Source organism: Synechococcus sp. H55.7 (genome assembly GCF_047462395.1).
Classification (GTDB): Bacteria; Cyanobacteriota; Cyanobacteriia; order Thermostichales; family Thermostichaceae; genus Thermostichus.
In genome coordinates this window covers 1-51,567 of sequence record NZ_JANSJD010000022.1, presented here as the reverse complement: position 1 = coordinate 51,567, position 51,567 = coordinate 1, and the positions used below count along the sequence as shown (strand labels likewise).

Sequence of the window (51,567 nt, the reverse complement as noted above, 5' to 3'; positions counted from 1 at the left end):
ATACATCCAGAATCAGTCAGAGGGTGCTATCCATCCCCACCGTATAGACGGTGGGGAATTCCGCACCTTACGTTAAAGCCCAAAATCCCTTGCCTTGGGAGGGAAGCTTGGCTCCAAGGGGATAGACAGAAGGGGTAAGAACCGCTGTTGGAATAGGCCCAAGTCTCCAGGAGTACTTGAGGCTCAAGCCCTTCTCCAGCCCCCAGATAAAACTGCCAGATCCTCTTCGTCCAAGTCAGCAGGGATCCCAGATCGGATCAGCTCGGCAAAATCTTCGTTGGGCACCATCATACAGAGGGCGTAGAGACGGCCAGGGCCGGTGTTGTGGATTTCGTGGACACCGGTCGGCGGCACCAGGATGCTGTCTCCGGTTTTGATGGGGGCCGCTTTCCCATCGCAAATAGCTAAACCTTCCCCCTTGAGCACGAAAAACATTTCCACAGCCATTTGATGGCGATTGGGGGGCGTTCTGCCTCCCTCATCGAAAATCTCGACACAGAACGTTAGCGAGACTTGAGCATGAGAAGGATCGAACACAATGGCCAGACGATTGGTGTCGTGGGGGCTGATGCGATAGGCCTGATAATCGGCAGGAGTTTTGACGATTGGGATCACACAGCGGGAGAGCGTTTGCATCGGGATCCTCCGCTCAAGAGATAGTGGGTGGAAAGTGGCAAGCGCTAAGAGGGGAGAGCTGCCAGCAAATCAGCAGAGGAAGCAACAAAGCCAAAGCACTGCTTGACGTTGTAAAGGGTGGCCAGCAGACAGTACTCAGGAGAGGTGGTGGCGGCGCAGTCTTCCAGCAAAATACAGTCGTAGCCGAGGAAATTGGCGTCTTGCAGCGTGGTCATAACACACTGATCGATGTTCACGCCGGCAAAAAAGAGGGTAGTACGTCCGAGATTTTTGAGAATGCTGTCGAGAGGAGTGTCCCAAAAGCCGCTCATGCGGAACTTATCCACCCAGATATCCTCGGGTTTGACTTCCAATTCCTCCACCACAGCCGCGCCCCAACTGCCACGGGTGAGAACCAAAGACCTATTTTTGGGCAAGGGATCCCCCAGCCCTACCCCCTCTCCGGTGGGATTGTAGACGTGTCGCAGGCCGGCGCTGATGTTGAGCAGGTCGGGCCGATTGCCCCAGTTGACCCACACGATCGGCACCTGGGCCTGCCGCAGGCGGGGCAATAGAGTTTTCAGGGGGCCAATGGGAGCTCGCGCCGGTGTAACATCGACGCCAATGCTGGCCAGCCACCCGTCGGGGTGGCAAAAGTCGTTTTGCATGTCAATGACCAGCAGCGCCGCTTTGGCCAGATCCAGGCGCAGGGTTTTGCTGGAGGTAGGCAGCAGGATGGGCCGAGGCTCCAAAGGCGGACGGGTGATGTCGGCCATTGCGGCGTTCACAGCCCAGGCGTTGGGAGGGATCCCCAAAGTCTTTAAGGGGCGGCTTGGGGGGCTCATCGGCTCTCCGCTCACGGGTCAGGGCAAGTACCTACCTACCTGCGCTTAACCTTAATGCACGACGGAGCTTACTTTGGAATCATAGGCTACAGTCTCTCACCTTGTTGACGCGCGGGATCCCGCCCGGTTAGTCGATGGGGGCTGGGGAAGGTTGCCACAAGGCCGACCAGAGATCCTGCTCTGGACTATACTGTAAAGGCCAAGGTTATGTAGAAATATGAACATCCTGCGGCAATATATCTTTCCTGCTCTCATCCTGCTGGTGTTCCTGTTTACTCTGGTGGTGGTGAGCATCCGCTCGTTTCTGCCAGAAGATATGGCCCAGCCGGCCCCGGTAGAGGAAGTAACATCGATGGGTCTTGCCGATCTTTCTTCCGCGAATGCTTGAGGATGGCTGAACTGGAGATCCCTCTGCCTGCTGGTTACCGTTGGCGCATTGGCTCTGCTTGGGATCGGCCTTGGGTGCGGCGGGGATTGCAGGCCACCTTGCAGGAATCTTTCCCTGAGCAAAGCCAGTGGGATCACCTGGAAGCGACCCTGGATCGCCTCTTTGACCCCCCCCGTACTCCCTGCTGGTGGATCCTCAACGAAGCAACAGGGGAGCCGGTGGGCGGCGTGTGGGCCGGCATTTCTACTGACCAAGCCACTCATCGGCGGGTGGCCTACGTCTTTTTGCTCTGGGTGGATCCTGCCCATCGTCGGCGGGGACTGGGCAGAGCTTTGCTGCAACAGGTAGAACGCTGGGGATCCCAGCAGCGGTTGTCGGCCATCACCTTGCAGGTTTACCGCCACAATCAAGCTGCCCTTAACTTCTATAGGCAGGCCCACTTTGCTGTGCAAGGCTACTGGCTATACAAACCCCTCGGCCCTGCTGCCGCCTCCCAGGAACTGGAAGACTACGAAGTTTTGTAAAGAAGCTGGGATCTGCCCGCAGCCGCTCTTTTGATGAAAACGTGATGGAAACGATGGCATCGACTGGAGGGAAGGCCCATGTCCAGACCTGTCAAACTCAGTGAAGCCGAGATCCAGGCCAAGCTAGAGGAGCTGCCTGGCTGGTCTTTGCAGGAGGGGAAGCTGCATCGCCAGTTTCAATTTCGCTCCTTTGTGGAAGCTTTCGGCTGGATGAGCAGTGTGGCTTTGGTGGCCGAGAGCATGGGGCATCACCCCGAGTGGACCAATGTCTACAACCGCGTGCGGGTGGATCTCACCACCCACGATGCCGGAGGCATTACGGAACTGGATTTCACCTTGGCACAACGCATGAACGAGCTGGCTGGGTGAACACTCTCTCGGCAGCAGACTGAGCCGGGGATCCCTGCAAAGCTCCTTGGGTCGGGGATCCCTGTTTTGTTCATGGCTTAGAGTTGGGCCGAGTTTTGACACTCCCACTGGGGGATTCTTACGCAGTTCAAAAACAAACTCGTAAAGGCGCTGTTATTGCCAATTACGGGCTTTTCCGCCCCGCACTCCAGTTCGGGGCTACCAAGCTATCCTTCTGTGTTGGAAGCTGCCTTTGTCTGATAGACTAAGCCTAAGGTTAAGAAATGATAATTTTATGAACGTGCTGGTTGTGGGGGCAACGGGAACGCTGGGCCGTCAGGTGGTGCGGCGGGCCATCGAAGAAGGGCATCAGGTGACTTGTCTGGTGCGAAACCCGGCCAAGGCTGCTTTCTTGAGTGAATGGGGCGCCCACCTCAAGGTGGGGAACCTACTGCAGCCCAGCACGCTCCGAGCGGCGATGGAAGGCGTCGAGGCGGTGATCGACTGTGCCACGGTGCGGGTAACCGACACCCTCAGCGCCCGCCAGGTGGATTGGGATGGCAAAGTTGCTCTGATCAATGCGGCACGGGCTGCCCAAGTGGGCCACTTCGTCTTTTTCTCTATCATGGGTGCTCAGCATGAGTACCCCAATGTGCCCCTGATGAATTTCAAGCACCACATCGAGAAGTACTTGATCGGATCCCAGATGCCCTACACCATCTTTCGTCCGGCGGGCTTCATGCAGGGATTGATCGGCCAGTATGCCATCCCCATTTTGGAAGAGCAAATTGTTTGGGTAGCCAGCGAGAGCATCCCCACAGCCTACGTCGACACCTTAGATGCAGCCCGGTTTGCTGTGCGATCCCTTAGTGTCGAAGGCGCCAAGCAGCAGATCTTCCCTTTGGTGGGGCCCAAGGCCTGGACATCCCAAGAAGTCATCGCCCTGTGCGAGCAGCTCTCCGGCAAAAAAGCCAAGGTCAGCACCATGCCCTTGGGACTGCTGCGAGGAGCGCGTAAGGTGGCCCAGTTCTTTCAGTGGAGCTGGAACATTGCCGACCGGCTGGCCTTTGTCGAGGTGATTGCTGCCAAAGAACCCATGCATGCCGATATGACAGCTGTGTGCGAAACCTTGGGGATTGAACTGACCTCTCTGACCTCGCTTGAAGATTACCTGGCCGAGTATTTCCAAAAAATGTTGAAACGGATTCGCGAACTCAAGGTCAAGCAACCCAAAGTCAAGACGCCTTTCTAGGGCATTGCTCTTGATCTTCATAGCAACTTCACAATAGCAATTCCATAGCGACTTGATTGAGTAGCGGACTGGGGAGAAGAGCTGAACTGGGGCGCGCCCGTCCTGCTGGATCGGAAACAGCACCGGAAACTGGATCCACCCAACCGCGGATCCTCAGGTTTCCAAGGAGCTTGTTCCCATCTACCCTATAGAAGTAGTGAGGATAAAAAGCAAGGTGGTCACAACAACAGAGACCACCTGGCTACCCGCTCTTAAAGCATAGACTCTTACCTAGAGATCTCATCGGAAAGTTCAATTTTTATCTATCTCGGTTCTCCGCTAGGATGCTTTTTAAGATTTCTTGCAGGATCTCAGCGAGTGTTCCAGTTTGGCCAAGATCCCTGGCCGAAGGAGGATTATGAGCTTGAACGGGCTGATCACAACTGCATGGCTCATTCCCCTCTATGCCTTGGTGGCGTGGACGGGAGCGCTAATCTGGTCCCCAGGAATTACCCGGCGCACAGGACCCCGTCCGGCGGGCTATCTGAATGCGCTGCTGACTTTGCTGGCGTTCTTGCACAGTGTAGGAGCGCTGGTGGCAATTTGGGATCAGCCGTCGCAGGTGATTCGGCTGCCCTGGCTGCAGGTGGGGGATCTAGTATTGGAGCTGCCGCTGCAGGTCTCATCGCTAACGCTGGGGGCCTGCGCCGTGGTGACGGGGCTGAACCTAGCGGCTCAGGTGTACGGGTTCGGCTACATGGAAATGGACTGGGGCTGGGCGCGGTTTTTCTCCTTGCTGGGCCTATTTGAAGGGGGGATGTGCGCCCTGGCTCTGTGCGACTCTTTGTTTTTCAGCTACGTCATCTTGGAAATTTTGACTCTGGGCACCTACCTGTTGGTGGGCCTTTGGTTTAACCAGTCGCTGGTGGTAACAGGGGCGCGGGATGCTTTTCTGACCAAGCGCATTGGCGACCTGTTGCTCTTGATGGGGGTCATCGCCATCTACCCCCTGACGGGATCCTGGGAGTTTGAGGACTTGACGGCTTGGGCAAAGTCGGTGCAGGCAGGAGCTATCTCTGTGGATCCGACCTTGATCACTTTGGCGGGGCTGGGGTTGTTGGCTGGCCCGGTGGGCAAGTGTGCCCAGTTCCCCCTGCACCTGTGGCTGGATGAGGCGATGGAGGGGCCGATCCCGGCCTCGATCTTGCGCAACTCGGTGGTGGTGGGCACGGGAGCTTGGGTGTTGATTCGCCTGCAACCGCTCTATGCTCTTTCCCCAACCGTGCTGGAAGTGATGCTGGTGATCGGGGCACTGACGGCAGTGGGAGGAGCCTTCGTGGCCCTGGCCCAAATCGATGCCAAGCGGGCCTTGTCCTATCTGGTGAGCGCCTACATGGGCTTGATCTTTGTAGCGGTGGGCACAGGACACACCCAACAAGCCTACCAACTGCTGCTCACCTATGCGCCGGCGATGGCCTTGCTGGTGATGGCGCTGGGTATGGTGATCTGGAACAGCATTACCCAGGATCTGCGCTACCTGGGGGGCTTGTGGTCGCGGCGGCCTATCTCCGGCCTGTGCTTTTTGACGGGGATGGCCGGGATCATCGCCTTGCCCCCCTTCGGCTCCTTCTGGGTGTTGACGGATCTGTGGCAGCAGTTGGCGCAATCGGGGCAGGGGCTGTGGGCGGCAGTGGTGCTGGTTACCAATGCGGTGACGGCGCTGGGGCTGACGCGGGTCTTCGGCCTGGTTTGGGGGGGTAAGCCGCAGCAGATGAGCGAGCGTTCCCCAGAGGTGCATTGGCCAATGATGTTGCCCAGCACAGTCACCATGGGAGTGGCGCTGCACATGCCCATGATCCTGGCGGCGCTGGATCTCATTCCCGTCCTAGAAGGGATCCCCGTTGGAGTGATGACGGGATCCAGCTTGGCGGGCATCGCCTTGGGAGCCTGGCTGTACCTACCGCGGGAGCGGCGGCCGGTGGACTGGGCTTTCTTGGCCGACTGGCAGGATCTGCTGGCCAACGACTTCTACACTTCCAAGCTCTACCGAGCCAGTGTGGTGTTTTTGGTGCGCATCATCTCTGATGTCACGGCTTTCTTTGATCGCTACGTGGTGGACGGCTTGGTGAATTTGACCAGCTTGGCGGTGCTGGCAGGCGGCCAAGTCCTGAAATACACCACCTCCGGCCAGTTGCAGGCCTATGTGCTGACCATTGTGGTGGGGGTGGCCCTGCTGGGCTGGCTCATTCTCTAGGCTTGGGTGGTGGCAGGACGGAGTCCTTAGAAAAGAGGAAAAAGACGATGCTGAGTGCCTTGATTGTGTTGCCGATTTTGGGATCCCTGCTCCTGTTCCTGGGCTTGGGAGGGCGAAAGCTGGCGGTGGTCTTGGCCGCGATCCCGCTGGCCATTTCCCTGCTCCTATTTACCCGCTTCGACTTGCAGGCGACCGGCTTGCAGTGGGAGCAGCGGTGGGATTGGATCCCGCCAATTGGGCTGAGCTACTCCCTGGGCTTGGATGGGCTGTCTTTGTTGATGGTGGCCCTGAACGGGCTGCTCACCCTCATCGCCATTCTGACGGCGGAGCCGGAAGTGAAGCGGCCCAATCTCTTTTACGGCTGCATTCTGCTCATGAGCGGGTCGGTCAACGGGGCTTTTGCCGCTCAGAACCTGCTCTTGTTTTTCCTCTTTTACGAGCTGGTGCTGATCCCGATCTACCTGCTTATTTCCATCTGGGGCAGCCCCAAGCGGGATTACGCCGCCATCAAGTTTTTGATTTACACCGCTGTCTCTGCCATCTTCCTGTTGGGGGCGTTTTTGGCCATCTACTGGCTAGGGGATCCCCATACCTTTGAGCTGGCCGAGGTTCGCATTAGCTCTCTGGGCCCTGCTGCCCAAACCCTGACACTCTTGGCGTTGATTGTGGCTTTTGGCATCAAGATGCCGCTGGTGCCTCTCCACACCTGGCTGCCCGACGCCTACGGCGAGTCTTCGCCGCCGGTGGCGATCCTGCTGGGTGGGGTGCTCTCCAAGTTGGGCACCTATGGTCTGTTTCGCTTTGGGCTGCAGTTGTTTCCCCAAGCTTGGGCCGATCTGGGCGGGATCCTGGCCTGGTGGGGGGCCATTGCTGTGCTGTCGGGGGCTCTGGCGGCCATCGCCCAAAAAGACATCAAGCGCATGGTGGCCTACAGCTCCATTGGCCATATGGGCTATATCCTGCTGGGCATGGCGGCGGCCACACCGATTAGCCTGACGGGGGCGATGGTGCAGATGATCTCCCACGGCCTGATTTTGGCGCTGCTGTTTGATCTGGTGGGCCTGGTGGAGCGCAAGGTGGGAACGCGGGATCTGGACGTGCTCAACGGCCTGCTCAATCCCCTGCGCGGCCTGCCCACCGTGAGTGCCCTGCTGATTTTGGGCGGCATGGCCAGCGCCGGGATCCCGGGCTTGGTGGGCTTTGTGGCGGAGTTTTTGATCTTCCAGGGCAGCTACCAAGATTTTCCCTTGCCCACCTTGATCAGCATCTGCGGCACCGGCTTGACGGCGGTGTATTTTGTAATCCTGCTCAACCGCACCTGCTTCGGCAAATTGGACAACCGCACCGCCTACTACCCACGGGTGCAAGGTTGGGAGCGGATCCCGGGCTTTATCTTAACTGCCTTGATCGTCTGGTTTGGGATCCAGCCTATGAACCTGGTGAAATGGCCGCAACCGTTGGCGTTTACTCTATCCACCCAGGTGGCTCAGGCCCAAACCCTCATCCTGGCCTCAGCCGGTGACTTTGCCCATTCTCCCTAGGTCACCTTCTCTGGAGGCGACCAAAGCAATCGGAGAACTTCCAGGAAGCGTCCAAGACCGAATTGAGATCTCGACGCATAGCCTCAAGGATCCAGAGCTTTTGAAGAGTTGGAGACTTCTTCCATGACGACAACCCTCACAACCCGCAAGCTTCCCCCTTCTACCCACCCTTTTGCGGATGTAGTCCACCGCCTCGAAGCGGGGGGATCCATGCTGCCGGATACGCCGGAAAACCTGATGCAAATTATCGGCCTTTACAAAGCCTATGCGGTGCCGATGGACTTCTACTGGCGGGATCTGCTCTACATTGCCGAGCAGGTGTTTGTGGATCCCTTGCCCTTTTTTAAGTTCATCATTCCCGAAGAATACCTAAAGCTGGCCAACCACTACGCGGGAGATAATGCAGATTTGCGCATTTGGCGCGGCCCCGCCACGGCCCACCCGGAACTTCTGGAGTTCATGGAAAAAGGGGAGCTGAAGCGCAAGCTGCCGCGGATTTTGCATCACCTCTGGCATGACCGCATCAACATGGAATTTGCTGAAGAATGTATGCGGGCCATGCTCTGGCACCGGGATATGGGGGGCCTGTTGGATCCCTATATGGATTCCGAGGAATACAAACAAAATGCCGACCGCGCCATCCGCGCCTACTGTCAGGGTAATCCTCTCTTGACCGGCCTGTACAAGCTCTTTCCAGACATGTTTCTGGAACTTTGCCGCCAGGCCACCATGTATTCGGTGCTGGGCCTGTTTTGGGAAATTATGGCCCCCGTCTTTTTTGAGATGAGCGACCTCTACGACGAGGGCAAAATCACCAGCGTGCCGGAGGCAATGAACTTTTTGGTCAACGGGATCTTCGCCATTGCCGGGCGGCCCATCTACCACCGGGTGCGCATTCGCGGGGAATGGTACGATATTGTGCCCAAATCCAAGGGATTTACCTGGCTCTACGAGGCGGCTTTCCCCTACGTAGAGGCCGTGTTCTATCGCACCTCTCCCTTCCGCGGCACCAAGTCCTACAACGCCCAGGCCAACGAAGTTCCCACCAACCAGTTGGACTTCCACTACGGGATCCTCTACGCCGACAAGTTTCCGGTGGCCACTGCTGGGATCCCGCCGACGCTTTTGCACCAGGATATGTACCACTTTTTGCCCCAGTATTTGGTGGAGTATTACCGCAAGCATTGCCGCGGCGAAGATGACATGCTGATCCAGCTTGGGATCAGCTTCCAGCGCTCCATGTACAACGTTACCTCAGCCGTGATCCAGGCGGGGAGGGCAGCTTTTCTCTATCCTTTGGACGATCCCAATCCGCGGCATTTGATGATGAACCGCCGTTATTTTGAGGGACAACTCAATCGCTTCACCCGACCAGAATACGGGATCCGAGAAGCAGCCCGCCTGTCCTACATTCAGGATCAGAACTATCGCTAGCCGACTTCAAGTGCTAGGCATTGACCCTTCCCCTCCTCGATTGTGTCCAGGCTAGGTAGCTCTGCAACTGCCTGTTTCTTTGGCTTTCCTATCATCCCAACTTTCAGAAAATAAGGATCTCGGCCATGCCTGATATTGTCGATATTGCCGTTTCTGCTGAGGGTTTCTCCACCCTAGTTACAGCCGTGAAAGCGGCAAACTTGGTGGATACTCTGAAAAGCCCCGGCCCCTTTACGGTTTTCGCCCCCACGGATGCAGCTTTCGCCAAGTTGCCCCCCGGCACCATTACCACCCTGGTGCAAAACATCCCCCAACTGACCCGCATCTTGTGTTACCACGTGGTGCCCGGTCGCCTGAAAAAGGCAGATTTGGCCAAGTACCAGAGCGTGGGCTCAGTAGAGGGATCCCCCATCGATCTGTTTATCGAAGGGGATGTGTTTGAAGTGAACAATGCCACCGTTATCCAGGCGGATATCGAAGCCGACAACGGCATCATTCACGTTATCGACACGGTGATCCTAATGCGGCCCCACTGGTTCTGGCCGATTATGAACTCTGCCTTGACTGCCTCGGCCAGAGGATAAACGGATCCATACCAAATCCTGAGTGCGGGTTGGGGAAAGTGTCCTTGTGAACACTCTCCCCAGCTAGAGGTTCTTGCTCTGCGTATCTCCTCACCTTCATAGGGTGAGGGTTTTGCCGGCAGCAATGTCGCGCTCTTTACTCCACCCGCAGATGAATCCGAAGCTTGTACTCGTCTGGCCCAATTCTCTGACTGAGGAGCTTTTCTCTATTTGAGGATGGAGCTTAGCGGACTCGAACCGCTGACCCCTTCAATGCCATTGAAGTGCTCTACCAACTGAGCTAAAGCCCCAGGTTTTCAGTTGATAGAAAAGGGAGCCCTCTCCCTTCAACTATCAACCATTCTTAGATCACCAGTGTAGCCTAAAGAAGCTGCTTGCTGGTGAAAAGTGCCAGGCACTCATCGTAGACAGGCGGTGGATGCTTGTCAAGAGCTCGGTGGATGGGTTCTGCCAGGCTCTCGGCTTGTGACCACCGGAGGAGCTTGCCGGGTGATAGAACAGAGTCAGTGACATTGAGGGGCTTGTGACAGAGGAATCCCTGCTTAACCGCATTTTGGCGGCTTCTTTGCTGGTGGTCTGCCTGATGGCGGCCATTGTTGGCGGCACACGACCTGCCTCAGAGTCGGCTCGGCTTGGCCTGGAGTCGGGGCGGGGGGCAGATCGCATCGAGGTGGTCACCCTGGAAGGAACGATAGGAGGTCCACGGGGCTCGACTTTGGTAGGCCTGCCCACCTCTCCTGTGGAACAGTTGCGGGAGGCAGTGCAAGACCGCGCCGTCAAGGCTGTATTGCTGCGCATCAACAGCCCGGGCGGGGCCGTGGGATCCAGCCAGGAACTTTACCGTGCCGTAACCGCTCTACACGAAGCCGGCAAGCCGGTGGTCGCCATCCTGGAGGACATTGCTGCCAGTGGGGGGTACTACGTGGCCAGTGCTGCCGACAAAATCTATGCCAACCCCGGCACCTTGACCGGCAGCATAGGGGTCATCATCAGCGGCCTCAGCTTTGGCAAGTTGCTGGAGAACTACGGCATCGAGCCGCAGACCTTCAAAACCGGCGAGTACAAAGACATCCTCTCTCCCTTCCGCAGCGCCACTCCTCAAGAGCAGCGCCTTCTGCAGGGCTTGGTGGAGAACACCCTTGACCAGTTCATTCGCGATGTGGCCCAAGGACGCCAGCACCTGCCAGCAAAAGGGGCAGAGCAGGTGTTGGACGCAGAGATGATCGCGCGGCGACAAAGCTTGGACGAAGAGCGAGTGCGACAGTTGGCCGATGGGCGCATCTTCACCGGGGCGCAAGCTGTGGAGGTGGGCTTGGTGGATGCTTTGGGGGGATACACCGAAGCGGTGGAGGATCTGCGGCGCATGACCGGGGATCCCTCTTTGTCGCCCGCAGGTGGGGGAGATGGCTTCCAACGGGCACTGCGACGACTGCTCAGCCAGGGATTGTCCCCGCAAAGGCAAGCTGCTTGGCTGAGCCGGCTGTTGGCCGGCGACGCGGTTGCTGGGATCCCAGACGTGCCGCTGCTGTGGATGGCGCCGGAGCGGACTTTGCGCTAAATCTAATCACGACCGGTTTGGGTGTGGGGGGGTGAAGTGGTGAATCGAGAAGCGGTTCCGCAGGCAGTGCGGAGCAATTGGGGGGATCAGGGGAGCGCCCTAAGGGAAGGATCCCAGGGGGCAGAGCAGGATGGCGCCATCGACCTGGAGCTGTCAACCAGTCGGGCTTGGGTGGAAATCGACGCGGCCCAGTTGCGGGAAAATCTGCGGCTGTTGCAGGCCCGCTTGTCGCCGGATACCGAGATCTGGGCAGTGGTCAAGGCCAACGCCTACGGGCATGGGGCCCACTTGGTGGCTCCTGTGGCCGTTGCTGCCGGCGTCAAAGGGCTGTGTGTGGCCACCCTAGCGGAAGGGATCGAGTTGCGGCAAATGGGGCTGCAGGCTCCGATTTTGGTCTTGGGAGCTTTGAACACCTGGGCGGAGCTGCAGCAGGCCATGGCAGCTCGGCTGGAGGTCAGCCTTACCCGCGCCGAGCAAATCCCCCTGATGCGCCAGGTGGCCCGCTGGGCCGGGCGACCCGTCCCGGTGCATGTCAATGTAGATACGGGCATGACTCGTTTGGGGATCCCCTGGAGCGAAGCCGCAGCCGTGTGGGGGCAGATTTGTCGGATCCCGGAGCTGGCGGGCTGTAGCCTGTTTTCCCATTTGGCGACGGCAGACGAGCCCCATTCTCCGGCCATGGAACAGCAGCACGCCCGCTTTGCCCAGGTGGTGGAACAGATTCGCCAAGCCGGGGATCCCTTGCCACCGTTGCATCTGGATAACTCCGCCGGCGCTCTGGCCCGTCTTCACTACTCCCGCGTGCGGTTGGGGTTGGTCCTCTATGGCTTGTCGCCTGCTCCCCACCTGCCGGTGCCGGGTTTACAGCCGATCTTGCGTCTCAAGGCGCGGCTGACCCACATTCAAACCGTGCCCGCCCAAACCGGCGTGAGCTACGGACATCGCTACATCACCTCTCGCCCCAGTCGCATTGCCACTCTGGCCATCGGCTATGCGGACGGGATCCCACGGCGGCTTTCCGGCTGGCTGCGAGGATGGGTGCGCGGCGGCCTGATCCAACAGGTGGGCACGATCACAATGGATCAATGTATGTGGGATGTCACCGAGAGGCCGGATATACAGGTGGGGGACGTGGTGGAGCTGCTGGGCCCCAAGCTGGCAAATATGGGTTTGTCTGTGCAGGATTGGGCTGACCAGGCGGGCACCATTGCCTACGAACTGCTGTGTGGGCTTTCTGCTCGTCTGCCGAGAGTGTTGGTCAATGGAGAGGCTGCCAGCACCAACATTGTTTGCTGAGCTGGGTACCCTAGAGGATAGGAGGTCGCTAGAGACTCCGGCTGGCCAGATCCCGCTTAAAGGGGAATTCGCCATCGGTAAGGGAAGCTACAAGGAGGCAGCCATGGAGACACGCAAACCCCTGAGGAGGCTGGAAAATCAAATGGAGCGGGCCGTCCTCGAAGCCATAAACGAGATGCTCCTCCTGGAAAGCCAGCAGCGCTACTGCTTCTGCGAGAGATTCTGTCACGATGCTGCCGCCCTGGCCTTGAACAATCTCCAGCCTCGCTACGCCACCAGTTTTCATGGCTCTCTTCACACTTTGGAAGCCATTCAAGCGGATCAGGAGTTGCAGAGGCTGATCCGGTTGGAGGTGGTGAAGGCCATGGAAAAGGTGGCGGCCAATCCCCGTTGCCCAGAACCTGACTGTCCTCTGCTGCTCGTCCAGACCGCTGACGCGACCGAGTTAGAGCTGGCCCCCAGCGACAATTGATTGCAGGAATGCCCCCGACAGTGCTACCCACTGCTGACGTGACCGTTTCCGCTTCGCCGGTGGCCTTTCTCGGCCCTGCCGGAACCTACACGGAGCTGGCTGCTTTGCTGGCCTGCCCCGAGCAGCCTCACCTGCACAGCCAGGGATCCCATCCCTTGGTGCCCTATCCGACGATCAGCGCTTGTTTGGAGGCGGTAGCTGCCGGCCAGCAACCCTGGGCGGTGGTGCCGGTGGAAAACTCGGTAGAGGGCGGCGTTTCCATGACCTTGGACGCCCTCTGGCAACTGGAGGGGCTGAGCATCCGCCAGGCGCTGATCCTACCGATTCGCCATGCCCTCATCGGACGTGCCTCGCAGTTGCAGCACATTGAGCAGGTCTATTCCCACCCGCAGGCTTTGGCCCAATGTCAGGCGTGGCTGAGAGCCCATTTGCCTCAAGCCACGCTGATCCCAACCCGCTCCACCACCGAAGAATTGGATCGCCTGCAGCAGCCCGGCGCCGCCGTCATTGCCTCAGAACGAGCTGCCACCCTCTACCAATTGCCGGTCTTGGCCTGCCCAATCAACGATCACCCCGACAATTGCACCCGCTTTTGGGTGGTGGGCCGTGGGCCGCTTTCGCCTTCAGATCGACAGGATGGGGCGCCCGCTTCCCCTGGAGGATCCCACACTTCCTTGGCCTTCAGCCTGCCCCACAATGTGCCGGGGGCGCTGCTGAAGCCGCTGCAAGTCTTTGCGGAGCGGGGCTTGAACATGTCGCGTATTGAATCGCGCCCCACCAAAAAATCGGCGGGGACTTATGTCTTTTTTGTCGATCTGGAGAATCCGGTCGGCCAGCCCTATCTGGATGCAGAGGTGATTGCGGCGCTGGAAGCGATTGCGGAAACTTTGAAGCTCTTCGGCAGCTACCCCGTGCATGACCTCTGCAAACAGGGTGGTCTATCCCAAGCAGCAGGAGCCCTGCTCTCTGAGACAGGGTAGCCTTTGAGCCCCATGCTCTCCGCCAGCTTGACGCCATACTGCTGCCACCCGATCAACCCGTAGCTGCCATCTCCAGTCACGGCCACGATGTGGCGGTCAGGATGTACCAATTTGGCGGCCAAAGCCCCCGCAATGGCGATGCCCATGGCGGCAAAGCCATTGGAGATGAGACAGGTGTTGGGTTTGTCGCAGTAGTAAAGGCGGGCCCTCCACCATAGACAGCGGACAGGGCAGGGGATAACTTTTTTTCTGAGCTAGGGGGCGGTGGGAACCGAGCTAAGCTCGAATGGAATTGCCCCTCAAAGCTTTCTCTCCTCTGGAGATGCCCATGCGGTTTTATGTTGAAGCTTTCACCGTTCACAAGCGCTATGCCCTGACCATCAGCCGAGGTACCTACAGTGAGGCTGCGCTGGCGTGGGTGCGGATCGAGGAAGAGGGGATTGAAGGGTGGGGAGAGGCTTGTCCCTTCTCGCTAGGCGACGACTGCCACCAGTCCCTGGACGATATCCTCATGGGCCTAGATGTGGCCAAAGGGATCCTGAGGCGCCACTCCCCCTGGGAGCGCCAGCAAATCGAGGCTCAGTTGCTGCAGGCCGGGATCCCGTCGGCGGCGCGGGCGGCGGTGGATATGGCTCTGCACGATTGGATGGGCAAACGACTGGAGAAGCCCCTGTGGCAGTTGTGGGGGCTGGATCGCTCCCGCATTCCGTCCACCACGTTGACCATTGGCATTTCCACCCCTCAAGCGGCCCGCCAGCGGGCCTTGGCCTGGATGGAACAGACCCAAGCGCGGGCCTTTAAGATCAAGCTGGGTAGCAACTTGGGGCTGAGGGCGGATCAGAACATGCTGATTGCTGTGCAAGAGGTGATCCCGCTGGGATCCTTGATTACAGTGGATGCCAACGGGGCTTGGACGGTGGAGCAGAGCTTGAGCATGAGCAACTGGCTGGCGGGGCAAGGGGTGAGCTACCTAGAGCAGCCTTTGGAGAGGGGGCAGGAGGCGAAGCTGATCACCCTCTGGCACGAGTCGAAGCTGCCCATCTTTGTGGATGAGAGCTGCTGCGACAGCCGCGATATTCCTGCCCTGGCGGATCGCGTCCACGGCATCAACATCAAGCTGATGAAATGTGGGGGCCTCAGCGAAGCCTGGCGCATGATCCACACGGCCAAATCTTACGGGCTGCAGGTGATGCTGGGCTGCTACAGCAACACGGCTCTGGGGAATACGGCGGCGGCCCACTTGGCCCCACTGGCGGATTATCTGGATTTGGACAGCCACCTCAATCTTGTCGAGGATCCCTTCGTCGGGGCCGTCCTGCAGGAGGGCCGTCTCATCCCCACCGACCGACCGGGCTTGGGGGTAGAGCTGCGGGAGGAGTAATGGGAAAGCCGGGATCCCTATCCAGCCAAACTCGGGTGGCCATCCTGCTCCACGGTGGCCTGCTGGGGGAGCACGGCAAAACGGGCTTGGGGCTGCTGCGATACGGGCCTTTCCCGGTGGTGGCGGTGATCGACCGGGAGCAGGCGGGGGGATCCCTGGTTCATCTGACCGGCATCGCCAAAGCCATTCCCATTGTGGCCTCGGTGGCGGAGGCGCTGGCCTACCGGCCTGAAGTGCTCGTGATCGGGATTGCCCCTTCGGGCGGCCAGTTGCCACAAGCCTGGCGGGAGGAGTTGCGCCAAGCCCTGCAAGCCGGCCTATCTCTGGTGAACGGTCTCCACACGCCTCTGGCCGAGGATCCCCAGTTGCGGCAGTGGCTGCAGCCGGGAGCCTGGATCTGGGACATTCGCCGCGAACCCCCCAACCTGTCGGTGGGAAAAGCTTTGGCCCGCACCTTGCCCTGCAAACGGGTGTTGACGGTGGGCACCGACATGAGCGTGGGCAAAATGTCCGCCAGCCTGGAGCTGCACCGGGCCAGCCTGAGACGGGGACTGCGCTCCCGCTTTTTGGCCACCGGACAAACCGGGATCCTCATCAGCGGCGAGGGGATCCCGTTGGATGCGGTGCGGGTGGACTACGCCAGCGGAGCGGTGGAGCAACTGGTGCTGCGCTCTGGCTTTGACCACGACATTTTGCACCTCGAAGGCCAGGGATCCCTGCTCAACCCCGCCTCTACAGCGACCTTGCCCCTGCTGCGGGGATCCCAGCCCACCCATTTGATCTTGGTCCACCGAGCCGGCCAGACCCATATCAAAGGGATGGACTACGTGCCCATCCCACCTTTGTCCAAGGTGATCGAGCTGTACGAACAGGTGGCCATGGCTGCTGGCGCCTTTGCCCCCGTGCCGGTGGTGGGGATTGCCCTCAATACCTTCGGCTGGGAGGAAGAAGCGGCGCTGCAGCAGATCCGCCAGGTGCAAGCCGAGACCGGACGGCCCTGTACCGATGTGGTGCGCTTTGGGGCGGATCCCTTGTTGGAGGCGATTTTGGCGGCAGGATGACCCATAGTCTGCGTCCGCCCCTACCGTCAGCTTGGCGAAGTCTTCGGAAATCAAAAGGCGAGATCCCAAGTCCACCCACTTCCTCAGCGCAGATCTCGGCCAAAGGGCAACAAGGACAAAATAATTAACTTCATGTGTTGTTTTGCAAAAGGGATCCCGACAATGGTGATGGCCAGAATCAGAGCCCAGAAGAGATGGTTAAGCACCAGCGGCCAGCCGAACAGCAATAGCCAGATAACGTTAAAGATCAGCAGCAGCGGGCTGTTGGCATCGGGATACTCCACCACTTCTTTCCCAAAAGGGGCCAGCACTGCAAACCCCAGTTTGATGCTCTGCCAGCCAAAAGGAATGCCGATGATCGTCAGGCAGAGGCTCAGTCCTCCCAAGATATAGCCCAAACCTGTCAGCAAGCCCCCGAAGATGAGCCAAATGATGTTGCCAATCAAGCTCACGATTCAGATCCTCCACCGTTGAGACCAGATTGTGGAACCAGCCCTCCTGTTCGGCATCCTCACCCAAAAAACTGGGTCTCAAGACCCATCTTTGAGGACGGATTGATCCTAACAAGCTACTGGCCAAGCCGGGCTCCCCAGATCCGCTTCTTTTCTGCGCTTTAGGGCTCCACGATCAGAGGCGCTGTGGCTCTATTCACCTGGCAGGGCAGAATGCGATTAAGAAAGTTGAGGATGCCCAAAACCATGCCGACGCTGATCACCCAAAGGACCCACAACCCGCTGGCCCACGGTTGCGGCAAGTCCAAGGCCATCCCCCCAATCATGGGGCCAACGGCAAACCCTGCCGCCCAACAGAGGGAGTTGACCGACAGATACACCCCCCGCAAGTGATCCGGCGCCAAATCCGCCACCAAAGCAGAGGCAGAGGGGTTATAGCTTACCAAGGCCAACGAGAGCACCACCAGAGCCAAGGCCGCCACCCCCAAAGCCGGCCCGGTTCCCAGCCCTGCCGCCAGGCCGCTGAGCCAAACCAGGAGAAATCCCACCCCCCACATTAGGGCGGATCCCTGCAACCCTTGGACGCGCGTGCGGCGGTTTAGCCAACGGGCCACCGGCATCTGCAGCAGAGCAATCAGAGCCCCATGTAAGGCAAACAGAATGCCGATTTGCACCTCTGGGATCCCTACCCGATTGCGGAAGTAGAGGGGCATGCTGCTGCTGAGCTGAGCGATGTAAGTGGTGAACAGGATATTCGACAGGCCAAACACCAAGAGAGAGCGATCCCCAAGGGCGGTTTTCCAACCTGCTAACACAGGCTCTGTCGCCGAACAGGTGGCCCGGGTTTCCCGGATGAAAAACCAGAGCACCGCCAAAAAGATTAGAAAAGTAACACCATCGATTACAAACAAGAGCCGATAGGCCCCCGTCAGAGCCACCAGCGTGCTGGCCATAGCCACCCCAAGGCTGAGACCCAGGCTATCCCCCAGGCGGTTGAGAGCGTAGGCTTCGTTGCGCTGCTCGCGCGTGGTTAGATCCGCTACAATCGCTTCTGCAGGCGGCCAGTATAACCCTTGCCCCAAACCTGCCGCCACGTTGGCCAAGGCAAAACTCCAGAACTCGTAGGAGAGCGCAAACCCAAAGGATCCCACGGCAGAAATAGACAGCGAGAGGATCAACGTGGAGCGGCGCCCCCAAGAACCATCGGCCATCGAGCCGCCCAGGATGCGGCCAAACACCCCGGCAAAAGCCATAACGCCCAGCCCCAAGCCCACTTGGGTGGCGGTCAGCCCTACCCGATTGACAAAAAAGAGGGTGGCATAAAACAGGGTAAAGCCGGTTCCGGTTTGGGAAAGCAGCCGACCGATGAAGATCAGCCAGACCTGAAAACTGAGCTTCGGCCACCAGGAAGGGATCCGCATAGGGGCTGTAACGGAGGACAAATTACCTAGGCTACGGGATCCCGCTTGCCGACGCCAGCGCCCGGGTAGATCAGGCCCAGCCTAATCTCCATTGCGAGAACGCCCCTCCTGCAGAGAGCCAACAGACAGGGCAATCAATTCCCCCAAATTCAAATACTCGCTCAACAGCCGCGCCAACCTGTACACTCGGTAGTCGAGCTGCGCCAAGCTATTGTCCATCACCTTCGTCACTACAGCACACCCATCTTCCTGAACTGACTTGCAGCCCTCTCCTAAGCCACCCTCAGCCGGCTCGCCTCTGCAAGCAAGGCAGCAAGACCAGCCAAGAGGTCAAACGGTACAGCTTCTTACCACGTCATCTCCCTCAGCCAAGGTAGATCCATCCCTTGCATAGATTAGGATCCTGCTTGGCTGCAGAACTCTCCTGAAGGTGGAAAAAGCTGTCAGGCCTGCCGACTCAATTATAGACAAAATCTGACGGAGTTTAAACAAGTATTAAGCAGAAAGCCCCGCTGGCCACCGAAACGGCTGGCCAACCTGCGGCATCCTTAGCGCCGGAAGGGGCCCACTGGCTGCTAGCCGACGGCCATCCGCGACTTGGCTGCCACAGCTCGCTCTTCCTCTGCCTCAGGGGGAACGGCCACAAACTCGATGTGGTTGAGCAGGGTGGTCACAAAGGCGAAGAGCAAAAAAGGCAGGGAAATGACCAAAATCAGGGCGATGGTGAGAAAGGCATAGAGGGGGCTATTCATCAGGGAGAGGGCAGCGCCCAGGCTGGCAAAGATGACAATCAACCAAATGATGATCTGGCCGTAAATATCTCCAAAGGAGAGGGTGCAGGTGAAGCGGTAGCGGGTGTGGGTGTTCATGGCAATTCCTTGGGATAGCCTGGATAGTTCGATCCTAGAGGCAGATCCAGCCTCAGCCTGAGAAGTATGTCGAGATTTTAGATGAGAGACGAGGAGATGCCTCTGTTTGCTAAGAAATATCTCAAGAGCCGGCTGAGAAAGAGGGGATCCCCTGTCTAGAAAAGGGCCGGATGCTACTCTCGAGATCGGGAACCGTCTCTTGCAGGCAGCAACCATGTGTATTTGTATTCACTGCTACTACGTAGACCGCTGCACCACCTACCATGCCGTGGAAGCGCAGCATCAGCAGCCCCACCTCACCCTGACGCCGGATTTTGAGCCGCAAGGCCCCCAGATCAATGTCAATATCCGCAACGGCGGCACGGAGATGGAATGGGATGTGGTGGGCTGCCAGAGCTTTCGCGAGGAACGGAACAAATGGGCGCGGCTCCGTCCCTACGAGGCGGTTCCCACGTAAGATCCCAGAATGGCCTGGACCTAAGCTGCGCACTGTACCGTCCAGGGGCGGTCAGAGCTCTTGGGTTCGGCTGCCCCAGCTTGAGAGGGTTTGTTGGGACTGGGGATGTTTTTGGCAAGTTGCGAGAGATAGGAAGACGATGATGCTGGCCTCAAGCCCGACAGCGCTGCCGGTGGACGCCCGCCAACAGGTGAGCCGGTTCATGCAGCGCCTACAGGATGACATCTGTGCCCGTCTGGAAGCCCTGGATGGCAAAGCCAAGTTTCGCGAAGACCGTTGGGAACGCCCTGGCGGAGGGGGTGGGCGCTCGCGGGTCATCCAGCAGGGAGACGTATTTGAGCAGGGGGGGGTCAATTTTTCCGAGGTGTTCGGATCCCATCTGCCCCCCTCGATTCTGAAACAGCGCCCAGAAGCGGCAGGGCATTCTTTCTATGCCACCGGCACTTCCATGGTGCTGCACCCCCGTAACCCTTACGTGCCGACGGTTCACCTGAACTATCGCTATTTCGAGGCGGGGCCGGTTTGGTGGTTTGGGGGCGGCATGGATCTCACCCCCTATTACCTGTTTGAGGAGGATGCGGCCCATTTTCACCGCACCATCAAGGCGGCCTGTGACCGCTTGGATCCCGCCTACTACCCGGCTTTCAAGATCTGGTGCGACCGCTACTTTTTCCTGCCCCACCGGGGTGAGGCCCGCGGCGTTGGCGGCATTTTCTTCGACTATCAGGATGAGCGCCCCGGCCTCCTTTACCGTCCTGAGGGTCAGGCAGAAGGGGATCCCGACCAGCTTGCGACTGAACCGCCACCGCTGCAAGTGCGGGTGGGATGCCGCAGTTGGGAGCACCTTTTTGAGCTGGTGCAAGCCTGTGGTGAGGCCTTTTTGCCGGCCTATGTGCCCATTGTGGAGCGGCGCCAGGGAATGGAATGGGGGGAGCAGGAGCGACAATTCCAGCTCTATCGGCGCGGGCGCTATGTGGAGTTTAACCTGGTCTACGACCGGGGCACGATCTTCGGGCTCCAGACCCAAGGCCGCACCGAGTCGATCCTGATGTCGCTGCCGCCGTTGGTGCGCTGGGAATACGGCTACGAGCCGCAGCCGGGCACCTGGGAAGCCAAGCTCTACCAGGTTCTGCGGCACCCCCAGGATTGGGCGTAGGTTCCCCGTCTGGAGGATGTCTGTGTGTCTCCCCCTTTGCCCCTCGCCTACCGCTTTCAGCCCCCCCGCCAAGCCGGCCTGGGATCCGCACCTGTGTTGGTGATGCTGCACGGGATCGGCAGCCACGAGGGGGACTTGTTCCAGTTGGCTCCCTATCTGGATCCCCGGTTTGCGGTGATCAGCTTGAGAGCCCCCATTGCTTGGGGTGTAGGCGGGTTTGCCTGGTTTGAAATGGCCTGGACGCCGGAAGGGCTGGTGGGGGATCCGCAGCAGGCACGCGATAGCCTCCAGCTCCTGAGCCGCTTTCTGGAGCAGGTGTTGCCGGATGGGCTCCCGGATCTTTCTAATCTTGCTTTGGATCCAGGCCAGGTGTATTTGCTGGGGTTTAGCCAGGGGGCGATCATGAGCCTGTATTTGGCTCTGACCCAGCCGGAGAAGCTGGCAGGGGTGGTGGCGATGAGTGGGCGCCTATCTCCAGAGATCCTGGCCGAGGCGGTGGAGCCGGAGCGGATGAAACACCTGGCCATCTTGGCGGTTCATGGCACTGCCGATGCCGTTTTGCCGATTGCTTTTGGCCGCCAGATCCGGGACTATTTCGCCCCGTTGCCGCTGAACTTCACCTATCGCGAGTACGAGATGGGCCATGAAGTTGCTCCGGAGAGCCTGCGGGATATTCAGACGTGGTTGCAAAACCGGTTGGATAGAAGAGATTCGCCAATGAAAGCGTGACCTAATAGCGCGACACCGTCGGATGATCCTTAATGTACCAGCGCCAGGGGAGCTCGGCCCCATGGGTAATGCCAATGCGGGTGGTCTGGACGATGGGCAACTGTGCTTCCCAAGCGGGGGATCCCTCTAGCCAAATGCCTTCCTGGCCGGCTTCCGCCCGCTCCAGCCGCCAGCCGTTGTGGGATCCGTCGATGCGCAACGCCTGACAGAGCAGGCCCGGCCCTGACGCCACCCGTGCAGGCTTCGAGCGCTTACTGGCCGGGATCCACTCCGGCAGGCAATCCAACTGGGCTGCCCGGATCAAAACTGCCGAGGGGATCCCTTCCGCGTCGGTGACGATGTTCAAGCAGTGGTAGAGGCCGTAGATGCGATAGACGTAGAGATGGCCCGGCGGCCCGAACATCACCTGATTGCGCCGGGTCTTGCGGCGATAGGCGTGGCAAGCCGGATCTCCGGCGGTGTAGGCTTCCGTTTCCACGATCTGGGCCCGCACCTGCAGCCCATCGGCAAATTGCCGCACCAGCACCATGCCCAGCAAAGCAGGCGCCACCAGCGGCGCCGGCTGGCTTAACCAATCCCTGGGATCCACGGCAGGCTCGGCAGGCCTCAGCCCCCGGCAACAGCAGGGACGATGCTCACCTCATCCCCATCCTGAAGAGGGGTGTCGGAGCCGTTGAGGAAACGAATATCTTCGCTGTTGACATAAAAATTGACAAAGCGGCGCAATTCCCCCTTCTCGTCGCACAGCCGCGCCTTGATGCCCGGATAGCTCTGCTCCAAGGCCTCCAGCAACTCCCGAACTGTGGATCCCTCGCAATTCACCACCTCCTGATCCCGGGTGAGTGCCCGCAGCGTGGTGGGAATCAACACCTTGACCGCCATAAGCCAATGCTTCGTCCATCGACCAACATTAGAAGACTAGGGTAGCAGCACCCCGTCAATGCCGTGAATCACCCCGTTCGAGACCGGAATATCCGCCAGGTTCACGTTGGCCCCGTTGACCCGGATGCTGCCATCGGATCCCACCTGCACCCGCAGCGGCAGCCCTGCCAAGGTGGTCAGAGTAGTCGATTGGCCGGGCCGCAGGTCAAACGAGGTAATCCGCCCCGGCACCACATGATAGGTGAGGATGCGGGTGAGCTGATCCCGGTTGGCCGGCTGCAACAACGTCTCTACGGTGCCCGGCGGCAGTTGGCCAAAAGCTACATTGGAAGGGGCAAAGATCGTAAATGGCCCCGGCCCCGCCAACGCCGTGTTCAGCCCCGCCGCCCGCAAAGCCGCCGCCAACGTCGAGTAGCTGCTGGGCAAAGTTTCCAGCTCAACGGCAATGGTGTTCAGCCCCTGGGGCCGAGCCGTGGGAGCCAAAGCAAGAGGGGTCAACACCGCTACCGCCACCGGCAGGCAGCGACGCGCAAAGTGACGGACAGAACGAAAGATAGGCATGGTGCAAAGCTCCTGAGCAAGTGGGCCTGTACCAGGGATCGTAACAGTTCTTCATTAAGACTCCGTTAAGAGCCCAGGGGGATCCCCCTCGCTTCAAACCGAGGCCTCTTGCCAGTCCAGCCGCTCCAGCGTACGGGCCCGCTCCAACGCCTGTTCAAAGCTCTCCAGCTTGGGCGAGATCAGCAGCGGATGGCCCACCTGCGCCTGTACTGCCTCCTGGGTCTTCAAGCCGTTGCCGGTAATATAGGCAACCGTAACCGCCTCAGGATCGAGCTGGCCGGCTTCGGCCAGGTGTTTGAGCACGGCGATGGTGGTGCCGCCGGCGGTCTCAGTGAAGATGCCTTCGGTCTCGGCCAGGAGCTTGATGCCAGCGATGATCTCGGGATCCGTGGCCGTCGCGATCTGGCCGCCGGTCTTGCGGGCGATCTCCAGGGCGTAGATGCCGTCGGCAGGGTTGCCGATGGCAATGGACTTGGCGATGGTATTGGGCTTAACAGGAGTAACAAAATCCCGTCCTTCGCGAAAGGCCTGGGCAATGGGTGCACAGCCCTGGGCCTGGGCGCCGTGGAAGGTAACCGGCTTCTCCGCCACCAGCCCCACCTTCACAAACTCCTGGAAACCTTTGTAAATCTTGGTGTACAGGGATCCGGACGCCAGCGGGATCACCACCTGATCCGGCAGTTGCCACCCCAGTTGCTCCACCACTTCGTAAGCCAGGGTTTTCGAGCCTTCTGCGTAGTAGGGGCGCAGGTTGATGTTGACAAAGCCCCAGCCGTAGCGATCGGCCACCTCGGCGCAGAGGCGATTGACCTGGTCGTAGTTGCCCTCCACCGCCATGACGATGGGGTTGTAGATGAGGGATCCCAGCACCTTACCCGCTTCTAAGTCCGCCGGGATGAAGATGACACAATCCAAGCCGGCGTGGGCGGCAATGGCGGCGGTGGAGTTGGCCAGATTGCCCGTGCTGGCGCAGGAAACGGTGGTAAAGCCCAGCTCCTTGGCGCGGGTTAGGGCCACCGACACCACCCGATCCTTAAAGCTGAGGGTGGGCATGTTGACGGCGTCATTTTTGATGTAGAGGTTTTTCAACCCCAACCGCCGGCCCAGCCGCTCCGCCTTCACCAGAGGCGTCATGCCGGTGCCCACATCGATGGGCCGCTCCGAAACCACCGGCAGAAAAGGCCGATAGCGCCAGATGGACAGCGGCCCGGCCTGGATGCTCTGCCGGCTGACGGCGCCCTTGAGCCAGTCGTAGTCGTAGACCACTTCCAGGGGGCCAAAACACAGGTCGCACACGTGCTTAGCCACCGGCTCGTACTCAGCCCCACATTCGCGGCAGCGCAAGCGGCTGAAGCCCACCTGGGGGTTGCGCAGGGCAGGAGCCGCCGGGGCAGCGGCAGGCACGAGCGGGCGTTGGGAAAGGGTTTGCGTCATAGGGAGCCTCAGGCAGGAGAAAGGGCTGGATCTTGTTTACCCATCGTCGGGGGCCATCTTATCACCCCCGATCTATCCCGTCAACCAAATCCGACTAAAATAGTCTGGATTAGATTCGACTGGGGAGAGCGGGATCCTGGCCGGTTTGGGCAACCTCGGGGCGGCAAACTGGTGGGGGTCTGGCCAAGGAGCCTTTTCCTCTTGCCGAGATTTGGGGATAGCCCTCTATCCATCGCTAGACTGGAGAAACAAGCTGTAACAACCCAATTGGGATAGGGGATCCCGGTAGCCAGCAAGGGGCAATCCGATGCTCAAAGTTGGACGAGACAACGTGGATTTTCTCGACCACTACGACGTGATCGTGGTGGGTGGGGGGCATTCCGGCTGTGAAGCGGCCTTGGCGGCAGCACGCTTGGGCTGCAATACCTTGATGCTGACGTTGAACCTGGACAAGATTGCCTGGCAGCCCTGTAACCCCGCCGTGGGCGGCCCGGCCAAGTCGCAACTGGTGCACGAAATCGACGCCCTTGGCGGCGAGATGGGCAAGGTTACCGACCGCACCTATTTGCAAAAGCGGGTGCTCAACCGCTCGCGGGGGCCGGCGGTGTGGGCCTTGCGGGCGCAAACCGACAAACGCGAGTACGCGCGGGTGATGCGCTCGGTGGTGGAAAACCAACCCAACCTGACCCTTCGCGAGGGCACCGTCACCGACCTGGTGCTGGGGCGCAACGATGAGGTGGTGGGCGTGGTTACCCACTTTGGCAGTGTCCTCGGCTGTGGGGCGGTGATCTTGACCACGGGCACCTTTCTGGGGGGGCGCATCTGGATTGGCCGCCACTGGCAACCTGCCGGTAGGGCGGGGGAATTTGCCGTCGAAGGCCTGACCGACACCCTGCGCCAACTGGGCTTTGAGACGGGCCGGCTGAAAACCGGCACCCCTGCCCGTGTGGATCGCCGCAGCGTCGATTTTTCCGTGATGGAGCGGCAACCAGGGGATCCCGACGTGCGCTGGTTTAGCTTCGACCCGGAGGTGTGGGTGCCGCAGGAGCAGATGGACTGCTACCTCACCCGCACCACGCCGGAGACCCATCGCATCATCCGCGAAAATCTCCACGAGACCCCGGTCTACGGCGGTTGGGTGGAGGCTAAGGGGCCCCGCTACTGCCCCAGCATCGAAGACAAGATCGTCCGTTTCGCCGACAAGGAAAGCCATCAAATTTTCATCGAGCCGGAAGGGCGGGATCTGCCGGAGCTCTACATCCAGGGGTTCTCGACGGGGATGCCGGAGAAAATCCAGATCCAGATGTTGCGCTCCTTGCCTGGCCTGGAGCGGTGCGTGATGCTGCGGCCTGCCTACGCCGTGGAATACGACTATCTGCCGGCTACCCAGCTCTACCCCACCCTAATGACCAAAAAAGTGCAGGGGCTGTTCTGCGCCGGCCAAATTAACGGCACCACCGGCTACGAGGAGGCGGCAGCCCAGGGGCTCATAGCCGGGATCAATGCCGCCCGCCTGGTGCAGGGCAAGCCGCTGGTGACGCTGCCGCGCGAGTCCAGCTACATCGGCACCCTCATCGACGACCTCTGCACCAAAGAGCTGCGGGAGCCCTACCGCATGCTCACCAGCCGCTCCGAATACCGTCTTATCCTGCGCGCCGACAATGCCGACCAACGCCTCACCCCCCTGGGGCGGGAATGGGGCCTCATCGACGACCGCCGCTGGTCTCTTTTCCAGGCCAAGCAAGCCCGCATTGCCGCCGAGATCGAGCGCCTGGAAACCCAGCGGGTTAAGGCCCACGACCCCGCCGGGATCCACCTCAGCCAATTGACCGGCCAGGGGATCAAAGGATCCGCCACGCTGGCCGAGATCCTGCGCCGCAACCCGATCCACTACGCCGACCTGCTGGAGCTGGGCTTGGGCAATGAGGAGCTGGATCCCTTTGAGCAGGAGGCAGCAGAAATTGCCGTCAAATACAGCGGCTACATCCAGCGGCAGCAGAACCAAATTGAGCAGGTGAGCAAGCAGTACCACCGCCCCCTGCCCCCCGATCTGGACTACCACTCCATCCCCACCCTCTCCAAAGAGTCGCGGGAGAAACTGGCGGCCGTCCGACCCCTGACGGTGGGCCAGGCCGCTCGCATTGGCGGCGTCAACCCCGCCGACATCAACGCCCTGCTCATCTACCTCGAGGTGCGGCAACGTCAGAGGGCAACGGCAGAACCCGTTAGCACCTCGCGGTAATCTCTGCCCCCCTTGCCGTAGAGGGCAGGGATCTCTTCCAGGGGCAGGCGCGAAGCTACGCCCAGATCCAGGGGTGAGATCTCTCCCCGCAGCCAGTGGCAGAGGCCGGCTGCCCCGATCATGGCGGCGTTGTCGGTACAGAGGGCAACAGGCGGGATGATCACCCGCAGGCCCTTGGGTCGGCCCGCTTCCAGCAGGCGAGCTCGCAGCTCCCGGTTGGCGGCCACCCCCCCTGTAACCAGCAGGGTTGAGAGGCCCAGCGCCTCGGCACAGGCCACCGCTTTTTCGGTCAGCACGCGGGTGAGGCAGGCCTGGAAGCTGGCAGCAATATCGGCCACGGGCAGTTCCCGGCCTTCCTGCTGCAACTGTTGCACCAGGCGCAGCACCGCCGTCTTAAGGCCGCTGAAGCTGGTGTCGTAGGGGTGATCCAGCTTGCCCGCGGGCAGGGGGAAGCGGTTGGGATCCCCTTGTTGCGCCCAGCGGTCGATCGGCGGCCCGCCCGGATAGCCCAGCCCCAACAGCCGCGCCACCTTGTCAAAGGCTTCGCCGGCAGCATCGTCACGGGTGCGGCCCATCGTCTGGTACTCCCCATAGTCCTTCATCCAGATCAAGCTGGTGTGGCCCCCTGAAACCAAAAGGCAGAGACAAGGGGGACGCAAGTCGGGCTCGGTCAAAAAGCCGCTGAACAGGTGGCCCTCCAGATGGTGCACCCCGATCAAAGGTTTGTTGTAGAGCAGGGCCAAGGTCTTGGCCCCCATCAGCCCCACCAGCAGGGATCCCACCAGGCCCGGCGCACAGGTGACGGCAACAGCATCCACCTCGGCCACGCCCAGCCCGGCCTGGTGCAGCGCGGACTCCAGCACAAAGGGCAGAGTTTCCACGTGGCGGCGGGAGGCCACCTCCGGCACCACGCCCCCATAGGCCGCATGAAGGTCAATCTGGCTGGCCACCACAGAGCTGAGCTGCCGCGGGGCAAACCCCGGCCAGGCCGCATCTGCCTCCACCACAGCCACAGCCGTTTCATCACAACTGGTTTCGATGGCGAGGACGCGGGCCATGGGAGAGCAAGTGGGGGAAAAGGGGTGGGAACGCTTCAGGATCCTTAAGAATTGTGTGAGCTAAAACTCGGGATCCGTCGAGGTGAGGCGCTCGGGAGTATGATACTAACCGTTTAGTGCCTGTTTCTGCACTTAGCATTCCTGCACATTTAGACAGATCCTAGACCCCTAGCTCAAGGACACATCCTGCTATGCGAACCCTTTTGAGTTTCCTTTTGGCCCTCTGCATCGCGCTTGGCCTTGCCCAATCTGTGCAAGCAGAACCCTTGATCGGTCTGAAGCCTTGCAGCGAAGTTCCCGCTTTTCAGGCCCTGATGAACGAACGCCTGAGCAGCCTCGAAGAGAAGATCCTCAACGCCAGCCCTGACCTGGCTCCTCTCTACCAGCAAAAGCTGGCCCAAACTGAGAAGCGCTTTGAACGCTACAGCAAGCTGCTCTGCGGCGAAGAGGGCCTGCCCCACTTGGTTACAGATGGTCGATTGAATCATGCGGGCGAGTTTCTCATCCCCGGCCTGCTTTTCCTCTACATTGCCGGTTGGTTGGGCTGGGCCGGACGCTCCTACCTGATTGCAGTTCGAGATGAGGAGAGCCCGGAGATGAAAGAAAGCCTAATCGATGTAGCGCTGGCGCTGCGCTGTTTCCTCACGGCTCTGGTTTGGCCCGCGGCTGCTTTGAAGGAAATTGCCAGCGGCGAAATTCAGGAGCCAGAAGCTGCCGTGCCCATCTCGCCCCGCTGAGGAACCTCAGCCCGGCCTTCCTTAACTCGATTATCGGTTCATTATCTGTTCAACTCTTGAGAGGCGTCTATGGCTGATTTCACCAAGTTTCTCACCACTGCTCCGGTGGCCTTTATCCTGTTTTCCAGCTTCGTTTTTGCCCTGTTTATCGAGATCAATCGCTTCTTCCCGGACATTTTGACGTTCTGAGTGGAAGCAGGGGATCCCCGCCACGACCCGTGCCCGGCGGGATCCCTGCTTTTTTGAGCTTTTTTCCATCTCTTTTGAACCGGACACAGAGTTGCTGAAATGGTCGAACCCAATGCCGATCCCGCTCCGTTGAATATGAATAGGGGATACGTCACCGTCCCCGAAGGAGATCCGCAGATTGGCGATCTCTGGACGCCGATCAACCACGCGTCTGTTGTCCGTCTGTTGATAGACTGGTTGCCCATCAACCGACCGGGATTGAGCTCCATTTGGCGGGGCTTGGAAATCGGCATGGCCCACGGCTATTGGCTGGTCGGCCCCTTTACCAAGCTGGGGCCGCTGCGCAACGAGTCCATCGGTCTGCTGAGCGGCTTTCTGGGAGCCTGTGGCCTGATCTTAATCCTGACGGCAGCCCTCTCTCTCTACGGCACTGTCTCCTCGCAGCGCAACGGGGGATCCCAGTCTTGGAGCGAATTGGCGGCCGGCTTTTTGATAGGGGGGATGGGCGGGGCGATTGTCGCCTATCTGCTTTTGCTCAACGGAGATCTGTTATTCCCCAATTTCGGCTAAGCGGTTTCCTCTCTAGTCCATCCCCTCATCTGCGACGTCTTTGAGGGACTCTTCAGCCGTCTGTTGAGCAGCAGCTTCGGCCAGTTCGGCTTTACTTTCCAGCTTTTCGCGTTGATCGCCGGCCAGCTCGCCCACTGCTTCCTGGATTTGGCTCTTCTTGAGGGAGGGAGTCACTTGCTTGTCAAGGCTCATAGCGTCAGACCCTTGCCGGTACCGCTTGGTTTGTCATGGTTGTTCTAAGCACGATTAAGACACTTTGCCTCTCTCACAAGGGGAGAGGGGAGCTGGAGATCAACGGACAGGCTGTTTCATACCCTTTGCAATGACCATAACCAGCGCTTTTTCTTCCCCAGCTTCGTGATCCAAATCACTTACAGAAGCGGGGGTTCAGGGCGACAGGGAGACTGGCAGCATGGCGGAAACTTGCCCTAGCATGGACTGGATCGGCCCGGATTGAGTCTTGAATTTGTCATGAGCCGACAGCAGCGGTTCTGGATATTTTTTCAACGAATAGTTGTTGTAAGCTGTTGTGAGCGATCTGCTGTCCGACCCCACTGCTGAAAGATCTTTGGCCGAAATCCGTCGCCTATCGCCCGCAGCCTTGGCCTACTTGGGAGATGCCATTTATGAACTGCATGTGCGGCGGCAACGGTTGTTTCCGCCGGATCGGCTGGAGCGCTATCACCAGCAGGTGGTGAGGCGGGTGCGCGGCTCGGCACAGGCCAAGTTGTTGTTGGCGCTGTTGCCCCATCTCAACCCCGAAGAGCAGGAGATCGTCCGCTGGGGTCGCAATGGCTGCGGTCGCCCACCCCGGCATCTGCCTCTGGCCGATTACCAAAACGCCAGCGGCCTGGAAACCGTTCTGGGCTATCTCTACCTGGTCAATCCCGAACGACTTCGCCATGTCCTCGCCCTCACCGATGTTTTGGCTGAGACCCTGGGCGAGGAGGAAGGCTAGGATAGTCTTTCGTCTTTACCTCTTCCACGCCCATGCCCAAGCCTTCTCAGCGCAAACCTGCTCTACGGCTATCTCGCTCGGGCAAACTGCAACGGCGAGGAGCAGGGCAATCCGTCGGCAAGCGGGGACAGTGGCCCAAACGCCGAGATGGGGGGCCCAAGCTTGTCACTCAAGAGGCTCCCCGCCGCAACGCACAACGGCAGTCGCCTCAAGGCCAGGTGGATTCTCAATTGACAGGCAAACTGGATCCCGGCCTTCCCATTGACGGGACAGGGGTCTTGCCGGAAGAAGCCCAGCCTCAGGCCGAGTTGGAGCAAGAGATTATCTACGGCCGCCAGACGGTACTGGCTGCTCTGAGAAGTCAAGCTACCCTCAACCGAGTTTGGATCCTGCCAAAGTTGCGCTACAGCCCGCCCTTTTTCTCTCTGCTGGAAGCAGCCAAAGGGCGGGGCACCGTTATCGATGAGGTATCTCCACAACGGCTGAACGCCCTCACGGCTGGTGCCAATCACCAGGGTATCGCCGCCCAGGCCACGCCTTATCAGTACATGGATCTAGAGGATTTGGTGGAAAAAAGCCGTCAGGCCGGCCCCCATCCGGTGCTGGTGGTGCTAGACGGGATCCAAGATCCCCACAACCTGGGGGCTATCGCCCGCAGCGTGGAAGCGTTTGGTATGCAGGGGATGGTGATCCCCCAACGGCGGGCGGCAGGGGTAACCGCGACGGTGATGAAGGTGGCGGCAGGAGCCCTCTCCACCTTGCCGGTGGCGCGGGTGGTGAACTTGAATCGCGCTCTAGAATATCTTAAAGAGCAGGGGTTTTGGGTCTACGGCACCACCAGCCAAGGGGCTCCCCCCGTCTACGGCGCCGATTTTCGCCGTCCCATCGCCTTGGTGGTGGGATCGGAAGGGGAAGGGATCAGCCTGCTCACCCAGCGCCACTGCGATCAACTGCTGTCGATCCCCTTGGCGGGCCGCACGGAAAGTTTGAATGCTTCGGTGGCAGCGGGCATCGCCCTCTATGAGATTCACCGGCAGCGCTCCCCCCACCAGCTCAAACGCGCCGAGGTCGAAACATTTCTCAACAAATCGTCAACAAAAGCAGTAGAATCTAGTTGATGATTGCCAAAGATCCCGAACGATCTTTGGCACTTGTGAATAGGGGGGGATGGATCCCGTGAGCAACTCTTTAACCAGTCTGTTGGATAGGCTGCTTGGCTTATCGGTTTGGATCGAGATCACCACCGACGACTGCACCTACTACTACGGCCCCTTTGCCAGCGAGAGAGAGGCAGAGGCGCATAAGAGTCACTACATCGCCGACCTGGAGGCGGAGGGGGTCAAAAGGATCGAGGCTCAGGTGAAGAAAATGCGCCAGCCGCAGTCGCTGACGGTGGCCCGCACTCCTTCGCGGGTGGGTTCCTAATGGCGGCTATGGTTTATCAAGTAACTGTCCATCACCGGGGCCAGACCTACCGCTTCCCCGCCGCGGCGGATCAGACGGTTTTACAGGCGGCTCTGGAGCACGGCCTGGAGCTACCTTCCTCTTGTCAGGCGGGAGTTTGCACCACCTGTGCAGGGCGGCTGAAGTCGGGATCCGTGACGCAGGTGGATGCAATGGGGATCGGGCCGGAACTCAGGGCTCAGGGCTTTGTCCTGCTGTGCGTAGCTTACCCTACCTCTGATCTGGAGGTGGAGACCGATCAAGAGGAAGAGGTTTACCGTTTACAATTTGGCTCCTAGCCGTGCCGGATCCCACGCCTGCTTCTACGCCAGTTTATTGTGGGATGGTTTTCGACAGCCTGTGAAGCTGCATTTTCTCCACATGTCTTTGCCCCTGAGTTGGCCGGTTTCTGCTTCTCAACTGGAGGGATCCCTTCTCCAGCAAGTGGCCGAGGAGTTGGGGCAGCCAGCCTCCCTATTGCGCTGGAGCCTGACGGCGGTGGAGGGGGAGAGGGCTTGGGTGGAGGTGGTGGCTACCACCGCGGATGGCTCTCCAGATCTAGGCTAGAACAGCCCACTCCTATGGCTATTTCAAACCCGATTCAGACACTCCCTCACCCCCAACCCCTCTTCCAGAGGCCCTCACCCCCAACCCCTCTCCCAGAGGGAGAGGGGAGTTAGAGCGGCGGGTTCGTGACAGCGTTGCGTAGCAATAACGACGTGACGAACCCATTTGATATTTGAAATGACTATGGTTGGCTTCTTGACGGGCGTCTGGAAGCGTTTTCCCAATACCTCAGCGGTCTCAGACTACCGGGAACCAACAGTTTCACTGCTACGTTGAAAAGATGATCGATATCGATTGATGGAAATGACTATCGGTACCCTCGGCAGTTTTTGTCGTTTGGCCAATGTCTGTCCCCACATCTGAACCAACTCCGGCTCCAATGTTGGCCGAGCAGCATCCCCCTGTCGCCCTCACCATCGCTGGATCCGACAGCGGTGGCGGAGCGGGCATTCAAGCAGATCTGCGTACCTTTGCCTTCCAGCGCGTACACGGCACTTCCGCTCTGACCTGCGTGACCGCCCAGAATACCCTGGGGGTTACCCGGGTGGATCCCCTGCCGCCGGAGGCAGTGGCTGCCCAGATTGAGGCGGTGGTGCAGGACATCGGGGTGCAAGGGATCAAAACCGGCATGTTGCTCAACGCCGAGATCGTGGGGGAGGTGGCCCGGCAGGTGGAGCGCTGGGCGTTGTGGCCGCTGGTGGTGGATCCGGTGATGGTGTCTCGCACGGGAGCTAAGTTATTGGCCGATGAGGCCATTCAGGCCATCTGCGAGCGGCTGATCCCCTTGGCTCAGGTGCTGACCCCCAACCGCTACGAGGCCCAGATTTTGGCAGGGCTGGAGCTGCAGTCGCTGGCAGATATGGAGGCGGCGGCCCGGCGGATCCGCAATTTGGGCTGTGGGGCGGTGCTGGTCAAAGGTGGGGGCATGCCGGGGGAGTTGCAGGGGGTGGATGTGTGGTTCGATGGCGAGCGGCTGGAAGTGCTGAAAACGGAGCGGATCCCCACCCGCCATACCCACGGCACCGGTTGTACCCTCTCGGCGGCCATTGCGGCGCAACTGGCCTGGGGCAAGGATCCCTTGGCGGCTACGCTGGCGGCCAAAGCCTATGTAACAGAAGCGCTGCGGCATCCCTTGGCCATTGGCGCGGGGCAGGGGCCGGTGGGACACTTCTACCCGCTTTTGTCCGAGGTCGACAAACCTGTGCCATAAGAGAGAAGTCGCTCCCTCTGGCTATGTCGAATCTTTTTAAGAAGGGATCCCTGCCCCAATGGCGGTTTTGGCTGGCCCTGCTGCTGCAACTGGGCATTGTTCTGCTGATACCGGCTCGGCAGGCGCTGACCCTCGCCACCGGAACTACGATCTACTTGCAAACGGCCCCTCTGGATCCCTATGACCTCTTGCGGGGCCGGTACGTGACCTTGGGTTACGTCGTCGATCGCCGCTCCACCCTGGAACAACTGCCGGGTTGGTCATCTGAATTGGACAGACCAGGGATCCTGTATCTGCGCTTAGCTCCCTCCGGCGGGGATCCAACTCAACCTTGGCAAGCCATCGGTGTCAGCCGGGACATGCCCAAAGACGTGAAGCCTGAAGAGAAAGTGCTGCGAGGCCGGTTTGACGGGTGGCGGCTCAAGTTTGGCATCGAAGAATTTTTTATTCCCGAAGCGGTGGGAGATGTCCTGGAAGAGGATATTCGGCGTTATCCCGAAGCCACGCGGGCAGAAGTGAAAGTGGATCCCTGGGGCAAGGCAGCGTTGATTGGCCTCTGGGTAAGAGAGCGCCGCTACTAAATGCCCTTTTGCAGAGTCATTGTGTCCGGCTTTTAATGGGGGCAAGCCGACCATGCGGGTTGCAGAAGGCCAGAGCGGTTGGCAAGGGCTGTTTGGGCTGGTCAGCGCGGCTGTACTGCTCCTGCCCGCGTTGGCCCAGCCGGCTCCAATTTCTCCAGGACTCTTGCTGATGCAAACCCAGACCCACTCCACCTATCGCACCGGATTGCAGCGCTGGCAGGCCCCCCAAGGTTTTCAGGACTGGTCAGCCCGCGGGATCCGGCTGAACCCCCAAGGGCAATTGTTCTTGGATCCAGAGGGCTGGCGGCAAGCAGTCAGCTCTGAAGCACCTGAGTCGGCGTTTCAGGGCCGGCCTTTTTATCCCCCCGGCAGCTATTGGGTGGGAGAAGCCGTCAGCCCGGAAGTTCCCGCCAGCTTTCCTCTGGTGGAGGCGATCGTCTCCTGGAATGCCACCACGCCCCCCGGCACCTGGTTGGAAGTGGGGATCCGCGCCAAGCTGCAGAGCCGCTGGAGCCGGTGGTATCACGCCGGCGTGTGGGCCGCCGATCCGGCCACCCTGGCCAGCCACTCCGTGCGCGGGCAGGCAGATGAGGACGGCAACCTAAACACGGATTTGTTGGTGCTCAAGGATACCCACAACGGGGCAGAGGCTTTTCAGGTCAGGGTGCGCCTATTCACACAAGAGGCGGGCCCCTCTCCCCTGGTGGATCAGGTGGCGGTTGCCTTTTCCAACCAGCCGGCCCAGCCCAGCCACCTCTCCCCTGGGGATCCCAGCCGCTGGGGCCAGGTCTTGGATCTGCCCTTGTGTTCCCAGATGGTGTACCCCGACGGGGGAGCAGCTTGGTGCAGCCCCACCGCTTTGGCCATGGTGATGGCCTACTGGCAGCGGGATCCCCGCCCCTGTGAGCCGTTGGTGCGCGCCGCGGTGGCTGGGGTATACGACCGGGTTTACCGAGGCCACGGCAACTGGGCCTTCAATGTGGCCCATGCCGCCGAGCGAGGTTTGGCCGGCCTGGTGGCACGGCTGCAGAGCCTGGCCCAGGCAGAAGCCTGGATCGCAGCAGGGGTGCCAGTAATCCTCAGCTATGCCTGGGGTGAGGGAGAGCTGGAGGGGGCGCCGCTCCCCCGCAGCAACGGCCATCTGGCAGTGCTGGTGGGGTTCGATAGCCAAGGGGATCCCATCCTCCACGATCCGGCGGCCAAGACCAACGAAGAAGTTCGCCGCACCTACCGCCGCGACCAGCTAGAGTCTTTGTGGTTGGCACACTCCGGGGGTACTGTCTATTTGATTTATCCGCGAGGGTGGCCAATTCCGGATCCATAGGTTAGCGACAGTCTTCCACCGTGCCGGATGCTTCTGCTCGAAGAGGCTGGGATCCCGATCTGGACACTTGAGCAGACAAACGCAGACACAACTTGGCAAGCACCCAACTGCCATCTGGCTTTTCGGCGGGGATTTGAGTAAGGATGTAAAGAGTGAGGAGTGTAACTCACCTGTGGGTGAGGGCAGTTGGTTATGAATAGAAATGCAGTTCAGGGCCTGAGGCATTGGCCGGGCTGGCTCCTGCAGCAGGGAAGGTGCTGGGCAGTTTTCGCCAGCTCGTACGCTGAGGAAGACAGATATGGAGGTTTGGGTTCCCGCCATTTCCCAGTTTGGGGGAGAGGATAAGCTGCATCATGCCACGACGGGTTTCCCCTGCACCGCTATCTCTGCCGGCGCTGAGTGCCCTGGTGCTGGCCCTCTCGGCCTGCGGCGAGCTTTCTTCCTCTAATTTGTCTCCCAGCGTCGTTCCCCCTTCTGCCCTGCAGCCGGTTTCCACTCCAACTCCCCTCACCCCCTCCGCCTTTGCCCTCACGCTCGAACAGGCCCGCCAAGCGGGTCTGGCGGTGCCCAACAATCGCATCGTTTTGCTGCTCCAGGAACAGGGATCCGATCTGGTGGCCCAGCTCCCGGCTTCAGAGGTGGATCGCTGGCTGGCCCGCACCCCCACCTGGCCAGGAGTGGAAGGGATCGACTTGAGCATTACCCTGGGCAGCTATCGCCAGACCGCCACCGCGCCCCTGCGCCCAGGGCAACCGGCCACCTTCACCTTTACCAACCCGCCCGCCGGCGAAGCGGAGCTCAGCGCCGTCGCCTACCGGGGATCCACCACCTTGGCGCAAGGAAAGGGATCCCTGACCCTTTCTGCCCGCTCTGGGGGCTCTGGCGGGGCCAATCGCCGCCTGGCCATGTTGGTGCTCTCCGAGGTGGGGGTGCCGCTGCTGCACACGGGCTCGGGGGTGCCGGCGCCTGGCCAGCCGCTGCTGTTGTCGGGAGAAAATCTGGAGCGGGCAGAAACGGTTTTGTTTGCTTCAGCCGCCAATCCCGAGCGCCTCCTGAGGGGGGAGATCCGCTCCCGCAGCGGTGACCGTCTGGCGGTGATGCCGCCTTCTTCTCTTTCCGGCTCCGTTTGGGTCGCTGTTGCCGATGCTGCAGGGCAGGGGCTGGGTACACTGGTCTATGATTGGCCTGTGGCGACTCCCGCCCCCACTCCCACTGCTCCGGCAGCGTCGGCTTGGGTGGTGGAAACCTTGTTGGATGGCCGCACGGCGCCTGCAGCAGATCCGTCAGGCAACACCGGCAGCGAGTCCAGAATCTACCTACAGCAGATCGGGGGCATTGCCGTGGATCCAGAGGGCTCCCTCTACTTAGCCGACCCAGCTCAGCACCGGATTTTCCGGCTTTCTCCAGAGGGGGAATTGGAAGTTTGGGCCGGCACAGGCCAAGCAGGCCGCCGCGACGGAGCAGCGGACCAAGCTGAGTTCGACTCCCCACAGGGGCTGCTCTGGGATCCCAAAGGGGGATTGTGGGTGGCCGACAGCGGCAACCACTGCCTACGCCACATCAGCCCTCAGCGGCAGGTAACCACCTTTGCCGGCACTTGTGTAGCCGGCTACCGCGATGGGGAGCGTGACCAGGCGCAGTTTCGCGAGCCCTTTGGCCTGGCCTTGGGTTCAGATGGTAGCGTTTACGTGGCCGACCGTGCCGACCGCCGCATCCGCCGCATCACCCCTGCAGGTGAGGTGGCCACGGTTGCCGGCACCGGCCAGCCGGGATCCGCCGATGGCCCGGCAGAGCGGGCCCAGCTCCTGCAGCCCACGGCCCTGGCGGTGGACAGGGAAGGGAATCTCTGGATTGCCGATCAGCATCGCCTGCGCCTGTTGTCTGTTGCCGGACAACTGACCACCCAATCGGATCCAGAGGCGGGCTACCGCGATGGCCCCCTGGCGGAATCCCGTTTTCGCTCTCTCGCCGGGCTGGCCTTCGATAGTTCAGGCGTCCTCTGGCTGGCCGACCGAGATAACCAGCGCATTCGGCGGCTTCAGCCTGGGGGACAAGTTTCCACCCTGGCCGGACAGAATGAGCCTGGTTGGCAGGACGGCCCCACCTCGGCGGCCCGCTTCCAGCAGCCTGCCGGCTTGGTGGTCTTACCGGATGGCAGTGTGGTGGTGGTGGACCCTGGCTTGCCGGGCTTGCGTCGCATAAGCCGTGTCGCCTCTGGGCGCGCTACCCCAACTCCTGTAGGCCCTTGACCCGTCGCCGTCTGGGGGATCCCTTACTCACTCAATCACCAGATTTTTCGGGCCGGCGTTCACCTCGGGGCGACCCTGATTGAAGTTGGCCAGGAACGTGTCTGGATCCTTGAGGCTGAAGACCAGCTTTTTGCAGGGTACTTGCAGACCCAGCGGCCCCAGCAGAGGGATGAAGAGGGTCTTTTCCTGCAGCAGCGGGATGGCAACCACCCCCTGGGTGCTGGTTACCGCGCCCACCAGCCCCTGGAAATCGGTACGCACGCCCAGGCCGTAGAACCAGGGCCAAGAGAAGCGCTCCCCTTGTCCCAACTCACTCAGGGAGAAGGTTTCGTTGAACAGGTTGCCCGCCCGGACAATTAACTTGTCCTGCAGCAGATCGACGTAAGCCGACTCACTGCCCACCCCAAACAGAGCCAGCGGCAAACTTGCCAGGGGATTGGAGTCGATGGCCATGTAATAGCGCATGAGAAGTCTCCGAGGTCAGGAACAGAAAGACCAGGTAAGCCGCGGCTCCTAGCCCTGCCAATTATAAAAAATCTTCCCCGCTGCCGAACGGACAAAAAGGGATCCCATCTGCCCTTAAGCTGAAGTGGGTATGATGGGTTGCGTTCTTTCGCCAAGCCACTGGCCAACGAGGAAAACAGGATGGATTTGCGCGCCTTCATCCGCTTGGTGCCCGATTTTCCCAAACCCGGGATCCTCTTTCGGGATATGACACCCCTGCTGCAGGATCCAGCAGGCTTCCGGGCTGCTATTGAACAATTGGCCGCCGGCACCGCTGCCATGGGATCCCTGGACTATGTGGTGGGCATCGAGTCGCGCGGCTTTATTTTAGGAGCTGCCTTGGCTCAGCATCTGGGTTTGGGATTTGTCCCGGTTCGCAAGCCGGGCAAGTTGCCGCCGCCGGTGCTCAGCCAAATCTACAGCCTGGAATACGGCCAAGACCAGCTGCAACTTCATGCCCACGCCCTGCGCCCCGGCAACCGAGTGGTGATCGTAGATGATGTCATCGCCAGCGGGGGCACCGCCGCCGCCACCGCCCAATTGGTGGCCCAGAGCGGGGCTGAGGTGGGGGGGTTTGCCTTCTTGATCGAGCTGGCTTTCTTGTCGGGCCGCAAGCTCCTGCCCCCTGAGATCCCCACCCATGTGGTGATGGTGGACGAATCCAACTGAACTCCCAAACAGAACGAGGAAATTCTTCTGGATCCCTGTGGGCAGGAAGTTGGGCCTGGATGCGCGGTTCTACACCCCTCATCTTGGGCTGCAGATAGCAGGGCGACGGCCTTGCTATGCTTCCCATCTCCCCTCTCCCTTTGGGAGAGGGGCTGGGGGTGAGGGCACCAGAGCGCTTTGTAGGCAACCTCACCGCAGGTGTAGCGGCTGGCGGACGCCCACCTCTGGTGCTTTGGCTTTGGGCAGAGGTTGGGTCAGGTGGCTGAGCTGAGCTTGCGCCTGCAGTTGTTCCTCAATCCAGTCGGCTAGCTCCCGCATGTAGAGGGCCACATGAATTGCCTGGTCGCGCCGCAGCGGCTCCACCCCTTTTGCAGCCAGGCGGGCCAGGATAACCGGATCGCTCAGCTCTTCCAGGGCGGCAAAGTCTTCCGGCCGGTCAAACCCCAGCTCTGCCATCTTCTCAAACACATATCCCAGCCGCAGGCCCGTGGTCTCACACTGGGCTTCCCAGGGATCCCTCAGGACAAGGGCAGCAGTGCGGTAGGCCGTTTGGGCAATGGAGCGCCAGGTGCCGCGGTGGATGCGCAGGCTAAGCTGCTGCTGATTCCAGCCCAGGGCTTCCCGCACCAGCAGGCCGCAATTGCAGCGAGTACTATCCCGCCAGCAGTACTCGCGATCCCAAAAGCCCCAGTGCTGGGCCTGTAGGCGATCAGCAGTGCGGCGCAAAAGGGCCGCCAGCTCCGGTGTAGGACGCATCATCAAGGCGGCAGAGGAGATCTCTTCCAGTCTAGGCAGGCGGGCGGCTGGGAACAACCCAGGCTTAATCCTTTTTTGAATTAACTGAATCTGTTGCTTGAACCTCGGTATCTTCAGCAGCCAAAGACCGTTGCCGCTGACGCTGGCGTTGCCAGGCCCCCCAGCTTACTCCCGCCAACAGCAGCGAGGCGCCGCCCAGGTAGGTGCCCCCTGCCGGCAGGCCGGCCAAGGCCAAGGCCAGGGATCCCCCCCAGAGGGTCATGGCGTAGATCAAGAGCACTGAATGCCGCTGCGACAGGCCGGCTTTGAGCAGGCGATGGTGCAAGTGGCCCTTGTCGGGATGAAAGGGGGACTTGCCCCTGGCCAGCCGCTTGAGGATGACGGCAGACATATCCAGGATTGGCACGGCGAGGATAAAAAACGGCAGGGCCACCGCCAGCGTGGTCACCCCCTTGGCCACCCCAATGACCCCGATCCCGGCCAGGGTAAAGCCCAAAAAGTAGGCTCCCCCATCTCCCATGAAGATCTGAGCCGGGTTGAAGTTGTAGCGCAAAAAGCCCAGGCAGGCCCCTGCCAAGGCTGCCGCCAGCATGGCCGCCGCCGGCCGATCCAGCAGCAGCGTTACCATCAGCATCACGACTGCCGCGATCCCTGACACCCCTGCCGCCAAGCCATCCAGGCCGTCCATGAAGTTGATGGCGTTGGCCATCCCCACCAGCCACAGCAGGGTAATCAGCAGGCTCAGCCACACCGGGAAGGGCCAGATGCCGATCCCCGGTAGATTAATGAACTCGATGCGCACCCCCACTCCCCAGGCGGCGGCAGCCACCCCAAACTGCATCGCCAGGCGGGAAAAGGGCGACAACTGAAACAGATCGTCGGCCAGGCCAATCAAAAAAAACAAAACGCCGCCGATCGTCACCCCCCAGATCTCGTACTCCTGCTCGGTGCGCAAGCCGGCGAAGGCTCCGGCTCCCCAGAGCAAGAGTAGTGCCACCAGGTTGCCAAAAAAGATAGAGACCCCCCCTAGGCGCACCATCGGCTGCCGGTGGATCTTACGCTCATCGGGAAAATCCAACTGGCCGCTGCGGATCCCGACCGCCTTCACCATTGGGGTTGCCCACAGAACCACACAGGCAGCAGCGAGAAAGGCAACCAAGTAGGGCATGGCAAGCCGCGGAGAGGACTGCGGTTATCCCAACTGGGGGTAGAGCGGAAAACGGCGGCAGAGCTGGGCCACTCGCCGGCGACAGTTTTCGAGCACAGCCAGATCCCCCGGTTGAAACAGGCAATCGGCAATAATTTCCCCAATTTCCTCAAATTCTGCTGCGCCCAGGCCGCGGGTGGTCAAGGCCGGGGATCCCAGGCGCAGGCCGCTGGCCACAAAGGGCGGCTGCGGGTCAAAGGGGATGGTGTTTTTGTTGGCAGTAATGTGGATCTCTTCCATCAGGCGATCCGCCCGCTTGCCCGTCATCACCGGATCCGCCGCTCCGTTTTTCTCCAGCACTGCCGAGACCGAGCGCAGATCCAGCAACATCAGGTGGTTGTCGGTGCCCCCCGAAACCAACCGGATGCCCCGTCGTTGCAGCGTTGCTGCCAGTGCCTGAGCATTGGCAATGACCTGGGCTGAGTACTGGGCAAAGCTGGGCTGCAGGGCTTCTCCAAAGGCCACTGCCTTGCCGGCAATGACATGCTCCAAAGGCCCCCCTTGGCTGCCGGGGAACACCGCCTTGTCCAGCTTTTTGCCCAATTCCGGGTCGCGGGTGAGAATCAGCCCCCCGCGCGGCCCCCGCAGGGTCTTGTGGGTGGTGGTGGTTACCACATCGCAGAGGGGCACGGGGTTGGGGTGGTGCCCAGTGGCCACCAGGCCAGCGATGTGGGCAATGTCTGCCATCAGATAGGCCCCCACCTCATCGGCAATGGCGCGGAAGGCAGCAAAATCAATTGTCCGCGGGTAGGCGGAGTAGCCGCAGATAATCAGCTTAGGCCGGTGCTGCAGGGCCAGATCCCGCACCTGGTCAAAATCAATCCGCTCCGTCTGCGGATCCACGCCATAGTGCACCACGCGGAACCACTTGCCGGAGACATTAACTGGCGAGCCGTGGGTGAGGTGGCCGCCGTGGGCCAGATCCATGCCCATGATCGTGTCTCCTGGCTGCAGCAGAGCCAAGAAAACCGCGAAATTGGCCTGGGCACCGGAGTGGGGCTGGACATTGGCGTGGGCCGCCCCAAACAGTTGCTTGGCGCGGTCGATGGCCAGTTGTTCGATCTCGTCGATAAATTCGCAGCCGCCGTAGTAGCGCTTGCCGGGCAGCCCCTCTGCATACTTGTTGGTAAGCACCGAGCCCTGCGCCGCCAGGACGGCCGGCGAGGTGAAGTTCTCGCTGGCAATCATCTCCAGGTGATCCCGCTGGCGGTTGAGTTCTTGCTGGATGAGGCGGTAGACGATGGGATCCGTTTCGGCCAAAATGGCCAGGTTGTCCCGGGGAGTGGTTAGGCTGTGGGGGGCGGCTACCATGGTGACGCCAAGAGCAAACGTTGCAAAGAAAAAAAGGCCAGAATTACCCTGCGGTCGCAACAGCGTTGCGAAGCAACATCGTAACACAGGCCAGGGGATCCCGCAGCGGCTAAGCGCAGAACCAAAGGCCGCTTTGTAAAGAATGTTTTTGGGCCCCAGGTCTGGTCACCAGCCGGGGTAAAGTGAGGGGCAGGTTTACAGCACTGGGTTTGTTTTAGGAGTTGGCTATGACCGACGCGCAAGTTTTCACCATCCTGGCCATTGCCCTGGTGCCGGCAGTGATGGCCGTGCTGCTGGGATCCGCCCTGGCCCGCAGCTAGTTTCCATCTGGAAGAATAAGGTTGCTCTGGATCCGGGGGCCTGTCCTATAGAGCAGGCCCTTTTGAGTTGAGGCCCAGGGGCTGCGCCTGGGACGCTTTGCCATTGGCTAAAGTTGGATAAAGGATACTACCGGCAGCCAACCCAGAAGCAACTTGAGCCAGGTGGATCTACAGCGGGTTCAGCGCGCCCTTTCTCTGGAAGCAGAAGTGGGGTTTACCGACCTGCGGGGGCGAGAGCAGACCTTCTCCCAATTTTTGCAGAGTGTGTTTGGCCAGGATCCCCCCGCTGGCTGGATCCTGGATGGGGATGACCGGCGGCGGTGGAAAGAACTGGGATCCCGCTATCGCCTCTACCCCCAGCTAGAGCTGCCGGAGCGGCAGCACCTGGTGGCGGAAACCCGCCGCTGGCTGGAGCGGCTGCGTCGCCAGCAAGAACAAGTCCACTCTGCCCCCCCTAGCCCTGCTTTGCCCCTGCCCAAGGGCCTTAGCTTGGAGCAGCCGCTGCAATTTCTCAAGGGCATTGGCCCCAAGTCGGCGGAGAAACTGGCGCAACTGGGCCTGCACACTGTGCGCGATGCCCTCTACTACTTCCCACGGGATCACCTGGACTATTCCCGCCGCGTGCTCATCCGCCAGGCCAAGGTGGGGGAGACGGTTACCCTGGTGGGGACGGTGAAAAGCTGCAGTTGCTTTACCAGCCCCAAAAACCCCTTGCTGACCATCTTCAACCTCAAGCTTGCCGACAAAAGCGGCGTAGTCACCCTCAGCCGCTTCTACAGCGGGCGGCAATTTGCCCAGCGCAGTTGGCAGGCGGCCCTGGAGCGGCAATACCCCAAGGGGGCAGTGGTGGCGGCCAGCGGTCTGGTGAAAAAGGGCCGCTTGGGCTTGACACTGGAGAACCCGCAACTGGAGGTGCTGGGGGGAGAGGGCGAGGATCTGGAGAGGTTGGGCAAGATCCTACCCGTTTACCCCCTCTCAGAAGGGATCCCCGCCGATCTGGTGCGCAAAGCCGTCCAGCTCGCCCTGCCGGCAGCCGCCTTGGTGGAGGATCCCTTGCCGGAGCCCCTGAAGCGGCAGTTGCAGCTGTTGGACTTGCCCCTTGCCCTGCAGCAGATCCACTTTCCCAAGACACAAGAGCTGCTGGCCCAGGCCCGGCGGCGGCTGGTGTTCGACGAGTTTTTCTACCTGCAACTTAGCCTCTTGCAGCGGCGGCAGCGCTACCGCGCCCAGGCCCAGGCTGTCCCCCGCTACCAGCCAGCTAGAGGAGAGCTCTTGGACCGCTTCTACCAAATCCTGCCCTTCCAGCTGACCGCTGCCCAGCAGCGGGCCATCGACGAGATCCTGGCGGATCTGCGGGATCCCTTGCCCATGAACCGCCTGCTGCAGGGGGATGTGGGATCCGGCAAAACTGTGGTGGCGGTGGCGGCTTTGCTGGCGGCCATCCAGTCGGGCTGGCAGACGGCCCTCATGGCTCCCACGGAGGTCTTGGCCGAGCAGCACTACCGCAAGCTGGTGGAGTGGCTCAGCCAACTGCAAGTGCCTGTGGAACTTTTGACCGGCTCCACACCCCCCGCCAAGCGGCGCGAGATCCTACGGCAGTTGCAGACCGGGGAGCTGCCCCTAGTGGTTGGCACCCATGCCCTCATCCAGCCGGCGGTGCAGTTTCGCAACCTGGGCTTGGTGGTTATCGACGAGCAGCACCGCTTTGGCGTCGAACAGCGGGCTGCCCTGCAACAGAAAGGGGATCACCCCGATGTCCTGACCATGACGGCCACCCCCATCCCCCGCACCCTTACCCTGGCCCTGCACGGGGATCTGGATGTTACCCAAATTGACGAGTTGCCCCCGGGGCGCAAGCCGGTGCACACGGTGGTGGCTCGACCGGGGGATCGCCTGCAGGTGGTGCGGCTGATGGAGCGGGAGATTGCCCAGGGGCGGCAGGCCTACGTAGTGCTGCCTTTGATTGAAGAGTCCGAGAAGCTGGATCTCAAGTCCGCCATTGAGGAACACCAGCGCCTGCAGGAGAAGGTCTTCCCCCAGTTCCGGGTGGGCCTGCTGCACGGGCGTCTGACCAGCAGCGAGAAGGACGCCGTCATAGAAGCTTTCCGCCGGCGGGAGCTGGATATCCTCGTCTCCACCACAGTGGTGGAAGTGGGGGTGGATGTGCCCAACGCCTCGGTGATGCTGGTGGAGCATGCTGAGCGCTTTGGCCTCTCCCAGCTCCACCAACTGCGGGGGCGGGTGGGGCGGGGATCCGACCAGGCCTACTGCATCCTGATGACGGGATCCCAAAGCGAAGAGGCCCTGCGCCGGCTAAAAGTCCTGGAGCAGTCCCACGATGGCTTTTTCATTGCCGAGATGGATCTGCGCTTCCGCGGCCCTGGGGAGGTGATGGGCACCCGCCAGTCGGGACTGCCCGATTTTGCTCTGGCCAGCCTCATGGATGACCAAGAGGTGCTGCAGTTGGCCCGCCAGGCAGCAGAGCAGCTCATTGCCCAAGACCCGGAGCTGCAGCAGTGGCCCCGCCTGCGTCGCATACTGGAAGAACGCCAGGCCCGTCTTTTGGGGCCGGCTTTGTTGACTTAACCTTGGTGCCTATGCCCCCTACTCCTGAAGAGCTGACGCTCCACGGCCTCTCCCCCCAGGAATATCACCAGATCCAGCAGCAACTGGGCCGGGATCCCAACCCCACCGAGCTGGGCATGTTTGGGGTGATGTGGTCGGAGCACTGCTGCTACAAGAACTCTCGCCCTCTGCTGAAAAACTTTCCCACTACGGGCGAGCGGGTGGTGGTGGGGCCGGGGGAAAATGCCGGCGTCATAGATTTGGGGGATGGGGACTGGCTGGCCTTTAAGATTGAATCCCACAACCATCCTTCAGCGGTTGAGCCCTTCCAGGGAGCGGCCACCGGCGTGGGAGGCATCCTGCGCGATATCTTTACCCTGGGCGCCCGCCCCATTGCCCTGCTCAACTCCCTGCGCTTTGGGCCGCTGACGGATCCCCGCAACCGCCGCCTCATGGCCAGGGTGGTGGAGGGGATAGCCCACTACGGCAACTGCGTGGGGGTGCCCACGGTGGGGGGGGAAGTGGCCGTGGATCCCTGCTACAGTGGCAACCCCCTGGTCAACGTCATGGCTCTGGGGCTGCTGGAGACGCCGGCGGTGGTGAAATCGGCAGCTCGGGGGGTGGGGAATCCGGTCTTGTACGTGGGCGCCCCCACGGGGCGGGACGGGATCCGCGGGGCCAGCTTTGCCAGCGCCGAGCTCAAGGAGGACTCCCAGCAGGATCGGCCGGCGGTGCAGGTGGGGGATCCCTTTCTGGGCAAATGTCTCATCGAGGCTTGCCTGGAGGCCTTTGCCACAGGAGCCGTGGTGGCCGCCCAGGACATGGGAGCGGCCGGGATCACCTGCTCCACGGCGGAGATGGCCGCCAAAGGCGGCGTAGGGATCCGCTTTGATCTCGACCGGGTGCCGGCGCGGGAAAGTGGCATGGCCGCCTGGGAGTACCTGCTTTCGGAGTCCCAGGAGCGGATGCTGCTGGTGGTGCAAAAAGGTCGCGAGGCGGAGGTGATGGAGATCTTCCACCGCTGGGGCCTGCAGGCCAGCGTGGCCGGAGAAGTCATTGCCGAGCCGCTGGTGGAGATCTGGCACCGCGGAACCTGCGTGGTGCAAGTGCCGGCGCGGGCCTTGGCCGAAGAGACCCCCGTCTACGTCCGCCCGCTGCTGCCAGAGCCACCGGAGTACGTCCAGGCAGCGTGGCAGTGGGATCCCGCCACCCTACCCCCCTGCACTCGCGAAGGGATCCACCTCGATCAGGCAACCCTGACGTGGCAAGAGGTGCTGCTGCGGCTTTTGGCCCGCCCCACCCTGGCCAGCAAAGCCTGGATCTATCGCCAATATGACCACCAGGTGCAAAACAACACTGTCCTTTGGCCGGGGCAGGGAGATGCAGCGGTTATCCGCATCCGCTCGCAAAAGTTTGGCGTGGGCGAGGTGCCACCCCTGCAGGCTGCCCGCAAGGCCATTGCTGCCACCCTAGATGGCAATGGCCGCTGGGTGTATTTGGATCCCTACGAGGGGGCCAAAGCCGCGGTGGCCGAAGCCGCCCGCAACCTCTCCTGCGTGGGGGCGGAGCCCTTGGCCGTAACCGACAACCTCAACTTCGGCAACCCGGAAAACCCGGTGGTGTACTGGCAGTTGGCCCTGGCCTGTCGGGGGATTGGGGAGGCCTGCCGTGCCCTAGGGACACCGGTAACAGGGGGGAACGTTTCCCTCTACAACGAGAAGGGATCCCAGGCCATCTACCCGACCCCCGTTATCGGCATGGTCGGTCTCATTCCGGACTTGAAGTTGGTCTGTGGCCAGGGGTGGCAGCAAGAAAGCGATCTCATCTACCTCTTGGGATCCCAGGCTGTTACCAGTCTGGGCGGCAGCGAGTATTTGGCGGCAATCTACCACAAGGTCACGGGTCGGCCTGCCCCCGTGGATCTGGAGCTGGAAAAGCGCGTGCAAGCCGCCTGCCGCCACGGCATCCGGCAGGGGTGGGTGCGCTCCGCCCACGACTGTAGCGAGGGAGGACTGGCCGTGGCTCTGGCGGAAGCCTGCCTCAGCGGGGGCCGCGGCGCCAGCGTCTCTCTGGCTCCCGGATCCCTGCGCTGGGATCAGGCCCTGTTTGGCGAGGGATCCAGCCGCATCCTCGTTTCTGTCAATCCAGCCCAGCGCTCTCCTTGGGAAGCCTACCTAGAATCGCAGCTCCCTGATCAGTGGCAACTTCTGGGCCAGGTGGGATCCCCTGCCGATCCCTTGGCCTTGACGACGGCAGAAGGGGATCCCCTGTTGTCGGTCTCTTTGGCCGCCCTGCAGGCCGCCTACCACAACACCTAGCTCCCCTCTCCCTTGGGGAGAGGGGCTGGGGGTGAGGGTGCCTCGGGGAGAGGGGCTGGGGGTGGTCGCGTGAGCGGCGCGGAGCGCTTGGGTGCCTTGGGGAGAGGGGCTGGGGGTGAGGGGGACTACCTCAAGCTGATTTTGCTTCAGACAAATTGGCCTGGATCACCTCTCGGTAGTGGGACTTGGGCTTAACGCCCACCACCTGCGCCACCAGCTCCTTGTTTTTGAAAAATTGCACCGTCGGCGTGCAAGCTACCCCGCCTGCCTCGGCAATCTCCGGATCCTTCTCGATGTCGATCTCCACCACGTGCAGCTTGTCGGCAAACTCTTCGATGACCTTGTTCAAGATTGGCCTGAGGGCATGACAAGGGGCACAGGTGGGAGCGGTGTACTTGACCATCAGCAGGCGATTGCTTTCGTGGTAGAGCCGCCGCAGGGCATAGCTCCCTTCATGGCAGGTCTTGCTGAAATCCAGATCCTCGTGGCCGTTCTCCGCAAAGCTGGCTTCCTCAACCGCAGATTCCTCCGCCAACTCTGCCTCAGGCGGGGCGGCAGCAGAGCTGGGTTTAGGATGGCTCTGGGGCAAGACGTGATACTCCTGAGCCAGGCCGTGTTCCGAGAGCCAGCGCTCCGCCAACATGGCCGCCATACAGCCGGTGCCGGCAGCGGTGATGGCCTGGCGAAACTCGTGATCCTGCACATCCCCGGCGGCAAACACGCCCTCTACACTGGTGGCTACCGATCCTGGGCGGGTGACAATGTAGCCCACTTCATCCAGCTCCAGTTGCCCCGTGAACAAGTCAGTGTTGGGCTTGTGGCCGATGGCGTAGAACAGTCCGCCCACCGCCATCTCCCGGATCTCGCCCGTCTGGTTGTTGCGCACCTTCACCCCGGTCAGGCGCTGGCCGTCGCCCAGGACTTCCACCGCCTCGGTGTGCCAGTGCACCGTAATCTTGGGGTGGTTGAGCACCCGGTCTTGCATGGCCTTGCTGGCCCGCATCTTGCCACTGCGCACCAGCATGTGGATATGGGATCCAAACTTGGTCAGGTAGGTGGCCTCCTCACAGGCGGTATCGCCACCGCCGATCACCACCAACTCCACCCCCTTGAACATGGGCATGGCCCCATCGCAGACGGCGCAGGCGGACATGCCGCGGTTCCAGTAGGTCTCCTCCCCGGGCAGGTGCAGGCGCTTGGCCGTGGCCCCGGTGGCGATGATCAAGCTGTGGGTGCGCACTTCCCGCTCGTCAGAACGGACGACAAAAGGCCGCTGGCTCAGATCCACAAAGGTGACATCCTCGGGGTAGAGCTCCGCCCCCCACCGCTGTGCCTGGGCCCGCATGTTTTTCATCAGTTGGGGGCCGCTGATGCCCTCGGGAAAGCCCGGAAAGTTCTCCACCTCGGTGGTGGTCATCAGTTGCCCACCCGGGATCCCGCCCGCCTGGAAGCCCTCAAACACAACTGGCTTCAGGTTGGCGCGCCCGGCGTAAATGGCCGCCGTAAACCCAGCAGGGCCAGAACCGATAATCACCACATTCTCAATCCGACTTTGCTCTGTCATCCGCTCTCTCTCCTTCTGCAACAGGGATATTACATCAAACTCATAATGACTACGCTTTAGCCTAACACGATTCGGCGAACTGGGCGAGGCTGGGGCTCGTCAGTCCTATTTTCGCTCCCTTGGGGCAGCCGAGGCATTGGCCTATCTAGAACGCAGGTGTGGACTGCTGGCGGGCCTAATCCTGAGCTGGCGGCAAGAGGTCTTGCCCAGGTTGTCTCATCAGTTGGGCAGAAGGCCAGAGCCGGGCCAGTTTTGTATCAGAAGCTACAAAATGCCGGTGTTGGCCTTTCTAGGATGGGTGAGCGCTTTTGGCCCATCCAAGTCGAGGCGCGGGGATCATCCGCTGGGATCCCATTTGTTTCAGCCACAATTTCCCCAGTCTTAACTGCAACCCAATCAGGAGAGAGCGATGGCATCCACGCCCCAAGAAGTGCTTCAGATGATCCAGGACAACAATGTCCAGATGGTGGATCTCAAGTTTGTCGATATCTTCGGCACCTGGCAGCATGTCTCCTTCCACACCTCGATGATTAAGGAAGAAACCTTCACCGAGGGTCTCCCCTTCGATGGATCCAGCATCCGGGGCTGGAAAGCAATCAACGAGTCGGACATGTACATGGTGCCGGATCCCAAGACGGCCTGGATCGATCCCTTTCTCGAGGTGCCCACCCTCAGCATGACTTGCAGCATCGTTGAGCCGCGCACTGGCCAGCCTTACAGCCGCTGTCCCCGCAGCCTTGCTGCCCGTGCCGTCGCCTATCTGCGATCGACAGGCATTGCCGATACCGCCTACTTCGGGCCGGAGGCGGAATTTTTCATTTTTGAGGATATTCGTTTCGACCAAACTCAAAACTCGGCCTACTACTTTGTGGATTCCATTGAAGGTCGCTGGAACTCAGGCCGTGAGGAGAAAGGTGGCAACCTCGGCTACAAGCCTCGCTACAAGGAGGGCTATTTCCCCGTTCCGCCCACCGATGCGCACCAAAATATCCGCACAGAGATGCTGCTGACCATGGGCAAATTGGGGGTGCCCATCGAGAAGCATCACCACGAGGTGGCGACCGGCGGGCAAGGGGAGTTGGGCTATCGCTTCGCCGATCTGGTCACCGCTGCCGACTACATGATGGTCTACAAATATGTGATCCGGAACGTGGCCCGCAAGCACGGCAAGACGGTGACGTTTATGCCCAAGCCCCTGTTTAACGACAACGGCACCGGCATGCACACCCACCAGTCCCTCTGGAAGGATGGTCAGCCCTTGTTCTACAGCGAAGGCACCTACGCCAACCTGAGCGAGACAGCTCTCTACTACATCGGCGGCCTGCTCAAGCATGCTCCGGCGATCTTGGCTTTCACCAACCCCACCACCAACTCCTACAAACGCTTGGTGCCCGGGTTTGAGGCGCCAGTCAACTTGGCCTACTCGCAGGGCAACCGCTCGGCCTCCATTCGCATTCCGGTGACCGGCAACAATCCCAAAGCCAAGCGGCTGGAGTTCCGTTGTCCGGATGCCACCTGCAACCCCTACATCGCCTTCTCGGCCATGTTGATGGCCGGCTTGGACGGGATCAAGAACAAGATCCACCCCGGCGAGCCCCTCGACAAAGACATCTACGATCTGGAGCCGGACGAGCTGGCCAAGATCCCCTCCACGCCCGGATCCCTGCTGGATGCTCTGGAAAACCTGCAGAAGGATCATGCTTTCTTGTTGGAGGGAGGCGTCTTTACCGAAGATCTCATCCAGACCTACATCGAGTACAAGATCGACAACGAGATCAACCCCATCAATCTGCGGCCTCACCCCTACGAGTTCGCGCTCTATTTCGACGCCTGATCGAGGTTTTCATCCAAAACATTCGTTCTCGAATGAGGTTTTGGAACGGGATCCCTTCTCCTGACTGAGAGGGATCCCTTTTTTTGCGCCTGCCCAGGTATTCTGGGTGTGAGCGCCGAAGTCTAGAGGTTGGAGGGAGGGTTTACAATGGAATGGCTTGTTTTTGTTCTGTTCTCGTTTTTTCTTATCGGCCTTCTGGCGCTTGTTGTCTATCTAGCTGACTATCTAGAGAAGAAGCGTCGGGAAGCTTTGGAGCAGGTGGCCAGGAGCCTGGGCATGTCGTTTTCGGCGGAGCTGCCCGAAGGGATCCGATCCCGCCTGCTTCAGGCAGGTTTTGAACTATTTGAACGAGGCTACGATCGAGGTTTCTACAATTCAATATCCAAGCAGCTAATCGATGGAACTGAGATCGGTTCCTTTGACTACAAGCACACCGGCAGGAGGAGACCCGGGATTTATACTCGAGGCGGGGGCAGTATTCATCTCCAGTCTGTTTTCTGGGCCTATTGCGAAGATCTACGGCTACCTCATTTTCGGCTACATCCGGAAGTTCCCCTGTTTCACGACATCGCCAAAGCCTTTGGCATGCAAGATATCAACTTTGAGGGCCACCCTCAGTTTTCCCGCAAATACCTCTTGCGCGGAGAAGATGAGGCCAAGGTTCGCCTGCGCTTCGATCCTAGTTTTCTTAGCTTTTTGGAGCAACATGCTCCTTGTTGTGCCGAGGGATCCGGGCCGCAGCTTATCGTTTGGCGGGGTGACCAACAGGTGAGTCCAGAAAAAATGCCAGACTGGCTGCGCTTTGGGGAAGAATGGGTGCAAAGACTGCGGCTGCGTCGCGTATGAACTACCCCACCGCGCAGGCGGGTGGGGTTTCCTCACCCGCTTGACAGCAGAGCTTTTGTCTCTTCTTCTGCC

53 protein-coding genes, 1 tRNA gene and 1 pseudogene are annotated in these 51,567 nt (G+C 60.5%); 36 read left to right on the top strand and 19 right to left on the bottom strand.

Annotated elements, in window-relative coordinates:
* Positions 1-183: 183 nt before the first annotated feature.
* Positions 184-636, bottom strand: a complete 453-nt coding sequence (locus tag NW851_RS11030; protein ID WP_414333033.1) for a cupin domain-containing protein — start codon at positions 634-636, stop codon at positions 184-186.
* Between the two features lie 44 nt (positions 637-680).
* The gene (locus NW851_RS11025) at positions 681-1,460 is read right to left on the bottom strand and encodes a cysteine hydrolase family protein (protein ID WP_414333032.1); all 780 of its coding nucleotides are present in this window, start codon (positions 1,458-1,460) and stop codon (positions 681-683) included.
* Positions 1,461-1,677: 217 nt separating this feature from the next.
* On the opposite strand from NW851_RS11025, the gene NW851_RS11020 reads away from it, so the two are divergent.
* From NW851_RS11020 to NW851_RS10985, 8 genes are all read left to right on the top strand, one after another.
* The gene (locus NW851_RS11020; protein ID WP_414338501.1) at positions 1,678-1,848 is read left to right on the top strand and encodes a hypothetical protein; all 171 of its coding nucleotides are present in this window, start codon (positions 1,678-1,680) and stop codon (positions 1,846-1,848) included.
* 2 nt (positions 1,849-1,850) lie between these two features.
* Positions 1,851-2,372 carry a GNAT family N-acetyltransferase gene (locus NW851_RS11015; RefSeq protein ID WP_414338499.1) on the top strand — a complete coding sequence of 174 codons (522 nt, stop codon included), beginning with the start codon at positions 1,851-1,853 and terminating at the stop codon, positions 2,370-2,372.
* A gap of 78 nt (positions 2,373-2,450) precedes the next feature.
* Positions 2,451-2,741 (top strand): 4a-hydroxytetrahydrobiopterin dehydratase, encoded by a 291-nt coding sequence (locus tag NW851_RS11010; protein WP_414338497.1) that lies wholly within the window; start codon positions 2,451-2,453, stop codon positions 2,739-2,741.
* 274 nt (positions 2,742-3,015) lie between these two features.
* A complete protein-coding gene (locus NW851_RS11005) occupies positions 3,016-3,972 on the top strand; it encodes an NAD(P)H-binding protein (RefSeq protein ID WP_414333025.1) in 957 nt (318 codons plus the stop codon).
* A gap of 397 nt (positions 3,973-4,369) precedes the next feature.
* Positions 4,370-6,205: an NAD(P)H-quinone oxidoreductase subunit F gene (locus NW851_RS11000; protein ID WP_414333023.1), complete on the top strand. Its 1,836-nt coding sequence runs from the start codon at positions 4,370-4,372 to the stop codon at positions 6,203-6,205.
* Between the two features lie 47 nt (positions 6,206-6,252).
* Entirely contained in the window at positions 6,253-7,746 is a 1,494-nt protein-coding gene (locus tag NW851_RS10995; RefSeq protein ID WP_414338494.1) for an NADH-quinone oxidoreductase subunit M, read from the top strand.
* Between the two features lie 123 nt (positions 7,747-7,869).
* The gene (locus NW851_RS10990) at positions 7,870-9,180 is read left to right on the top strand and encodes a CO2 hydration protein (RefSeq protein WP_414333019.1); all 1,311 of its coding nucleotides are present in this window, start codon (positions 7,870-7,872) and stop codon (positions 9,178-9,180) included.
* Positions 9,181-9,305: 125 nt separating this feature from the next.
* Complete coding sequence (locus tag NW851_RS10985; protein WP_414333017.1) at positions 9,306-9,764, top strand: fasciclin domain-containing protein; 459 nt, start codon at positions 9,306-9,308, stop codon at positions 9,762-9,764.
* A gap of 217 nt (positions 9,765-9,981) precedes the next feature.
* Here the strand turns inward: NW851_RS10985 and NW851_RS10980 are convergent.
* Positions 9,982-10,054, bottom strand: a tRNA-Ala gene (locus NW851_RS10980).
* A gap of 233 nt (positions 10,055-10,287) precedes the next feature.
* Between NW851_RS10980 and sppA the strand changes: the two genes are divergently transcribed.
* The 4 genes from sppA (at position 10,288) to pheA (ending at position 14,070) form a co-directional block, all read left to right on the top strand.
* Entirely contained in the window at positions 10,288-11,322 is a 1,035-nt protein-coding gene (gene sppA, locus NW851_RS10975) for a signal peptide peptidase SppA (protein ID WP_414338491.1), read from the top strand.
* Between the two features lie 39 nt (positions 11,323-11,361).
* The gene (gene alr, locus NW851_RS10970) at positions 11,362-12,618 is read left to right on the top strand and encodes an alanine racemase (protein ID WP_414338488.1); all 1,257 of its coding nucleotides are present in this window, start codon (positions 11,362-11,364) and stop codon (positions 12,616-12,618) included.
* Between the two features lie 103 nt (positions 12,619-12,721).
* The gene (locus NW851_RS10965; RefSeq protein ID WP_414333012.1) at positions 12,722-13,090 is read left to right on the top strand and encodes a late competence development ComFB family protein; all 369 of its coding nucleotides are present in this window, start codon (positions 12,722-12,724) and stop codon (positions 13,088-13,090) included.
* Between the two features lie 8 nt (positions 13,091-13,098).
* Complete coding sequence (gene pheA / locus NW851_RS10960) at positions 13,099-14,070, top strand: prephenate dehydratase (RefSeq protein WP_414333010.1); 972 nt, start codon at positions 13,099-13,101, stop codon at positions 14,068-14,070.
* On the opposite strand, the pseudogene NW851_RS10955 reads toward pheA, so the two are convergent.
* Positions 14,007-14,282: pseudogene (locus NW851_RS10955) on the bottom strand (thiamine pyrophosphate-dependent enzyme); the annotation flags it as partial. The gene pheA and the pseudogene NW851_RS10955 overlap by 64 nt on opposite strands.
* A 116-nt stretch (positions 14,283-14,398) precedes the next feature.
* Here NW851_RS10955 and NW851_RS10950 point away from each other — a divergent pair.
* Positions 14,399-15,451 (top strand): dipeptide epimerase, encoded by a 1,053-nt coding sequence (locus tag NW851_RS10950; RefSeq protein WP_414338484.1) that lies wholly within the window; start codon positions 14,399-14,401, stop codon positions 15,449-15,451.
* Complete coding sequence (locus NW851_RS10945) at positions 15,451-16,512, top strand: DUF1611 domain-containing protein (RefSeq protein ID WP_414338481.1); 1,062 nt, start codon at positions 15,451-15,453, stop codon at positions 16,510-16,512. Before NW851_RS10950 ends, NW851_RS10945 begins: the two co-directional genes overlap by 1 nt.
* An 83-nt stretch (positions 16,513-16,595) precedes the next feature.
* Here the strand turns inward: NW851_RS10945 and NW851_RS10940 are convergent, their stop codons facing one another.
* The 4 genes from NW851_RS10940 to NW851_RS10925 all read right to left on the bottom strand — a co-directional run bounded on the left by NW851_RS10940 (position 16,596) and on the right by NW851_RS10925 (position 19,254).
* Positions 16,596-16,964 carry a YccF domain-containing protein gene (locus NW851_RS10940; RefSeq protein WP_414333005.1) on the bottom strand — a complete coding sequence of 123 codons (369 nt, stop codon included), beginning with the start codon at positions 16,962-16,964 and terminating at the stop codon, positions 16,596-16,598.
* A gap of 161 nt (positions 16,965-17,125) precedes the next feature.
* Positions 17,126-18,385 (bottom strand): MDR family MFS transporter, encoded by a 1,260-nt coding sequence (locus NW851_RS10935; protein WP_414338477.1) that lies wholly within the window; start codon positions 18,383-18,385, stop codon positions 17,126-17,128.
* An 81-nt stretch (positions 18,386-18,466) separates the two neighbouring features.
* Entirely contained in the window at positions 18,467-18,604 is a 138-nt protein-coding gene (locus NW851_RS10930) for a hypothetical protein (protein WP_414338475.1), read from the bottom strand.
* Between the two features lie 356 nt (positions 18,605-18,960).
* Positions 18,961-19,254, bottom strand: a complete 294-nt coding sequence (locus NW851_RS10925; RefSeq protein WP_414333001.1) for a hypothetical protein — start codon at positions 19,252-19,254, stop codon at positions 18,961-18,963.
* 214 nt (positions 19,255-19,468) lie between these two features.
* On the opposite strand from NW851_RS10925, the gene NW851_RS10920 reads away from it, so the two are divergent.
* From NW851_RS10920 to NW851_RS10910, 3 genes are all read left to right on the top strand, one after another.
* Positions 19,469-19,711 (top strand): Ycf34 family protein, encoded by a 243-nt coding sequence (locus tag NW851_RS10920; RefSeq protein ID WP_011434378.1) that lies wholly within the window; start codon positions 19,469-19,471, stop codon positions 19,709-19,711.
* A 142-nt stretch (positions 19,712-19,853) separates the two neighbouring features.
* Complete coding sequence (gene hemF / locus NW851_RS10915; protein WP_414333037.1) at positions 19,854-20,867, top strand: oxygen-dependent coproporphyrinogen oxidase; 1,014 nt, start codon at positions 19,854-19,856, stop codon at positions 20,865-20,867.
* A 24-nt stretch (positions 20,868-20,891) separates the two neighbouring features.
* Entirely contained in the window at positions 20,892-21,596 is a 705-nt protein-coding gene (locus NW851_RS10910; protein WP_414333000.1) for an alpha/beta hydrolase, read from the top strand.
* Between the two features lies 1 nt (position 21,597).
* Here NW851_RS10910 and NW851_RS10905 read toward each other — a convergent pair whose 3' ends face one another.
* The 4 genes from NW851_RS10905 to thrC all read right to left on the bottom strand — a co-directional run bounded on the left by NW851_RS10905 (position 21,598) and on the right by thrC (position 24,473).
* On the bottom strand, positions 21,598-22,185 hold the full coding sequence (locus NW851_RS10905) for a DNA-3-methyladenine glycosylase (protein ID WP_414332999.1): 588 nt from the start codon (positions 22,183-22,185) through the stop codon (positions 21,598-21,600).
* A 17-nt stretch (positions 22,186-22,202) separates the two neighbouring features.
* Positions 22,203-22,478 (bottom strand): ubiquitin-like small modifier protein 1, encoded by a 276-nt coding sequence (locus NW851_RS10900; RefSeq protein ID WP_414332997.1) that lies wholly within the window; start codon positions 22,476-22,478, stop codon positions 22,203-22,205.
* Between the two features lie 36 nt (positions 22,479-22,514).
* A complete protein-coding gene (locus NW851_RS10895) occupies positions 22,515-23,039 on the bottom strand; it encodes a fasciclin domain-containing protein (protein WP_414332996.1) in 525 nt (174 codons plus the stop codon).
* 93 nt (positions 23,040-23,132) lie between these two features.
* Entirely contained in the window at positions 23,133-24,473 is a 1,341-nt protein-coding gene (thrC, locus tag NW851_RS10890) for a threonine synthase (RefSeq protein ID WP_414338469.1), read from the bottom strand.
* Positions 24,474-24,780: 307 nt separating this feature from the next.
* On the opposite strand from thrC, the gene mnmG reads away from it, so the two are divergent.
* On the top strand, positions 24,781-26,715 hold the full coding sequence (gene mnmG, locus NW851_RS10885; protein WP_414338466.1) for a tRNA uridine-5-carboxymethylaminomethyl(34) synthesis enzyme MnmG: 1,935 nt from the start codon (positions 24,781-24,783) through the stop codon (positions 26,713-26,715).
* Here mnmG and tsaD read toward each other — a convergent pair.
* Positions 26,676-27,773, bottom strand: coding sequence for a tRNA (adenosine(37)-N6)-threonylcarbamoyltransferase complex transferase subunit TsaD (gene tsaD / locus NW851_RS10880; RefSeq protein ID WP_414332990.1), 1,098 nt, complete (start codon positions 27,771-27,773; stop codon positions 26,676-26,678). The genes mnmG and tsaD overlap by 40 nt on opposite strands.
* A 191-nt stretch (positions 27,774-27,964) precedes the next feature.
* Here tsaD and NW851_RS10875 point away from each other — a divergent pair, with 191 nt between their 5' ends.
* From NW851_RS10875 to NW851_RS10865, 3 genes are all read left to right on the top strand, one after another.
* Entirely contained in the window at positions 27,965-28,510 is a 546-nt protein-coding gene (locus NW851_RS10875) for a Photosystem I reaction center subunit III (protein ID WP_414332988.1), read from the top strand.
* Positions 28,511-28,579: 69 nt separating this feature from the next.
* Entirely contained in the window at positions 28,580-28,699 is a 120-nt protein-coding gene (locus tag NW851_RS10870) for a photosystem I reaction center subunit IX (protein WP_011434365.1), read from the top strand.
* Positions 28,700-28,798: 99 nt separating this feature from the next.
* Entirely contained in the window at positions 28,799-29,269 is a 471-nt protein-coding gene (locus NW851_RS10865) for a photosystem I reaction center protein subunit XI (protein ID WP_414332986.1), read from the top strand.
* A gap of 12 nt (positions 29,270-29,281) precedes the next feature.
* Here the strand turns inward: NW851_RS10865 and NW851_RS10860 are convergent, their stop codons facing one another.
* On the bottom strand, positions 29,282-29,461 hold the full coding sequence (locus NW851_RS10860) for a hypothetical protein (RefSeq protein WP_414338463.1): 180 nt from the start codon (positions 29,459-29,461) through the stop codon (positions 29,282-29,284).
* A 376-nt stretch (positions 29,462-29,837) separates the two neighbouring features.
* Between NW851_RS10860 and NW851_RS10855 the strand changes: the two genes are divergently transcribed.
* The 9 genes from NW851_RS10855 to NW851_RS10815 all read left to right on the top strand — a co-directional run bounded on the left by NW851_RS10855 (position 29,838) and on the right by NW851_RS10815 (position 37,601).
* Positions 29,838-30,227: a ribonuclease III domain-containing protein gene (locus tag NW851_RS10855; protein WP_414332983.1), complete on the top strand. Its 390-nt coding sequence runs from the start codon at positions 29,838-29,840 to the stop codon at positions 30,225-30,227.
* 32 nt (positions 30,228-30,259) lie between these two features.
* A complete protein-coding gene (rlmB, locus tag NW851_RS10850; protein ID WP_414332981.1) occupies positions 30,260-31,345 on the top strand; it encodes a 23S rRNA (guanosine(2251)-2'-O)-methyltransferase RlmB in 1,086 nt (361 codons plus the stop codon).
* A gap of 49 nt (positions 31,346-31,394) precedes the next feature.
* Positions 31,395-31,652, top strand: coding sequence for a DUF1816 domain-containing protein (locus tag NW851_RS10845; protein WP_414332979.1), 258 nt, complete (start codon positions 31,395-31,397; stop codon positions 31,650-31,652).
* Positions 31,652-31,969: a 2Fe-2S iron-sulfur cluster-binding protein gene (locus NW851_RS10840; protein WP_414332977.1), complete on the top strand. Its 318-nt coding sequence runs from the start codon at positions 31,652-31,654 to the stop codon at positions 31,967-31,969. Before NW851_RS10845 ends, NW851_RS10840 begins: the two co-directional genes overlap by 1 nt.
* Entirely contained in the window at positions 31,959-32,237 is a 279-nt protein-coding gene (locus NW851_RS10835) for a hypothetical protein (protein ID WP_414338459.1), read from the top strand. Before NW851_RS10840 ends, NW851_RS10835 begins: the two co-directional genes overlap by 11 nt.
* A 379-nt stretch (positions 32,238-32,616) precedes the next feature.
* Positions 32,617-33,447, top strand: a complete 831-nt coding sequence (thiD, locus tag NW851_RS10830; protein ID WP_414338456.1) for a bifunctional hydroxymethylpyrimidine kinase/phosphomethylpyrimidine kinase — start codon at positions 32,617-32,619, stop codon at positions 33,445-33,447.
* A 23-nt stretch (positions 33,448-33,470) separates the two neighbouring features.
* On the top strand, positions 33,471-34,028 hold the full coding sequence (locus NW851_RS10825; protein ID WP_414332972.1) for a GDYXXLXY domain-containing protein: 558 nt from the start codon (positions 33,471-33,473) through the stop codon (positions 34,026-34,028).
* A gap of 52 nt (positions 34,029-34,080) precedes the next feature.
* The gene (locus tag NW851_RS10820; RefSeq protein ID WP_414338453.1) at positions 34,081-35,352 is read left to right on the top strand and encodes a peptidase C39 family protein; all 1,272 of its coding nucleotides are present in this window, start codon (positions 34,081-34,083) and stop codon (positions 35,350-35,352) included.
* Between the two features lie 353 nt (positions 35,353-35,705).
* Positions 35,706-37,601: a hypothetical protein gene (locus NW851_RS10815; protein ID WP_414338450.1), complete on the top strand. Its 1,896-nt coding sequence runs from the start codon at positions 35,706-35,708 to the stop codon at positions 37,599-37,601.
* Positions 37,602-37,628: 27 nt separating this feature from the next.
* Here the strand turns inward: NW851_RS10815 and NW851_RS10810 are convergent, their stop codons facing one another.
* A complete protein-coding gene (locus NW851_RS10810) occupies positions 37,629-38,066 on the bottom strand; it encodes a hypothetical protein (RefSeq protein WP_414332969.1) in 438 nt (145 codons plus the stop codon).
* Between the two features lie 180 nt (positions 38,067-38,246).
* Here NW851_RS10810 and NW851_RS10805 point away from each other — a divergent pair, with 180 nt between their 5' ends.
* Positions 38,247-38,774 (top strand): adenine phosphoribosyltransferase, encoded by a 528-nt coding sequence (locus tag NW851_RS10805; RefSeq protein WP_414338447.1) that lies wholly within the window; start codon positions 38,247-38,249, stop codon positions 38,772-38,774.
* A 189-nt stretch (positions 38,775-38,963) separates the two neighbouring features.
* Here the strand turns inward: NW851_RS10805 and NW851_RS10800 are convergent, their stop codons facing one another.
* The 3 genes from NW851_RS10800 to glyA all read right to left on the bottom strand — a co-directional run bounded on the left by NW851_RS10800 (position 38,964) and on the right by glyA (position 42,048).
* Positions 38,964-39,533, bottom strand: a complete 570-nt coding sequence (locus NW851_RS10800) for a hypothetical protein (RefSeq protein WP_414338444.1) — start codon at positions 39,531-39,533, stop codon at positions 38,964-38,966.
* A gap of 61 nt (positions 39,534-39,594) precedes the next feature.
* Positions 39,595-40,698 (bottom strand): glycosyltransferase family 4 protein, encoded by a 1,104-nt coding sequence (locus NW851_RS10795; protein WP_414338441.1) that lies wholly within the window; start codon positions 40,696-40,698, stop codon positions 39,595-39,597.
* A gap of 24 nt (positions 40,699-40,722) precedes the next feature.
* A complete protein-coding gene (glyA, locus tag NW851_RS10790; RefSeq protein ID WP_414332961.1) occupies positions 40,723-42,048 on the bottom strand; it encodes a serine hydroxymethyltransferase in 1,326 nt (441 codons plus the stop codon).
* A gap of 227 nt (positions 42,049-42,275) precedes the next feature.
* Here glyA and psaM point away from each other — a divergent pair, with 227 nt between their 5' ends.
* The 3 genes from psaM to purL all read left to right on the top strand — a co-directional run bounded on the left by psaM (position 42,276) and on the right by purL (position 47,251).
* The gene (psaM, locus tag NW851_RS10785) at positions 42,276-42,368 is read left to right on the top strand and encodes a photosystem I reaction center subunit XII (protein WP_414332959.1); all 93 of its coding nucleotides are present in this window, start codon (positions 42,276-42,278) and stop codon (positions 42,366-42,368) included.
* A gap of 162 nt (positions 42,369-42,530) precedes the next feature.
* Complete coding sequence (gene recG / locus NW851_RS10780; RefSeq protein ID WP_414338504.1) at positions 42,531-44,954, top strand: ATP-dependent DNA helicase RecG; 2,424 nt, start codon at positions 42,531-42,533, stop codon at positions 44,952-44,954.
* Positions 44,955-44,965: 11 nt separating this feature from the next.
* Complete coding sequence (gene purL / locus NW851_RS10775; protein WP_414338437.1) at positions 44,966-47,251, top strand: phosphoribosylformylglycinamidine synthase subunit PurL; 2,286 nt, start codon at positions 44,966-44,968, stop codon at positions 47,249-47,251.
* A gap of 130 nt (positions 47,252-47,381) precedes the next feature.
* Here purL and trxB read toward each other — a convergent pair whose 3' ends face one another.
* Positions 47,382-48,815, bottom strand: coding sequence for a thioredoxin-disulfide reductase (trxB, locus tag NW851_RS10770; RefSeq protein WP_414338434.1), 1,434 nt, complete (start codon positions 48,813-48,815; stop codon positions 47,382-47,384).
* 409 nt (positions 48,816-49,224) lie between these two features.
* On the opposite strand from trxB, the gene glnA reads away from it, so the two are divergent.
* Together glnA and NW851_RS10760 are read left to right on the top strand one after the other, a co-directional pair.
* Positions 49,225-50,649 (top strand): type I glutamate--ammonia ligase, encoded by a 1,425-nt coding sequence (gene glnA, locus NW851_RS10765; RefSeq protein WP_414332953.1) that lies wholly within the window; start codon positions 49,225-49,227, stop codon positions 50,647-50,649.
* Positions 50,650-50,796: 147 nt separating this feature from the next.
* Positions 50,797-51,495, top strand: a complete 699-nt coding sequence (locus NW851_RS10760) for a hypothetical protein (RefSeq protein ID WP_414338430.1) — start codon at positions 50,797-50,799, stop codon at positions 51,493-51,495.
* Positions 51,496-51,567: the final 72 nt, after the last annotated feature.

Coding starts and splice junctions, on each gene's coding strand:
- NW851_RS10995 (WP_414338494.1), top strand. CDS start 6,253: ATGCTGAGTGCCTTGATTGTGTTGCCGATTTTGGGATCCCTGCTCCTG.
- NW851_RS10845 (WP_414332979.1), top strand. CDS start 31,395: ATGGATCCCGTGAGCAACTCTTTAACCAGTCTGTTGGATAGGCTGCTT.
- glyA (WP_414332961.1), bottom strand. CDS start 42,048: ATGGTAGCCGCCCCCCACAGCCTAACCACTCCCCGGGACAACCTGGCC.
- NW851_RS10920 (WP_011434378.1), top strand. CDS start 19,469: ATGTGTATTTGTATTCACTGCTACTACGTAGACCGCTGCACCACCTAC.
- NW851_RS10965 (WP_414333012.1), top strand. CDS start 12,722: ATGGAGACACGCAAACCCCTGAGGAGGCTGGAAAATCAAATGGAGCGG.
- tsaD (WP_414332990.1), bottom strand. CDS start 27,773: ATGGCCCGCGTCCTCGCCATCGAAACCAGTTGTGATGAAACGGCTGTG.
- NW851_RS11030 (WP_414333033.1), bottom strand. CDS start 636: ATGCAAACGCTCTCCCGCTGTGTGATCCCAATCGTCAAAACTCCTGCC.
- rlmB (WP_414332981.1), top strand. CDS start 30,260: ATGCCCAAGCCTTCTCAGCGCAAACCTGCTCTACGGCTATCTCGCTCG.
- NW851_RS11010 (WP_414338497.1), top strand. CDS start 2,451: ATGTCCAGACCTGTCAAACTCAGTGAAGCCGAGATCCAGGCCAAGCTA.
- NW851_RS10950 (WP_414338484.1), top strand. CDS start 14,399: ATGCGGTTTTATGTTGAAGCTTTCACCGTTCACAAGCGCTATGCCCTG.
- NW851_RS10860 (WP_414338463.1), bottom strand. CDS start 29,461: ATGAGCCTTGACAAGCAAGTGACTCCCTCCCTCAAGAAGAGCCAAATC.
- trxB (WP_414338434.1), bottom strand. CDS start 48,815: ATGACAGAGCAAAGTCGGATTGAGAATGTGGTGATTATCGGTTCTGGC.
- NW851_RS10935 (WP_414338477.1), bottom strand. CDS start 18,385: ATGCGGATCCCTTCCTGGTGGCCGAAGCTCAGTTTTCAGGTCTGGCTG.
- NW851_RS10870 (WP_011434365.1), top strand. CDS start 28,580: ATGGCTGATTTCACCAAGTTTCTCACCACTGCTCCGGTGGCCTTTATC.
- NW851_RS10815 (WP_414338450.1), top strand. CDS start 35,706: ATGCCACGACGGGTTTCCCCTGCACCGCTATCTCTGCCGGCGCTGAGT.
- NW851_RS11005 (WP_414333025.1), top strand. CDS start 3,016: ATGAACGTGCTGGTTGTGGGGGCAACGGGAACGCTGGGCCGTCAGGTG.
- NW851_RS10820 (WP_414338453.1), top strand. CDS start 34,081: ATGCGGGTTGCAGAAGGCCAGAGCGGTTGGCAAGGGCTGTTTGGGCTG.
- hemF (WP_414333037.1), top strand. CDS start 19,854: ATGCTGGCCTCAAGCCCGACAGCGCTGCCGGTGGACGCCCGCCAACAG.
- NW851_RS10900 (WP_414332997.1), bottom strand. CDS start 22,478: ATGGCGGTCAAGGTGTTGATTCCCACCACGCTGCGGGCACTCACCCGG.
- NW851_RS10825 (WP_414332972.1), top strand. CDS start 33,471: ATGTCGAATCTTTTTAAGAAGGGATCCCTGCCCCAATGGCGGTTTTGG.
- NW851_RS11015 (WP_414338499.1), top strand. CDS start 1,851: ATGGCTGAACTGGAGATCCCTCTGCCTGCTGGTTACCGTTGGCGCATT.
- mnmG (WP_414338466.1), top strand. CDS start 24,781: ATGCTCAAAGTTGGACGAGACAACGTGGATTTTCTCGACCACTACGAC.
- NW851_RS10875 (WP_414332988.1), top strand. CDS start 27,965: ATGCGAACCCTTTTGAGTTTCCTTTTGGCCCTCTGCATCGCGCTTGGC.
- NW851_RS11025 (WP_414333032.1), bottom strand. CDS start 1,460: ATGAGCCCCCCAAGCCGCCCCTTAAAGACTTTGGGGATCCCTCCCAAC.
- thrC (WP_414338469.1), bottom strand. CDS start 24,473: ATGACGCAAACCCTTTCCCAACGCCCGCTCGTGCCTGCCGCTGCCCCG.
- NW851_RS10840 (WP_414332977.1), top strand. CDS start 31,652: ATGGCGGCTATGGTTTATCAAGTAACTGTCCATCACCGGGGCCAGACC.
- NW851_RS10925 (WP_414333001.1), bottom strand. CDS start 19,254: ATGAACACCCACACCCGCTACCGCTTCACCTGCACCCTCTCCTTTGGA.
- pheA (WP_414333010.1), top strand. CDS start 13,099: ATGCCCCCGACAGTGCTACCCACTGCTGACGTGACCGTTTCCGCTTCG.
- NW851_RS10865 (WP_414332986.1), top strand. CDS start 28,799: ATGGTCGAACCCAATGCCGATCCCGCTCCGTTGAATATGAATAGGGGA.
- NW851_RS10800 (WP_414338444.1), bottom strand. CDS start 39,533: ATGATGCGTCCTACACCGGAGCTGGCGGCCCTTTTGCGCCGCACTGCT.
- NW851_RS10805 (WP_414338447.1), top strand. CDS start 38,247: ATGGATTTGCGCGCCTTCATCCGCTTGGTGCCCGATTTTCCCAAACCC.
- NW851_RS10760 (WP_414338430.1), top strand. CDS start 50,797: ATGGAATGGCTTGTTTTTGTTCTGTTCTCGTTTTTTCTTATCGGCCTT.
- NW851_RS10985 (WP_414333017.1), top strand. CDS start 9,306: ATGCCTGATATTGTCGATATTGCCGTTTCTGCTGAGGGTTTCTCCACC.
- NW851_RS10990 (WP_414333019.1), top strand. CDS start 7,870: ATGACGACAACCCTCACAACCCGCAAGCTTCCCCCTTCTACCCACCCT.
- purL (WP_414338437.1), top strand. CDS start 44,966: ATGCCCCCTACTCCTGAAGAGCTGACGCTCCACGGCCTCTCCCCCCAG.
- thiD (WP_414338456.1), top strand. CDS start 32,617: ATGTTGGCCGAGCAGCATCCCCCTGTCGCCCTCACCATCGCTGGATCC.
- NW851_RS10945 (WP_414338481.1), top strand. CDS start 15,451: ATGGGAAAGCCGGGATCCCTATCCAGCCAAACTCGGGTGGCCATCCTG.
- NW851_RS10795 (WP_414338441.1), bottom strand. CDS start 40,698: ATGCCCTACTTGGTTGCCTTTCTCGCTGCTGCCTGTGTGGTTCTGTGG.
- glnA (WP_414332953.1), top strand. CDS start 49,225: ATGGCATCCACGCCCCAAGAAGTGCTTCAGATGATCCAGGACAACAAT.
- psaM (WP_414332959.1), top strand. CDS start 42,276: ATGACCGACGCGCAAGTTTTCACCATCCTGGCCATTGCCCTGGTGCCG.
- NW851_RS11000 (WP_414333023.1), top strand. CDS start 4,370: ATGAGCTTGAACGGGCTGATCACAACTGCATGGCTCATTCCCCTCTAT.
- NW851_RS11020 (WP_414338501.1), top strand. CDS start 1,678: ATGAACATCCTGCGGCAATATATCTTTCCTGCTCTCATCCTGCTGGTG.
- NW851_RS10930 (WP_414338475.1), bottom strand. CDS start 18,604: ATGGACAATAGCTTGGCGCAGCTCGACTACCGAGTGTACAGGTTGGCG.
- NW851_RS10810 (WP_414332969.1), bottom strand. CDS start 38,066: ATGCGCTATTACATGGCCATCGACTCCAATCCCCTGGCAAGTTTGCCG.
- NW851_RS10895 (WP_414332996.1), bottom strand. CDS start 23,039: ATGCCTATCTTTCGTTCTGTCCGTCACTTTGCGCGTCGCTGCCTGCCG.